This window comes from Streptomyces sp. NPDC127100, assembly GCF_042724095.1.
Lineage (GTDB): Bacteria > Actinomycetota > Actinomycetes > Streptomycetales > Streptomycetaceae > Streptomyces.
The window spans coordinates 56,309-112,887 of record NZ_JBHXFL010000009.1; the positions used below are offsets into that span (position 1 = coordinate 56,309).

The 56,579-nt window shown below is 75.3% G+C and carries 49 protein-coding genes and 1 pseudogene (1 of these 50 cut by a window edge); 33 read left to right on the forward strand and 17 right to left on the reverse strand.

From position 1 onward, the window contains the following. Window positions 1-399 precede the first annotated feature (399 nt). The 6 genes from rsgA to ACFWJB_RS12245 all read left to right on the forward strand — a co-directional run bounded on the left by rsgA (window position 400) and on the right by ACFWJB_RS12245 (window position 7,488). On the forward strand, window positions 400-1,509 hold the full coding sequence (rsgA, locus tag ACFWJB_RS12220; protein WP_386921963.1) for a ribosome small subunit-dependent GTPase A: 1,110 nt from the start codon (window positions 400-402) through the stop codon (window positions 1,507-1,509). A gap of 38 nt (window positions 1,510-1,547) precedes the next feature. Beyond that, window positions 1,548-3,020, forward strand: a complete 1,473-nt coding sequence (locus ACFWJB_RS12225) for a DNA-3-methyladenine glycosylase 2 family protein (protein ID WP_386921965.1) — start codon at window positions 1,548-1,550, stop codon at window positions 3,018-3,020. Further along, entirely contained in the window at window positions 3,017-3,529 is a 513-nt protein-coding gene (locus ACFWJB_RS12230) for a methylated-DNA--[protein]-cysteine S-methyltransferase (protein WP_385459636.1), read from the forward strand. Before ACFWJB_RS12225 ends, ACFWJB_RS12230 begins: the two co-directional genes overlap by 4 nt. A 252-nt stretch (window positions 3,530-3,781) precedes the next feature. Beyond that, window positions 3,782-5,197 carry a family 2B encapsulin nanocompartment shell protein gene (locus tag ACFWJB_RS12235; RefSeq protein ID WP_386921968.1) on the forward strand — a complete coding sequence of 472 codons (1,416 nt, stop codon included), beginning with the start codon at window positions 3,782-3,784 and terminating at the stop codon, window positions 5,195-5,197. 77 nt (window positions 5,198-5,274) lie between these two features. After that, window positions 5,275-6,597, forward strand: coding sequence for a family 2 encapsulin nanocompartment cargo protein terpene cyclase (locus ACFWJB_RS12240; RefSeq protein ID WP_386921970.1), 1,323 nt, complete (start codon window positions 5,275-5,277; stop codon window positions 6,595-6,597). A gap of 15 nt (window positions 6,598-6,612) precedes the next feature. Beyond that, window positions 6,613-7,488, forward strand: coding sequence for a geranyl diphosphate 2-C-methyltransferase (locus ACFWJB_RS12245; RefSeq protein ID WP_385459631.1), 876 nt, complete (start codon window positions 6,613-6,615; stop codon window positions 7,486-7,488). An 84-nt stretch (window positions 7,489-7,572) separates the two neighbouring features. Here the strand turns inward: ACFWJB_RS12245 and ACFWJB_RS12250 are convergent, their stop codons facing one another. Both ACFWJB_RS12250 and ACFWJB_RS12255 read right to left on the reverse strand, forming a co-directional pair. Then, window positions 7,573-8,055, reverse strand: coding sequence for a DUF456 domain-containing protein (locus tag ACFWJB_RS12250; protein WP_385459629.1), 483 nt, complete (start codon window positions 8,053-8,055; stop codon window positions 7,573-7,575). Between the two features lie 68 nt (window positions 8,056-8,123). Beyond that, on the reverse strand, window positions 8,124-9,107 hold the full coding sequence (locus ACFWJB_RS12255; RefSeq protein WP_385459678.1) for a helix-turn-helix domain-containing protein: 984 nt from the start codon (window positions 9,105-9,107) through the stop codon (window positions 8,124-8,126). Window positions 9,108-9,392: 285 nt separating this feature from the next. Here ACFWJB_RS12255 and ACFWJB_RS12260 point away from each other — a divergent pair, with 285 nt between their 5' ends. From ACFWJB_RS12260 to ACFWJB_RS12270, 3 genes are all read left to right on the forward strand, one after another. Next, complete coding sequence (locus ACFWJB_RS12260; protein WP_386921973.1) at window positions 9,393-10,883, forward strand: protein phosphatase 2C domain-containing protein; 1,491 nt, start codon at window positions 9,393-9,395, stop codon at window positions 10,881-10,883. Window positions 10,884-10,910: 27 nt separating this feature from the next. Then, on the forward strand, window positions 10,911-12,653 hold the full coding sequence (locus tag ACFWJB_RS12265; protein WP_385459625.1) for a pyruvate dehydrogenase: 1,743 nt from the start codon (window positions 10,911-10,913) through the stop codon (window positions 12,651-12,653). A 132-nt stretch (window positions 12,654-12,785) separates the two neighbouring features. Continuing rightward, complete coding sequence (locus ACFWJB_RS12270) at window positions 12,786-13,169, forward strand: ATP-binding protein (protein ID WP_385459623.1); 384 nt, start codon at window positions 12,786-12,788, stop codon at window positions 13,167-13,169. Window positions 13,170-13,238: 69 nt separating this feature from the next. Here the strand turns inward: ACFWJB_RS12270 and ACFWJB_RS12275 are convergent, their stop codons facing one another. Both ACFWJB_RS12275 and ACFWJB_RS12280 read right to left on the reverse strand, forming a co-directional pair. Continuing rightward, window positions 13,239-14,291 (reverse strand): DUF2637 domain-containing protein, encoded by a 1,053-nt coding sequence (locus ACFWJB_RS12275; protein WP_385459621.1) that lies wholly within the window; start codon window positions 14,289-14,291, stop codon window positions 13,239-13,241. Window positions 14,292-14,594: 303 nt separating this feature from the next. Continuing rightward, the gene (locus ACFWJB_RS12280) at window positions 14,595-15,440 is read right to left on the reverse strand and encodes a (2Fe-2S)-binding protein (RefSeq protein WP_385459619.1); all 846 of its coding nucleotides are present in this window, start codon (window positions 15,438-15,440) and stop codon (window positions 14,595-14,597) included. 168 nt (window positions 15,441-15,608) lie between these two features. Here ACFWJB_RS12280 and ACFWJB_RS12285 point away from each other — a divergent pair, with 168 nt between their 5' ends. After that, complete coding sequence (locus tag ACFWJB_RS12285; RefSeq protein WP_385459617.1) at window positions 15,609-16,385, forward strand: GntR family transcriptional regulator; 777 nt, start codon at window positions 15,609-15,611, stop codon at window positions 16,383-16,385. A gap of 34 nt (window positions 16,386-16,419) precedes the next feature. Here ACFWJB_RS12285 and secD read toward each other — a convergent pair whose 3' ends face one another. From secD to ACFWJB_RS12305, 4 genes are all read right to left on the reverse strand, one after another. After that, window positions 16,420-18,795: a protein translocase subunit SecD gene (secD, locus tag ACFWJB_RS12290; RefSeq protein WP_386921976.1), complete on the reverse strand. Its 2,376-nt coding sequence runs from the start codon at window positions 18,793-18,795 to the stop codon at window positions 16,420-16,422. A gap of 83 nt (window positions 18,796-18,878) precedes the next feature. Next, window positions 18,879-19,439 (reverse strand): hypothetical protein, encoded by a 561-nt coding sequence (locus ACFWJB_RS12295; protein WP_386921978.1) that lies wholly within the window; start codon window positions 19,437-19,439, stop codon window positions 18,879-18,881. A gap of 104 nt (window positions 19,440-19,543) precedes the next feature. Continuing rightward, the gene (locus tag ACFWJB_RS12300; protein ID WP_385459611.1) at window positions 19,544-20,257 is read right to left on the reverse strand and encodes a response regulator; all 714 of its coding nucleotides are present in this window, start codon (window positions 20,255-20,257) and stop codon (window positions 19,544-19,546) included. A gap of 2 nt (window positions 20,258-20,259) precedes the next feature. Further along, the gene (locus ACFWJB_RS12305; RefSeq protein WP_386921981.1) at window positions 20,260-21,219 is read right to left on the reverse strand and encodes a HAMP domain-containing sensor histidine kinase; all 960 of its coding nucleotides are present in this window, start codon (window positions 21,217-21,219) and stop codon (window positions 20,260-20,262) included. A 351-nt stretch (window positions 21,220-21,570) separates the two neighbouring features. Between ACFWJB_RS12305 and ACFWJB_RS12310 the strand changes: the two genes are divergently transcribed. The 4 genes from ACFWJB_RS12310 (at window position 21,571) to ACFWJB_RS12325 (ending at window position 23,927) form a co-directional block, all read left to right on the forward strand. Continuing rightward, window positions 21,571-21,894 (forward strand): TraR/DksA C4-type zinc finger protein, encoded by a 324-nt coding sequence (locus ACFWJB_RS12310; RefSeq protein WP_385459607.1) that lies wholly within the window; start codon window positions 21,571-21,573, stop codon window positions 21,892-21,894. Window positions 21,895-21,939: 45 nt separating this feature from the next. Further along, window positions 21,940-22,311 carry a TraR/DksA family transcriptional regulator gene (locus tag ACFWJB_RS12315; RefSeq protein ID WP_385459605.1) on the forward strand — a complete coding sequence of 124 codons (372 nt, stop codon included), beginning with the start codon at window positions 21,940-21,942 and terminating at the stop codon, window positions 22,309-22,311. Next, a complete protein-coding gene (locus ACFWJB_RS12320) occupies window positions 22,308-23,165 on the forward strand; it encodes a rod shape-determining protein (protein WP_385459603.1) in 858 nt (285 codons plus the stop codon). Before ACFWJB_RS12315 ends, ACFWJB_RS12320 begins: the two co-directional genes overlap by 4 nt. 120 nt (window positions 23,166-23,285) lie before the next feature. Beyond that, a complete protein-coding gene (locus ACFWJB_RS12325; protein WP_385459601.1) occupies window positions 23,286-23,927 on the forward strand; it encodes a hypothetical protein in 642 nt (213 codons plus the stop codon). A gap of 37 nt (window positions 23,928-23,964) precedes the next feature. Here the strand turns inward: ACFWJB_RS12325 and ACFWJB_RS12330 are convergent, their stop codons facing one another. Together ACFWJB_RS12330 and ACFWJB_RS12335 are read right to left on the reverse strand one after the other, a co-directional pair. Then, entirely contained in the window at window positions 23,965-24,738 is a 774-nt protein-coding gene (locus ACFWJB_RS12330) for a hypothetical protein (protein ID WP_385459599.1), read from the reverse strand. Window positions 24,739-24,903: 165 nt separating this feature from the next. Further along, on the reverse strand, window positions 24,904-26,604 hold the full coding sequence (locus ACFWJB_RS12335) for a PucR family transcriptional regulator (protein ID WP_385459597.1): 1,701 nt from the start codon (window positions 26,602-26,604) through the stop codon (window positions 24,904-24,906). 365 nt (window positions 26,605-26,969) lie between these two features. Here ACFWJB_RS12335 and ACFWJB_RS12340 point away from each other — a divergent pair, with 365 nt between their 5' ends. The 5 genes from ACFWJB_RS12340 (at window position 26,970) to ACFWJB_RS12360 (ending at window position 33,692) form a co-directional block, all read left to right on the forward strand. After that, complete coding sequence (locus tag ACFWJB_RS12340; protein WP_385459595.1) at window positions 26,970-27,860, forward strand: FAD binding domain-containing protein; 891 nt, start codon at window positions 26,970-26,972, stop codon at window positions 27,858-27,860. Beyond that, entirely contained in the window at window positions 27,860-28,435 is a 576-nt protein-coding gene (locus ACFWJB_RS12345) for a (2Fe-2S)-binding protein (RefSeq protein WP_385459593.1), read from the forward strand. The genes ACFWJB_RS12340 and ACFWJB_RS12345 overlap by 1 nt, the downstream gene beginning before the upstream one ends. Window positions 28,436-28,437: 2 nt before the next feature. Further along, the gene (locus tag ACFWJB_RS12350; protein WP_386921985.1) at window positions 28,438-30,822 is read left to right on the forward strand and encodes a xanthine dehydrogenase family protein molybdopterin-binding subunit; all 2,385 of its coding nucleotides are present in this window, start codon (window positions 28,438-28,440) and stop codon (window positions 30,820-30,822) included. Between the two features lie 201 nt (window positions 30,823-31,023). Continuing rightward, window positions 31,024-32,481, forward strand: a complete 1,458-nt coding sequence (locus ACFWJB_RS12355) for an NCS2 family permease (protein WP_386921987.1) — start codon at window positions 31,024-31,026, stop codon at window positions 32,479-32,481. A gap of 50 nt (window positions 32,482-32,531) precedes the next feature. Then, window positions 32,532-33,692: an XdhC family protein gene (locus ACFWJB_RS12360; protein ID WP_386921989.1), complete on the forward strand. Its 1,161-nt coding sequence runs from the start codon at window positions 32,532-32,534 to the stop codon at window positions 33,690-33,692. Here ACFWJB_RS12360 and ACFWJB_RS12365 read toward each other — a convergent pair. Both ACFWJB_RS12365 and ACFWJB_RS12370 read right to left on the reverse strand, forming a co-directional pair. Continuing rightward, window positions 33,679-34,119: an SRPBCC family protein gene (locus tag ACFWJB_RS12365; protein WP_385459587.1), complete on the reverse strand. Its 441-nt coding sequence runs from the start codon at window positions 34,117-34,119 to the stop codon at window positions 33,679-33,681. The genes ACFWJB_RS12360 and ACFWJB_RS12365 overlap by 14 nt on opposite strands. A gap of 119 nt (window positions 34,120-34,238) precedes the next feature. Next, window positions 34,239-35,027, reverse strand: coding sequence for a polysaccharide deacetylase family protein (locus ACFWJB_RS12370; protein WP_386921991.1), 789 nt, complete (start codon window positions 35,025-35,027; stop codon window positions 34,239-34,241). 144 nt (window positions 35,028-35,171) lie between these two features. On the opposite strand from ACFWJB_RS12370, the gene ACFWJB_RS12375 reads away from it, so the two are divergent. The 12 genes and pseudogenes from ACFWJB_RS12375 (at window position 35,172) to ACFWJB_RS12430 (ending at window position 47,839) form a co-directional block, all read left to right on the forward strand. After that, window positions 35,172-36,134, forward strand: coding sequence for an NAD-dependent epimerase/dehydratase family protein (locus ACFWJB_RS12375; protein ID WP_386922091.1), 963 nt, complete (start codon window positions 35,172-35,174; stop codon window positions 36,132-36,134). A gap of 225 nt (window positions 36,135-36,359) precedes the next feature. Then, entirely contained in the window at window positions 36,360-38,000 is a 1,641-nt protein-coding gene (locus ACFWJB_RS12380; protein WP_385459583.1) for a carbamoyltransferase, read from the forward strand. After that, entirely contained in the window at window positions 37,997-39,016 is a 1,020-nt protein-coding gene (locus ACFWJB_RS12385) for a glycosyltransferase (protein ID WP_386921993.1), read from the forward strand. The genes ACFWJB_RS12380 and ACFWJB_RS12385 overlap by 4 nt, the downstream gene beginning before the upstream one ends. Further along, window positions 39,013-39,586, forward strand: a pseudogene (locus ACFWJB_RS12390) (D-glycero-alpha-D-manno-heptose-1,7-bisphosphate 7-phosphatase); the annotation flags it as partial. The gene ACFWJB_RS12385 and the pseudogene ACFWJB_RS12390, both read left to right, overlap by 4 nt. Before the next feature lie 154 nt (window positions 39,587-39,740). Next, complete coding sequence (locus ACFWJB_RS12395) at window positions 39,741-40,730, forward strand: glycosyltransferase family 9 protein (protein WP_386921995.1); 990 nt, start codon at window positions 39,741-39,743, stop codon at window positions 40,728-40,730. After that, a complete protein-coding gene (locus ACFWJB_RS12400) occupies window positions 40,727-41,677 on the forward strand; it encodes a glycosyltransferase (protein WP_386921997.1) in 951 nt (316 codons plus the stop codon). The genes ACFWJB_RS12395 and ACFWJB_RS12400 overlap by 4 nt, the downstream gene beginning before the upstream one ends. Then, entirely contained in the window at window positions 41,674-42,891 is a 1,218-nt protein-coding gene (locus tag ACFWJB_RS12405) for a glycosyltransferase (RefSeq protein WP_385459575.1), read from the forward strand. Before ACFWJB_RS12400 ends, ACFWJB_RS12405 begins: the two co-directional genes overlap by 4 nt. After that, window positions 42,891-43,490 carry an SIS domain-containing protein gene (locus ACFWJB_RS12410; protein WP_385459573.1) on the forward strand — a complete coding sequence of 200 codons (600 nt, stop codon included), beginning with the start codon at window positions 42,891-42,893 and terminating at the stop codon, window positions 43,488-43,490. Before ACFWJB_RS12405 ends, ACFWJB_RS12410 begins: the two co-directional genes overlap by 1 nt. Continuing rightward, window positions 43,487-44,869 (forward strand): D-glycero-beta-D-manno-heptose 1-phosphate adenylyltransferase, encoded by a 1,383-nt coding sequence (rfaE2, locus tag ACFWJB_RS12415; RefSeq protein ID WP_385459571.1) that lies wholly within the window; start codon window positions 43,487-43,489, stop codon window positions 44,867-44,869. The genes ACFWJB_RS12410 and rfaE2 overlap by 4 nt, the downstream gene beginning before the upstream one ends. After that, window positions 44,866-45,939 carry a glycosyltransferase family 9 protein gene (locus ACFWJB_RS12420; protein ID WP_386922000.1) on the forward strand — a complete coding sequence of 358 codons (1,074 nt, stop codon included), beginning with the start codon at window positions 44,866-44,868 and terminating at the stop codon, window positions 45,937-45,939. The genes rfaE2 and ACFWJB_RS12420 overlap by 4 nt, the downstream gene beginning before the upstream one ends. Further along, window positions 45,936-46,946, forward strand: coding sequence for a glycosyltransferase family 2 protein (locus tag ACFWJB_RS12425; RefSeq protein WP_386922002.1), 1,011 nt, complete (start codon window positions 45,936-45,938; stop codon window positions 46,944-46,946). Before ACFWJB_RS12420 ends, ACFWJB_RS12425 begins: the two co-directional genes overlap by 4 nt. Beyond that, the gene (locus ACFWJB_RS12430; RefSeq protein WP_386922004.1) at window positions 46,943-47,839 is read left to right on the forward strand and encodes a glycosyltransferase family 2 protein; all 897 of its coding nucleotides are present in this window, start codon (window positions 46,943-46,945) and stop codon (window positions 47,837-47,839) included. Before ACFWJB_RS12425 ends, ACFWJB_RS12430 begins: the two co-directional genes overlap by 4 nt. Window positions 47,840-47,922: 83 nt before the next feature. Here ACFWJB_RS12430 and ACFWJB_RS12435 read toward each other — a convergent pair whose 3' ends face one another. Together ACFWJB_RS12435 and ACFWJB_RS12440 are read right to left on the reverse strand one after the other, a co-directional pair. Then, window positions 47,923-48,231: a DUF3040 domain-containing protein gene (locus tag ACFWJB_RS12435; RefSeq protein ID WP_385472889.1), complete on the reverse strand. Its 309-nt coding sequence runs from the start codon at window positions 48,229-48,231 to the stop codon at window positions 47,923-47,925. A gap of 55 nt (window positions 48,232-48,286) precedes the next feature. After that, on the reverse strand, window positions 48,287-49,174 hold the full coding sequence (locus ACFWJB_RS12440; RefSeq protein WP_386922006.1) for a polysaccharide pyruvyl transferase family protein: 888 nt from the start codon (window positions 49,172-49,174) through the stop codon (window positions 48,287-48,289). Window positions 49,175-49,374: 200 nt separating this feature from the next. Between ACFWJB_RS12440 and ACFWJB_RS12445 the strand changes: the two genes are divergently transcribed. Next, window positions 49,375-50,481: a winged helix DNA-binding domain-containing protein gene (locus tag ACFWJB_RS12445; protein WP_386922008.1), complete on the forward strand. Its 1,107-nt coding sequence runs from the start codon at window positions 49,375-49,377 to the stop codon at window positions 50,479-50,481. Between the two features lie 115 nt (window positions 50,482-50,596). On the opposite strand, the gene ACFWJB_RS12450 is transcribed toward ACFWJB_RS12445, so the two are convergent. After that, window positions 50,597-51,385 carry a S1 family peptidase gene (locus ACFWJB_RS12450; RefSeq protein ID WP_386922010.1) on the reverse strand — a complete coding sequence of 263 codons (789 nt, stop codon included), beginning with the start codon at window positions 51,383-51,385 and terminating at the stop codon, window positions 50,597-50,599. Between the two features lie 320 nt (window positions 51,386-51,705). Here ACFWJB_RS12450 and ACFWJB_RS12455 point away from each other — a divergent pair, with 320 nt between their 5' ends. After that, window positions 51,706-52,542 carry an alpha/beta fold hydrolase gene (locus ACFWJB_RS12455; RefSeq protein ID WP_386922012.1) on the forward strand — a complete coding sequence of 279 codons (837 nt, stop codon included), beginning with the start codon at window positions 51,706-51,708 and terminating at the stop codon, window positions 52,540-52,542. Between the two features lie 29 nt (window positions 52,543-52,571). Here the strand turns inward: ACFWJB_RS12455 and ACFWJB_RS12460 are convergent, their stop codons facing one another. Both ACFWJB_RS12460 and ACFWJB_RS12465 read right to left on the reverse strand, forming a co-directional pair. Next, window positions 52,572-55,382 (reverse strand): AAA family ATPase, encoded by a 2,811-nt coding sequence (locus tag ACFWJB_RS12460; protein WP_386922014.1) that lies wholly within the window; start codon window positions 55,380-55,382, stop codon window positions 52,572-52,574. Between the two features lie 436 nt (window positions 55,383-55,818). Beyond that, a protein-coding gene (locus ACFWJB_RS12465) for a response regulator transcription factor (RefSeq protein WP_385471204.1) crosses the window boundary here: on the reverse strand, window positions 55,819-56,579 show its 3' portion. It continues 76 nt past the right edge of the window; the window shows 761 of its 837 coding nt (coding positions 77-837); its start codon lies off the right edge, out of view — the gene reads right to left on this strand; the stop codon is at window positions 55,819-55,821.

Genomic DNA, 56,579 nt, shown 5'->3' on the forward strand with positions numbered 1-56,579 from the left:
TCCTGGCCTTCGCCCTGACCCTGGCGCTGCCGGAGACCGCCCCCCCCCCCCCGGCCCGGCCCCCCGCACACGTCCCCATCGTCCAGCCGGGGTGGGGACCGTGGTGCGCGCGACCTCGTGCACGGCGCCCTTCACTGCGAAGCGGAAAAGCGATGGCGCCCGGAGGGCGTGCCCCTCTATGGTTGCGGCGTGAACACGCGGCGCCGATCGGCTGCCGCGGTCGGCTCGAGCGAGGACGGAGGTGTGACCGATGGCCGTGTCTGTGACGGGTGCTTGCCGCACCCACGAGTCCGTCCACTCCACCTCCCTGGCCGCCGGCTGACCTCACCTCATTTCTCCGCCGCGCCCGCACCGCACCGGTGCGCGCGGCCGCCGGGGCCACCCTTCGAAGGGTCACCCTTGACTTCCACGTCCGCTTTCTCCGCTTTCTCCGCCCACTCCGCCCTGGCTCCCTACGGCTGGGACGAGGACTGGGCCGACGCGTTCGCCCCCCACGCGGCCGAAGGGCTGCTGCCCGGCCGCGTGGTCCGGGTCGACCGCGGCCAGTGCGACGTCGTCACCGCCGACGGAGTACTGCGCGCCGACACCGCGTTCGTCACCCCGCACGACCCGCTGCGCGTCGTCTGCACCGGTGACTGGGTCGCCGTCGAACCCGACGGCAACCCGCGCTACGTCCGCACGTACCTGCCGCGCCGCACCGCCTTCGTGCGCTCCACCTCCTCCAAGCGGTCCGAGGGCCAGATCCTCGCGGCCAACGTCGACCACGCCGTGGTCGCCGTGTCGCTGGCCGCCGAGCTCGACCTCGCCCGGATCGAACGGTTCCTCGCGCTCGCCTGGGAGTCCGGGGCACAGCCCGTGGTCGTCCTCACCAAGGCCGACCTGGTCACCGACCCGGCGACCCTGGCGTACCTCGTCCAGGACGTCGAGACGACCGCGCCGGGCGTGCCGGTGCTGTCCGTCAGCGCCGCGCACGGCGAGGGACTCGACGTCCTCGCCGCCGTCGTCGCCGGCGGCACTGCCGTGCTCCTCGGACAGTCCGGCGCGGGCAAGTCCACCCTCGCCAACGCGCTGCTCGGCGAGGACGTCATGGACGTCCGGGCCATCCGGGACGTCGACGGCAAGGGACGCCACACCACCACCACCCGCAACCTCCTCGCCCTGCCCGGCGGGGGAGTGCTGATCGACACCCCGGGGCTGCGGGGCGTCGGGCTCTGGGACGCCGGCGACGGGGTCGGACAGGTCTTCGCCGAGATCGAGGAGCTGGCGCGGCGGTGCCGGTTCCACGACTGCGCCCACGAGAGCGAGCCGGGCTGCGCCGTCCTCGCCGCCGTCGACGGCGGCGAGCTGTCCGAGCGGCGGCTGGAGAGCTACCGCAAACTGCTGCGGGAGAACCAGCGCATCGTCGCCAAGACCGACGCCCGGCTGCGGGCCGAGATCCGCAAGGAGTGGAAGCGCCGCGGCGCCATCGGGAAGGCGGCGATGGAGGCCAAGCGGGGACGCGCCCGGTAGCGGCCCCCGCACGGCCCCGCGCCACGGCCTCCCGCGCGATGTCCGATTTCCGCCAGCCCGGCCCGCCGGACTGGCGGAGACTGGACGGTGTGACGGAGAACCCGAGGCACCCCGAAAACCTCCCGGACGAGGACAGCCGGTACGAGGCCGTCCGCAGCCGGGACGCCCGGTTCGACGGGGCGTTCTTCTTCGCCGTCGAGACCACCGGCATCTACTGCCGGCCGAGCTGCCCGGCCGTCACGCCGAAGCGGCGCAACGTGCGGTTCTTCGCGACGGCCGCCGCCGCGCAGGGCTCCGGTTTCCGGGCCTGCCGGCGGTGCCGCCCGGACGCCGTTCCGGGCTCGGCCGACTGGAACGTGCGCGCCGACGTCGTCGGCCGGGCCATGCGGCTCATCGGCGACGGCGTCGTCGACCGCGAGGGCGTCGCCGGACTCGCCGGCCGGCTGGGCTACAGCGCCCGCCAGGTCCAGCGCCAGCTCACCGCCGAGCTCGGCGCCGGACCCGTGGCCCTGGCCCGCGCCCAGCGGGCACACACCGCGCGCGTCCTGCTCCAGACCACCGGCCTGCCCGTCACCGAGATCGCCTTCGCCTCGGGATTCGCCAGCGTCCGCCAGTTCAACGACACGATCAGGGCCGTGTACGCGGCCACCCCGAGCGGCGTCCGCGCCGCCGCCCCGGCCCGCGACCGGGCCACCCGGGCGGCCACCCCGTCCGCCGGCATCCCGCTGCGGCTCGCCCACCGCGGCCCCTACCGCGCCGGACCCGTCTTCGACCTGCTCCAGCGCGAGGCGGTCGCCGGGATCGAGGAGGTGAGCGGCCCGCCCGGCCGCCGCGTCTACCGGCGCACCCTGCGCCTGCCCTACGGCACCGGGATCGTCGCCGTCGAGGAACGGCCCGGCCGCCCGGGGACCGGCAGCGGCGGCTGGCTGGACGCCCGCCTGCACCTCACCGACCTGCGCGACCTGACCACCTCCGTGCAGCGGCTGCGACGGCTGTTCGACCTCGACGCCGACCCCTACGCCGTCGACGAGCGGCTCGGCGCCGATGCCCGGCTCGCCCCGCTGGTCGCCGCCCGCCCCGGTCTGCGCTCACCGGGCACCGCCGACCCCGACGAACTCGCCGTGCGCGCCCTCGTGGGACGGACGGAGGCCGAGCGGCTGGTCCAGCGGTACGGCAAGGCACTCGACGCGCCCTGCGGCGCCCTGACCCACCTCTTCCCGGAACCGGCCGTCCTCGCCGGGGCCGAGCCGCACGGCGCCCCCGGTGCCCTCGCCGCCGCCCTCGCCGACGGCGCCGTGCGCCTGGACCCGGGCGCCGACCGGGACGACGCCGAGCACGCGCTGCTCGCCGTGCCCGGGGTGGACGCCCGTACGGCCGCCGTCATCCGCACCCGCGCCCTCGGCGACCCCGACGTCGCCCCGCCCGGCCCCGCCGTCCCCGACACCTGGCGCCCCTGGCGCTCGTACGCACTGAACCACCTGCGCGCAGCAGGAGAGTGGGAGCAGCAATGACCACGACGGCCACCTCCGTCACGTACTGGAGCGAACTCGACAGCCCCGTCGGCAGGCTCCTGCTCACCGCCGGCCCGGACGGGGCGATCACCTCCCTGTCCGTGCCCGGGCAGAAGGGCGGCCGCAGCGTCCAGGACGGCTGGCGGCACGACGCCGGGCCGTTCCGGGAGGCCGCGGCGCAGCTCGCCGCCTACTTCGCCGGGGAGCCGGTGGAGTTCCGGCTGCCGCTGCGCGCCGAGGGCACCGCCTTCCGGGAGCGCGTGTGGGCCGCCCTGGACACCGTGCCCCGCGGGACGACCACGACGTACGGCGAGATCGCCGCGCGCATCGGCGCACCCCGCCCCGCGGTGCGCGCCGTCGGCGGTGCGATCGGCGCGAACCCCCTGCTGATCCTGCGCCCCTGCCACCGCGTGATCGGCGCCGACGGCTCCCTGACCGGGTACGCGGGCGGCCTGGACCGCAAGACGCGGCTGCTCACCCTGGAGGGCGTCCGGCTCCGGGTTCCGTAACCGCCGGCCGGCGCGGGTCCGGGCGGGAATGTCCGCGATGCCGTACGGCGGGCCGATAAACCGCATTCAACTGACTGTCACTGCTTCGAGGTAAGCATCTCGTCTCCCCGGCGGACGGGGCCGGTCCAGGGGCTAGCTTCGGCACGTGGAGGGATTCCCGTGATCCCTCCACCGTTGCCCACCCCTCCCTGTCTCCCGGCCGGCGCACCCGTGTGCGCCGGACGCCCCGCCGTGCAAGGAGAAAGCCCCTCGATGTCCCTCGACAGCATCCCGGAAGCCCGGACCGCGTCCGGCGCGCCGCAGCAGTCCCTGAGCACCGCCGCCGCCCGCAACCTCGCCACCACCACCAAGTCCGCCCCGCAGATGCAGGAGATCACCTCCCGCTGGCTGCTGCGGACACTGCCCTGGGTCGAGGCCGAGGGCGGCACCTACCGGGTCAACCGGCGGTTGCGCCACACCGTCGGCGACGGGCGCGTCGAGTTCGTCCAGGAGGGCGCCAGGGTCCGGGTGATCCCCCTGGAGCTCACCGAGCTGGCGCTCCTGCGCGGATTCGAGGACACGGACGTCCTGACCGCCCTCGCCGACCGCTGCACCCAGCGCGACTTCGCGGCGGGCGAGGTCCTCGCCGAACGCGGCGGCCCCGCGGACGGCATCCACCTGATCGCCCACGGCCGGGTCGGCCGCACCTCCGAGGGCAAGTACGGCGGGGAGATCGCCGTCGGGGTGCTCGCCGACGGCGACCACTTCGGCGAGAGCGCCCTGACGGACCCCGACGCCCGCCACGACTGCACGGTCACCGCCGAGACGGCCGGCACCCTCCTCACCCTCTCCCGTGCCGACTTCGCCGCGGTCCGGGCCTCCGCGCCCCACCTCGGGGCCCACGTCGACGAGGCCGGCTCCCGCGCGCGGCGGCGGCAGAACAAGCACGGTGAGGCCGAGATCGCCCTGTCGGCCGGCCACGTGGGCGAGGCCGACCTGCCGGGCACCTTCGTCGACTACGAACTCGAGCCGCGCGAGTACGAGCTCTCCGTCGCGCAGACCGTGCTGAGGGTCCACACCCGGGTCGCCGACCTCTACAACGGCCCGATGAACCAGAGCGAGGAGCAACTCAGGCTCACCATCGAGGCCCTGCGCGAGCGTCAGGAGCACGAGCTCGTCAACAACCGGGAGTTCGGGCTGCTGCACAACGTCGACTTCAAGCAGCGCATCCAGCCCCGCTCCGGCCCCCCGACCCCGGACGACATGGACGAACTGCTCTGCCGCCGGCGCGGCACCAAGGTGTTCCTCGCCCACCCCAGGACCATCGCCGCCATCGGGCGCGGACTCAACTCCCACGGTCTCCACCCGGACCACGTCGACCTCGGCGGGCAGTCCGTCCCCGCCTGGCGCGGGGTCCCCATCCTGCCCTGCAACAAGATCCCGGTCAGCAGGGAGCAGACCAGCTCCATCATCGCGATGCGCACCGGCGAGGAGAACCAGGGCGTCGTCGGCCTGCGGCCGACCGGCCTGCCGGACGAGTACGAGCCGGGCCTCTCCGTGCGCTTCATGGGCATCAACGAGCAGGCGGTCGTCTCCTACCTCGTCAGCACCTACTACTCCGCCGCGGTGCTGCTGCCCGACGCCCTCGGCGTGATGGAGAACGTGCAGATCGCCCCCGGGCCGCGCTGACGCCCCGGCCCGCCGCGGGCCGACACCCGACGCACCCCCACGCACCACGGAGCCCTCACCGCAGCAAGGAGCCGTCGATGCCCGACTCCGGGCCCCTCGGAGCAAGCCCTCCCGAACGCCCGCCGACGCCGCCCACGGCCGTGCCGGACGCCGCCGCACCGCTGCCTCCGGCCCCTCCGGCCACGCCGGGCGTCCCCGGCTTCCTGGCGGCACTGCACCCGCCGGTCACCGTCCCCGGCCCGCCCACGCCCCCGATGCCCGCCCCCGCCGTACCGGACACACCGCACGCCACCGCGGACGGCTCCGCCCTCCGGCGGATCCTGCGGGGCGCCGGACCGGGCACGGCCCCGCCCACCCCGATCGGCGGCTACGGAGCCCGGCTTCCGGCATCGGCGCCCCCGGCACCCGCGCCGTCCGCCGCCGGGCGAGCCGTCCCCGGTCTCTACCACCACCCCGTCCCGGAGCCCGACCCCGTGCGCGTCGAGGAGGTGAGCCGGCGGATCAAACGCTGGGCCGAGGACGAGGTGCAGCTCTATCCCGAGGAGTGGGAGGGGCAGTTCGACGGCTTCTCCGTCGGCCGCTACATGGTGGCCTGCCACCCCGACGCACCGACGGTCGACCACCTGATGCTCGCGACCCGGCTGATGGTCGCGGAGAACGCGGTGGACGACTGCTACTGCGAGGACCACGGCGGCTCACCCGTCGGTCTCGGCGGGCGCCTCCTCCTCGCGCACACCGCGATCGACCCCTTCCACACCACCGGGGAGTACGCGCCGGCCTGGCGGGAGTCGCTCACCTCGGACGCCCCGCGCCGGGCGTACCGCAGCGCGATGGACTACTTCGTCCGCGCGGCGAGCCCCTCCCAGACCGACCGCTACCGGCACGACATGGCCCGGCTGCACCTGGGCTACCTCGCCGAGGCCGCCTGGGCACAGACCGGTCACGTCCCGGAGGTGTGGGAGTACCTGGCGATGCGCCAGTTCAACAACTTCCGCCCCTGCCCCACGATCACCGACACCGTCGGCGGCTACGAACTGCCCGCGGACCTGCACGCCCGGCCGGACATGCAACGGGTCATCGCCCTCGCCGGCAACGCCACCACCATCGTCAACGACCTCTACTCGTACACCAAGGAACTCGACAGCCCCGGCCGTCACCTGAACCTGCCGGTGGTGATCGCGGAACGCGAGCAGCTCTCCGAGCGCGACGCCTACCTGAAGGCCGTCGAGGTCCACAACGAACTCCAGCACGCCTTCGAGGCCGCCGCGGCCGGCCTCGCCGAGGCCTGCCCCCTGCCCCCCGTGCTGCGCTTCCTCCGGGGCGTGGCCGCCTGGGTCGACGGCAACCACGACTGGCACCGCACCAACACCTACCGCTACAGCCTGCCCGACTTCTGGTAGAGAACGGACGTATCTGTGACCACTGAGACCACCCCCACCGCCACCGCGAAGATCCCGGCCCCGGCGACGCCGTACCAGGGGGACATCGCCCGCTACTGGAACGACGAGGCGCGGCCGGTCAACCTCCGCCTCGGTGACGTGGACGGGCTCTACCACCACCACTACGGCATCGGCGCCGTGGACCGGGCAGCGCTCGGCGACCCGGGGCACAGCGAGTACGAGAAGAAGCTCGTCGCGGAGCTGCACCGGCTGGAGTCGGCACAGGCGGAATACCTCATGGACCACCTCGGGCCCGTCGGTCCCGACGACACCCTCGTCGACGCCGGCTGCGGGCGCGGCGGGTCCATGGTCATGGCCCACCGCCGCTTCGGCTGCAGGGTCGAGGGCGTCACCCTGTCCGCCGCCCAGGCCGACTTCGGCAACAGGCGCGCGCGGGAACTGCGGATCGCGGACCGCGTCCGCTCCCGTGTGTGCAACATGCTCGACACCCCCTTCGACAAGGGCAGCGTCACCGCCTCGTGGAACAACGAGTCGACCATGTACGTCGACCTCCACGACCTGTTCGCCGAGCACTCCCGCTTCCTGAAGGTCGGCGGCCGGTACGTGACGATCACCGGCTGCTGGAACCCCCGCTACGGCCAGCCGTCGAAGTGGGTCTCCCAGATCAACGCCCACTTCGAGTGCAACATCCACTCCCGGCGCGAGTACCTGCGCGCCATGGCCGACAACCGGCTGGTGCCGCACACCATCGTCGACCTCACCCCCGACACGCTGCCCTACTGGGAGCTGCGGGCCACGTCCTCGCTGGTCACCGGCATCGAGGAGGCGTTCATCGAGTCGTACCGCGACGGCTCCTTCCAGTACGTCCTGATCGCGGCCGACCGGGTGTGAGCCCGGCCTCGCGGGGCCGGGTCCCCACCGCCGGACCCGGCCCCGCGAGGTGCGGCCAGCCCGGCGCCGGCCGGCGCGAGGCACCTAGCCGGCCAGCACCGCCCCGAGCCACGCGCCGGTCACCAGCAGGCAGGCGAACAGCTCCGTCAGCACGCTCGCGCCGCCCGAGCGCATCGCGGTCCGCAGGGCCGCCACCGCCTCGCCGTGCCGGCCCAGCCGCAGCCGTTCGGCCAGGTAGATGCCGCCCATGAAGCCGGGGACCGCCCCGATCACGGGGATCAGCACGAAGCCGAGGAACGCCCCGGCACCCGCGTACGCGGCCATGCGGTGGGTGACCTCGTCCGAGCGCGGCGAGCGGGCGGGCAGCGTCCAGCGCACCGCCCGAGACAGCAGCAGCACGGCCGTCGAACCCACCAGGACGAACCAGGAGACCGGCTGCGGATCCTTCAGCGACCACCACAGGACCCCGGCCCACACCAGCCAGGACCCCGGCATGCCGGGCAGCAGCACGCCGCACAGCCCGAGCAGAATGACCAGGCCGGACAGCAGGAGGTCCCACGCTCCCATCTGTCCAGGGTGCAGGAGGTCCGCCCGGTCCGCAGATCTGCGCGCCGAGCGCGTTCCGCGCGGGCCCGTCAGCGGGTCCGGGACACCCAGCCCCGCTCGTACGCGTGCCAGCCCAGTTGCAGCCGGGTCGTCACCCCGGTCAGCTCCATCAGCCGCTTGACCCGGCGCTGCACCGTCCGCAGCCCCAGGTCGAGCTGCTTGGCGACGCTCGCGTCGGTCAGGCCGGCCAGCAGCAGGGAGAGTATCTCCAGATCGGTGCCGTCGGGTCCGTCGGGACCGTGCTCCGTCACACCCGCCGCGCCGAGCCGCAGCGGCAGCGCCTCCCGCCACACCGAGTCGAACAGGCCCGACAACAGCTCCAGCAGCCCGCTGGCGTGCACGACCAGCGCGGCCGGTTCCGCGGAGTGCGCGGTGAGCGGCACCAGGGCGAGTGCCCGGTCGGCGATCACCAGCTTGGTCGGCACCCGGTCCACCACCCGCACCTGCTCGTCACGGCCCAGCGCGGCGGTGAGCTCGGTGATGCCGGTCGGCGCGTCCAGGACCGACCGTTCGACCACCACCCGGTAGCGGACCCCGCGCTCGGTGGCCTGCTCCTCCGCGTCGTTCTCCATGCCCGTGACGGCGACGGGCCTGCCGGTGACCAGCGCGCACACCTCCTCGCTCGCACCGAGCTGGAGCTGCAGGAAGCGCCGCGCCACCGCCGCCGCGCCGATCACCACCTCGACCAGGTCGTGCACCGCCGGTTCGCCCGCCGCCACCCGGTACTCCTCGGCCAGCAGCGCCGCCGCCACCTCCGCCCGGTCCAGCTCGTGCCGCTGCTGGGTGAGCAGCGCGCCCAGCGCCACGCCCGGCGGCGCGGCGACCCAGCGGCCGGGCCGGGCCGAGGACTGGGCCACCAGACCGTTCTGTTCCAGCCGCCGCAGCGCGCGCTCCGTGTCCTGCTCGCCGAGCGCCAGTCTCCGTGCCAGATCGGGCACGTCGGCCGCCCCCACGGACACCAGCGCCCGGTAGGCCGACTCGTGCGTGTCCTCCAGCCCCAGCACTCCCAGCATCAGGCGCCGCCCCTCCCCGAAGATCACCTGCATTCTGCCGTGCCGGCCCATGGCGGAAAACAGCCACGGCACAAACCCGCCTCCGGACATCATCGCCGTACCGCCGGGCACTCTGCCAAGGTGGCGTCGCCGGGCGGTCCTCCCGTGGGGGGTGGGGCCGCCCGGCCACCCCGTCCGCCCCACCGTTCGACTCCGTCACGCGACACTCCCTCCGGCGCACGACGGCCCGGCGGAATTTGCCGATGCCCCGTTTTCATCCGGCCCCATCGGTGGACAATCGGGAGCATGAGCCAGCAGGGGGGAAGGCCCACCGGTCCCGAGGACGACTGGTGGGGGCAGCTGTACGACGACTCCACCGGCGACACCGGTCCCACGGCCGCGCCCGATTCCCTGGACGACCGGTACGCCTCGGCGGCGGGGACGGTGGGCCGGCCCGAGGGGGACCCGGGCGGGGAGCCCCCGGCCGACGACCGGCCGCCCTGGTGGGCGGCACCGGAACGCCGGGACGTCCCGGAACCGCGCGGCCACCGCGGGCAGCGGAGCGTCCCCGGCCCCCGTACCGGCGCCGCGGCCGGGGCGACCGGCGCGGACGGCGCCGCGACGGACTCCCGGCCCGGTGGGGGTCTCAGCGCCGCGGGGCCGCCGCGGGACCTGCCCGACCCGGAGGTCCCGCCGCCACCGCCTCCGGACGCCGCCTCCGCCCTCCCGCCGCCCCCGCCCCAGTTCCTCCCCTCGCTCCCGCCGCGGGCGCGACCGCCCCGCGACGACGCGAACCGCGTGCCCCGGGCCGCCTCCGACGCGCCCGCGCCCGCCCCGGGTCACGTCGGCTCGGGACCACCCACCTACGAGGCCGAGCCCGCCGCGCTGCCGCCCGCCGACCCCGACGCGCTGGACGGCCTGGTGGCGGACACCGTGCTGGAGGGCGCCCGGTACGGAGCCTGCACGCTGCGGGCCGTCTCCACGCGGGGAGACGCCGCGCGCCACCGGGGCGACCCGCGCCGCGACGCACTGCTGGTCGCCCGGTTCGGCGCGGGGGAGCAGGCACTGGTCCTGGTGGCGATGGCCACCGGCGCCCGGGCGACGGCCGGGACGCACCGTGCCGCCGCCCAGGTCTGCCGGTGGATCGGCCGGGCCGTCGGCCGCAGCCACGCCCGCCTCGCCGAGGACCTGCACGCCGCCCGGCGCGGCGACCTGAAGTCCGGCCTGCACCGTCTCACCGACCGCAGTCTCGGACGGCTCCGGGGCGAGGCCGCCGAACAGGGCCTCGCCCCGCACGAGTACGCGGCCAGCCTGCGCTGCCTGCTGCTGCCCGCCGCCCCCGGGTGCCGCACCCGCGTGTTCTTCGGCGTCGGGGCGGGCGGACTGTTCCGGTTGCGCGACGGCGTCTGGCAGGACCTCGAACCGCGCTCCGGCGAGGTCACCGGCGACCCCGTCGTCGGCTTCGGCTCTCCGCCGAGCCAGACGCCCCACGGCGACCGGCTCACCATGGACCTGGGCGTCACCGCTCCGGCCGGCCCCCACGCCACGGGGCCCGGCGAGCCGTCCCGCGAGCCGTTCCGCTTCCGTGCCTCCGTAGCCCGGCCGGGTGACGTGCTGCTGATGTGCAGCACGGGCCTGGCCGAGCCGCTGCGCGGCGAGCGCGAGCTGGGCGAACTCCTCGCGCGGCGATGGGCCGACGCGGAACCGCCCGGCCTCGCCGCGTTCCTCGCCGACAGCGGGGCCGGGGTCGAGGGCTACGCCGACGACCGTACGGCCGCCGCCGTTTGGGAGGCGTGACGCCGCGCGCTGTGCCTCCATGGACCCATGGCCAAACAGAACGTCGCGGAACAGTTCGTCGACATCCTCACCCGTGCCGGAGTGGAACGCCTCTACGGAGTCGTGGGCGACAGCCTCAACCCGATCGTGGACGCGGTGCGCCGCCATCCGGGCATCGACTGGGTGCACGTGCGGCACGAGGAGACCGCCGCCTTCGCCGCCGGCGCGGAGGCCCAGATCACCGGGAAGCTGACCGCCTGCGCGGGCTCCTGCGGCCCCGGCAACCTCCACCTCATCAACGGGCTGTACGACGCCCACCGCTCCATGGCCCCGGTCCTCGCCCTCGCCTCGCAGATCCCGTCCAGCGAGATCGGCCTCGGCTACTTCCAGGAGACCCACCCCGAGCAGTTGTTCCGCGAGTGCAGTCACTACTGCGAGCTGATCTCCAGTCCCCAGCAGATGCCCCGGCTGCTGCACACCGCCGTCCAGCACGCCATCGGCCGCTCCGGCGTCAGCGTGGTCTCCCTGCCCGGCGACGTCGCCGGGCAGCCCGCCCCGGAGAAGGCCGTCGAGACCGCCCTGGTCACCTCGCGGCCGACCGTCCGCCCCGGCGACGAGGAGATCGACCGGCTGGTGCGGCTGATCGACGACGCCGACAAGGTCACCCTGTTCTGCGGCAGCGGCACGGCGGGTGCCCACGCCGAGGTCATGGAGTTCGCCGGCCGGATCAAGGCGCCCGTGGGCCACGCGCTGCGCGGCAAGGAGTGGATCCAGTACGACAACCCGTACGACGTCGGCATGAGCGGGCTGCTCGGGTACGGCGCCGCCTACGAGGCCACCCAGGAGTGCGACCTGCTGCTCCTGATCGGCACCGACTTCCCGTACAACGCCTTCCTGCCCGACGACGTGCGGATCGCCCAGATCGACGTGCGGCCGGAGAACCTCGGCCGGCGGTCCAAGCTGGACCTCGCGGTGTGGGGCGACGCGCGGGAGACCCTGCGCTGTCTGATCCCCCGGGTGAAGGAGAAGACGAACCGCCGCTTCCTCGACCGGATGCTGAAGAAGCACGCGGACGCGCTGGAGGGCGTCGTCAAGGCGTACACCCGCAAGGTCGACAAGCACGTGCCGATCCATCCCGAGTACGTCGCCGCCGTGCTGGACGAGGTCGCCGACGACGACGCGGTCTTCACCGTCGACACCGGCATGTGCAACGTCTGGGCCGCCCGCTACATCTCGCCCAACGGCCGGCGCCGCATCATCGGCTCCTTCTCGCACGGCTCGATGGCCAACGCGCTGCCGATGGCGATCGGCGCCCAGCTCCCCGACCGGCGCCGGCAGGTCGTCTCGATGTCCGGCGACGGCGGGTTCACCATGCTGATGGGCGACTTCCTCACCCTCGTCCAGCAGGACCTGCCGGTGAAGGTCGTCGTGTTCAACAACTCCTCACTCGGCATGGTCGAACTGGAGATGCTGGTGGCGGGCCTGCCCTCGCACGGCGTGGCCAACCGCAACCCCGACTTCGCCGCCGTCGCCGAGGCCTGCGGTGCCTTCGGGGTGCGGGTGGAGAAGCCGAAGGAGCTGGCCGGGGCGCTGAAGGCGGCCTTCAAGCACAAGGGCCCCGCCCTGGTAGACGTCGTCACCGACCCCAACGCCCTGTCCATCCCGCCGAAGATCAGCGCCGACATGGTCACCGGCTTCGCCCTGTCCGCCTCGAAGATCGTCCTGGACGGCGGGGTGGGCCGGATGCTCCAGATGGCCCGGTCGAACCTGCGCAACGTGCCGCGGCCGTAGGCGCGGGGCCGGCCGCTGGATCGACATGACTGCCCGGGCGCCCATCGGGCAAGGATTCCCCCGTGAACGTGTTCGATCAGTAGAAGGGGAAATGACATCGGCACGCCGACGGGGGACACGGAAAGGAAGACGGTGCCGCAGCTCAGGCGCAGTCTGGGCCGGGCGGATCTGCGGGCGGTGCCCGAGGCCCGCCGGGCGCTGCGCGAGCTGCTGCGGCACTGGGGCGAACCGGGACAGTCGGAGGTCGCGGAGCTGCTCACCAGCGAGCTCGTCACCAACGCGCTCGTGCACACCGACGACGACGCGCTGCTGACCGCCACGGTCTCCGAGCGCGGGCTGCGGGTGGAGGTACGGGACCGCGCCGCCCGGCTGCCCCGGCAGCGCGCCCCGGCACCGGACGAGAGCACCCACGGCAGGGGCCTGGTGCTGGTGCGGTCCCTGGCGGACGCGTGGGGCGTGCGGGCGCACGACGGGGGCAAGGCGGTCTGGTTCGAGCTGGGCGCGGCGGCCGCGTGAACGCCGCAGGGGCGCGACACGCGGTCACGCCCCTGCGGCGGTGCGGCGGCCCGGGCCGCCCATGGCGTCCTAGCCGAACTGCTGCTCCAGGTCCTTGAGCTTGCGCTCCAGGGAGTCCAGGCGCGGCAGGGCCTGGGTGTCGTCCTCCGCGGTGAGGTCGACGGTGAGCGGGTCAGCTCCGCTGCGCACGGGCTGCAGCGAGGGAAGCTGGCGTACGGGCAGCTGCTCCGGAGTGGATATGGCAGGCTCCGCGGCTGCTCGCTCGGAGCCGCGCTCCACCTGCTGGACGTCCACCTCGACCTGCCGGCCGCCGCGGCCGGGGAAACCCCGGTGGCCGTGGCCCCGGCTGATCGCCTTCAACTGGGCCCGCTCCAGGCGCTCCTGCTCGCGACGCCGCTGGCGGGTCTCCTCCTTCTGGCGCCGGTCGTCGCGCACTTCCTCGACGGCCTCGTCCAGGCTGCGCACGCCCTCGAGGAGCATCAGCGACCAGGCGCGGTAGGTCTCCCGGGGGGCCCGCAGCCAGCGGACCATGCGGATCTGCGGCAGCGGACGCGGCACCAGGCCCTGCTCGCGCAGCGCGGCCCGGCGGGTCTGCTTCAGCGCCCGGTCGAACAGCACCGCCGCCGACAGGGACATGCCCGCGAAGAAGTGCGGGGCGCCCGCGTGACCCAGGCCCCGGGGTGCGTGCACCCAGTTGAACCAGGCGGCGGCGAACGCGAAGGCCCACACGAGTATCCGGGAGCCGAGCGCCGCGTCACCGTGGCTGGCCTCGCGCACCGCGAGCACGGAGCAGAACATCGCCGCCCCGTCGAGGCCGAACGGGACCAGGTACTGCCAGCCGTCGCTCAGGCCGAGGTTCTGCTCGCCGAAGCCGACCAGTCCGTGGAAGGAGAGGGCCGCGGCGACCGCGGCGCAGCAGAAGAGCAGCACGTAGGAGAAGGTGCCGTAGAGGGCCTCCTTGCGCCTGCGGCGCTCCTCGGCACGCTCCCACGAGTCGTCCGCGCCCGCGTCCTTCCCCGAGGAGCGCTTGCCGCGCGCGAGCACCGCCACCGCCGCCAGCATGCCCAGGAGCAGCACGGCGCCCGGAAGCAGCCAGTTCAGCGATATGTCGGTCAATCTCATCTGGGGTCCCTTGCCTTGGGATAGGGCGTAACGCCCGCCATGGTGGCCCAAACCCGGCAGCCCTCAGGGGGTTTCGGGGCAAGAGGCCGCCGAGGGAGTGAGGGGGGATGCCCGGGGACGGCGATCTGCTCGAACTGCCGCTTGAGGGACGGGAGTTGAGTTCGAATAAGGATACCCGTACGGGTGGCTCCGCGGAAAGTTCCCGCGACAGGTGGGGAAGTTGTGAAACGTCGTGCGGACGTCGCGGGAACCGGCCCGGGTGATCTTAGCGGAGCGGCGCCGGGCCGTCGTACCGCGGGCGGCTCAACCGGCGGTGGCGAGCAGCTTGTTGACGCGGTCCGCGTCGCAGGTGCGCGGGCAGGTGGCGCACGTGTCCTCGGGGCGCAGCGTGTAGAACATGCAGCAGCTCGCCCGGTCCCGGGTGTGCAGCGGTTCGCCGTCCGGTCCGGTCAGCTCCCGGAACGCGGCCTTGCCGACGTACGGCTTGGTCGCCCCCGGCAGCAGCAGCTCCAGTTCCTCGCGTGCCCGTTCCTGCTCGCCGAACAGGTGGGCGACGTACCAGAGGCCCTCGACGACCTCGTCGGTCGCCATGCCCCACAGGGCCCGCCCGCGGCGGCGCATGCGCGGCCCGAACCCCGCCAGCACCGGCTCCAGGTGTTCGGCGACCGCGGCCCGCACCTCGGCCCGCAGCGCCTCCTCGTCGGCGACCACCCGGGCGCCGGGCAGGGCGGCGGCGGGGTCGCCGGGCAGGCAGGCGAAGCCGCTGGGCCGCACGGCCATGCGGCCCAGCGGCAGTCCCGCGGCGGTGCGGTCGAAGGCGACGTGCGCGGCCGGGTAGCGGGGCACCCTGCGGTGCAGGAACCACGGCACCGTGATCAGCAGACAGGCCGGCCAGGCGTACCGGTGCAGTCCGAAGCTCGCGACCACGTCGGGCCGGGCCCGCTGCCCGTAGTCGCGCACCACCTGGGCGTCGTCCCAGGCGAGGAACGCCTCCAGCTCCGCCCCGCCGGCCGCGAGTGAGGCGGCGGCGACCCAACCGCCCCCGCCGGGCAGCTCCTCCCCGGCGTCCGGCGCGGTGATGCCCAGTCCCGGCAGGACCTCGGACAGGCGGGCGTAGGAGTCCGCGACGGCCGGGTGGGAGACAGGCATGCGGGACCACCGATCCACGTCAGGGCAACGGATTGCTTGAGGTAAGCCTTACCTTACCCAAGATCCTCGGCAGGGGAAGGGGCGGGTGGTGGACGTAGGGTGCTTGACGGACCGGACGGCGACCCGCCGTAATGACCCCGAGTACCGGCACGCCCCGGAGGAGGACCCGTGGAGCAGAGCACACCCGGCTCCGCCGGGCAGGTCCGGGTGCCCGCCCAGCCCGGCGCCGCGGCCCGGGAACGGGACGGCGCTCCGGACCCGGGCGGGAGCGCGCGCGGCGAGCACACGCACGGCGAACGCCCCCTCGACCGGCCCCGCGCCCTCGTGCGGCGATCCTCCGTGCGCGGGCAGGTCCTCGACGCCCTGCGCGCCGCACTGGCCGCCGGGGAGCTGCGCCCCGGCGAGGTCCACTCGGCCCCCGTGCTCGGCGAACGGTTCGGTGTCTCCGCCACCCCCGTGCGCGAGGCCATGCAGCAGCTCGCGCTGGAGGGCGCCGTCGAGGTCGTCCCCAACCGCGGATTCCGCGTCGTCGAGCGGGGCGCCCGGGAACTGGCCGAGCTCGCCGAGGTCCGGGCCCTGCTCGAGGTCCCGGTCCTGCTGCGGCTGGCCCGCACCGTGCCCGCCGAGCGGTGGGCCCGGCTGCGCCCCGTCGCCGAGGCCACCGTCCGGGCCGCGTCCTCCGGATGCCCGGCGACCTACGCCGAGTCCGACCGCGTCTTCCACCGCGAGCTGCTCGCGCTCGCCGGCAACGACCAGCTCGTCCGGATCGCCGGCGACCTGCACCGCCGCGCCCAGTGGCCGCCGGCCGGCGACCCCGCGACGCGGGGCCGGGCCGACCTGATCGCCGACGCGCACGAGCACACGGCGCTGCTGGACGCGCTGATCGCCGGCGACCAGGACGCGGTGCGGGCCCTGGTGGCGGGACACTTCGCCGCCACCCCCTGAGCCGGGCCCGCCCCCGCGGTCCTCCCGCGACCCGTCACGGGACCTCCTGCGACACCTCCCGGGTCTCCTGCTCCCGCGTGCGCTGCCGCGCCGCCGGCCTCCCGCCGGTCCCGCCCGCGCCGCGCGAGGCGCGCCGCCCGGTCCCGCGGCCGTACAGCTCCACGGCGAGCGGGGCGGCGGTGAACACCGACGAGTACGTTCCGACGACCACGCCGATCAGCAGGGCGACGGCGAAGTCGGTGAGCGAGTCCTGGGCGAGCACCGCCAGCGCGGCGAGGATCAGCACCGCGCCCATGCCGGTGTTGACCGTGCGCGGCAGCGTCTGCAGGATCGCCTGGTTCGCGAGCCGGGCGAACGGTGTCCTGCGGTCCTTCCCGAGCAGTTCGCGGACCCGGTCGAACAGGACCACCGAGTCGTTGACCGAGTAGCCGATGACGGTCAGCAGCGCCGCCAGGAACACCCCGTCGATGGGCTTGCCGAGCCAGGCGAACACCCCGACCAGGATGACCACGTCGTGCGCCAGCGCCCCCACGGCCGCGGTGCCGAACAGCCACCGGAAGCGGGCGGCCAGGTACAGCAGCTGGGCGCCGAGGGCCAGACCCAGGGCGATGAGGGCGTCCCGGCGCAGCTCCTCGCCGAGACTGGGGCCGATCAGCTCGTCGCGGACCTTCTCGGTCTCACCGCCGAGCCCGCCGACCGTCTCGGTGACGGTGGCCGCCTCCGCGTCGGTCAGCTCCTCGGTGCGCACCGTGAGGCCGTTGTCGCCGGAGGACTGCACGACCGCCCGCGGGAAGCCCGCGTCGGCGAGCGCGGTGCGGGCCCGGTCGGGATCGACCTCGGTCGCCGTCGTGTACTCGATGAGCCGTCCGCCGGTGAACTCGATGCCGAAGTCGAGGCCGCGGGCCACGATGCCGGAGCCGGCCAGCACCAGGACGATGCCGGAGGCGGCCAGCCAGCGGCGCGGCCGGCGCATCAGGAAGGGGTCGCGGCGCAGCAGGGCGTCGCGGACCGGGCCGGTGGTGGAGATGCCCGTGAGGTGCGGGCGGCGGCGCACCGACGGGCGGCTCACGGCGAACTCGGCGAGCACCCGGGTGATCACCAGCGCGCTGACCATCGAGGCGAGGACACCGATGCCCAGGGTGACGCCGAAGCCCTTGACCGGACCGGAGGCCAGGAAGAACAGCAGGGCGGCGGCGATGAGCGTGGTGATGTTGGAGTCGGCGATCGCGCTGAAGGCGCTGCGGAAACCGGTCGTCAGCGCCGAACGCGTACTCGGCCGGGTCCGCAGGGCCTGCTCCTCCCGCGCCCGTTCGAACACCAGGACGTTGGCGTCCACCGCCATGCCGATCGCCAGGACGAAACCGGCGAGGCCGGGCAGGGTCAGGGTCGCGCCGACCGCGGCCAGGGCGGCGTAGGAGATGACGCCGTAGCAGAGCAGGGCCAGGGTGGCGAGGACGCCCATGAGCCGGTAGACGACGATGATGAACAGCGCGGTCAGCGCGGTGCCGATGACCGCGGCCCAGGCACCGGCCGAGATGGCCGCGTCGCCGAGGGTGGCGCCGATGGTGCGCTGCTCCACCGTGTCCACCGGCACCGGCAGGGCGCCGCCCTTGACGAGCAGGGCCAGTTCGCGGGCCTCGGCGTCGTCGAAGGAGCCGGTGATCTGCGTCGAGCCGCCGGAGATGCCCGCCCCGCAGGCCACCGAGGGGTCGACCTGCGGCGAGGAGATGATCTTGTCGTCGAGCACGATGGCGACCCGGCGCTGCGGGTCACCGGCCGGGTGACAGGCGGCCTCGCCGGTCACCCGGGCCCACCGGTCGCTGCCCCGGTCCTTGAAGTCCACGGTGACGTGCCAGCCGGCCCCGTTCTGCTGGTCGAACCGGGCGTCCGCGCCCTTGACGTCCTGACCGGTCAGTCCGGCCGGCGCCAGCCGCAGCGACTGGCCGGACTCGTCCGGCAGGACCCGCTCCTTCGAGGCGTCGGCGGGCCGCTCGGTGCCGCCCCCCGGCGTCTCGGCGGCGCCGAGCACCGCGTGGACGGTGAGCTGTGCGGTGCGGCCCAGCACGTCGGCCGCCTTCTCGGGGTCCTGCACACCCGGCAGTTCGACGACGACACGGTTGTCGCCGGAGCGGACGATGCTCGGCTCGGCGACCCCGAGCGCGTCGATCCGGCCGCGCAGCACCTCCACGGTGCGATCGGTGGCCGCGCGGTCGGCCTTGGCGGTGGACGTGGATCTGGTCTCCAGCACGATCTGGGTGCCGCCGCGCAGATCGAGTCCGAGGCGGACCGGCAGGGTCAGGGCGACGGCCACCGACACGGCGATCACGGCCAGGGCGACCAGCGCACGCACGCGGAGCGAACGCGACTGCGCACGGGAACGGGAGCGGGGTCGGGGACGGGAACGTTTCACACGGGCCTCCGGCAGGCACGCCGCGGCGGCGGCCTGCGCGGCCGCGGCGGAAGAAGGAAGGGAAAGCAGGAAGAAGGGGAGCGTCAGGTGCCGGAGGGTGCGGGAGGCGCTCGCCCGCGGTCGTGGCGCGTGCGGCCGGGGGAGACGGCAGGGGAGCCGGGCGCCGCCGGGGTCCGTCGCCCGTGGGCGGCCGGGACGGCGCCGGTCCCGTGTGCGGCGACGGCGAGGTGTTCCGGTACCGGGGGGCGTTCGCCCAGGTGGTCGTGGCGGGGCCTGGCCTGGGTGGCGCAGGTGCCCGGGCAGCCGTCGTCGTCGTGGAACCCGGCGTCCGGGTGGGGGACGGCCGTGACCGAGTGGACCGGGAGCTGCCCGCCGGGTGCGACACGGGCGTCCGGCGCGGGCCACGCCGGGAGAAGGACCAGCAGGACGGCCAGCAGCGCGGTGAACGTCGCCGCGAGCCGTCGGCCGCCGGCGCCGGGACGCGCCGGACGGGCCGGCCGAGCGGCGGGCCCCGGTGCTCCGCCCGCACGCCGCGGGGCGGCCCTCGGCACTCCGCCCGCACGCCGGCCGAGTCCCGGGGAGCGCGCGCCGGACTCCGCGGGCCCGGAGGCGTCCGGGTGCCGGGTCCAGGGTGCGGGGCGCATGCGCCGTCCCCTTTCGTGGTGGGCGCGCGGGGGTGAGCCCGGAGCTCCGGCCGGGGAGTGGGCGGCCAGAGCCCCGGGCGGTCCGGGGGAGGGGGTGGCGGGGGTCAGGGCTCGATGAGCCCGGCGCGGATGGCGTACCGGGTCAGCTCCAGCCGGTCGCGCAGGCCGAGCTTCTGCAGCAGGTTCGCGCGGTGCCGCTGGACGGTCTTGATGCTGATGAAGAGGATCTCGGCGATCTCCTTCGACGAGTGGCCCTCGGCGACGAGCTTGAGGACCTCCTCCTCACGGGGGGTCAGGATGTGGTCGGCGGTCTCCTCGCCGTGCCGGACGCGGTCGAGGTAGTTGCGGATCAGGGCGGTGACCGCGCCGGGGTAGAGGAACGGCTCGTCGCGCATCGCGGCCCGGCAGGCGGCGACCAGGTCGCGGTCGGCGACGGACTTCAGGACGTATCCGCAGGCACCCGACTTCAGTGCCTGGAACAGGTACTGCTCGTTGTCGTGCATCGTCAGCATCAGGATGCGCAGCCCCGGCTTCAGCGCGGACAGCTCCCGTGCCGCCTGGAGACCCGTCAGGCGCGGCATCGCGATGTCCAGCACGGCGAGGTCCACGGCGTGGGCGCGGGCCATGTCGATGGCCTCGGCGCCGTCCCCGGCCTCGGCGACCACTTCGAGGTCCGGCTCCCGGTCGAGGATGAGGCGCACACCCCGGCGTACCAGCGCGTGGTCGTCGGCGAGGAGGATGCGGATCCGGGACGGATCGGCGGCGGGCGGCCCGGACGCGACGGGTGCGGACGCGGCGGGCAGGGACGGGTCGGACATGGTCAGGGCTGCTTCCTGGATGCGGGGACGGGTGCGGTGAGCCGGATCCGGGTGCCGGCCCCGGGTGCCGAGGTGATGTCGAGGCCGGCCCCGATCAGCAGGGCCCGTTCGCGCATGCCGCGGATGCCCGCGCCCTCGCAGGCCGCCTCGATGCCGCGGCCGTCGTCGGCGATCTCGAGGACCACCGCGCCGTCGGCCCGGCCGAGACTCACCTCCAGGCGCTCGGCGTCCGCGTGGCGGGCGGCGTTGGTCAGGCTCTCCTGCGCGACCCGGTAGAGGACCAGCTCCGTCTCGTGGTCCAGGGCGGGCAGGTCGGCCCCGAAACGGCGGGTGACCCGCAGACCGGTGTGGGTGGCGAAGTCGTGCGTGAGCGAGGTCAGCGCGCTGATCAGGCCGAGGTCGTCCAGGACCCCGGGGCGCAGCCGGCGCACCAGGCGGCGGACCTCGTCCAGGCTCTCCCGGGTGATCTCCTGCGCCTGGTGCAGTTCGCCGCGCAGCGGCTCGTCGGCGTCGTCCGCCGCGCGCCCCAGCACCAGCAGGATCGCGGTCATGCTCTGCCCGACCTCGTCGTGCAGCTCCTGCGCGATGCGGCGCCGCTCCGCCTCCTGGGCGAGCAGGACACGGGCGCTGCTGGTGACGCGCTCGTGCTCCAGGCGGTCGAGCATGGCGTTGAAGGTGCGGATCAGCTCGGGGACCTCACCGCCGCCGGACACCGGGAGCCGTTGGCCGGGACGCAGCAGGTCGACCGTGGTCATCAGCTTCGTGAGCCGGTCCAGCGGCGACAGGCCCCAGCGCAGCAGGGCGCCGTTGGCGACCAGCATGACGGTCATGCCGCCCACCAGCACCGCGGCCTCGGTGAGCAGGACCGGTACGGAGACGGTCACCGGGGCCCACAGCAGCAGTGCCGTGGCAAAGCCCAGCACCACCGCGTTGAGCCCGAAGATCCGCCAGAACAGGGACACCGGGAGTACGCCTCCTTCTGCGACGTGGCAAGCCTCTACTTTCGGTCATCGCGCACCCCGGTCGGAGCTGCGGCCCTTGACACGACCGAGCCTGGGCCCAGCCTGCTCCTTCCGAACCGCCGGGTCGATGGGGTCCGACCCCCATTTCCAGAGTGCACCGCACCCATACGGCCGCCCCCGGACGCCGTGGAGTGGATGCTGCGCCCCCGGGCAAATGGGGCCTGCGCCCGATGGGAAACCACCGCCGGTCCGGCCAGGGTTGAGGTTGACCAGGACTTCCTCGAGCCGTCGGCCCCGCCGCGGTCACGAGGAGCAGCCGCACCCGCCGTACTCCCGAGAGAAGGACTCATCGTGTCGCTCGACGCCTCCCGCATCGAACCCCGCCCCGAGCGGCTGACCGCTCACGAGGCCCGCCAGCGCCTCGAGCACGCGCGCAACACCCGCATGACCCAGCTGACGGCCCTCGGCGAGAGCAGCCAGGACGACCAGCTCATGTCCGCGCAGAAGACGGCCATCGAGCGGGTGCTCAAGGAGATCGAGGAGGCCTTCGCGCGCGTCGAGAACGGCACCTACGGCACCTGCCTGGGCTGCACCAAGCCCGTCCCGGGCGAGCGCCTGGAGATCCTCCCCTACACGCGGTACTGCGTCGCCTGCCAGCGCCGCGCCGCCGCCTGAGCACCGTCCGTCCAGTTTTCGTCTCCCGCCCTGCTGAGGGGTGAAGTGGTGAATCAACAGATCATCGGCGACCACGACACGCGTCTGTCGCCCGAGGACCTCGCCGCGCTCCGGGACAGCCTCCTCGAGCAGCGGCTGTTCCGCGAGGAGCAGTTGCGGCAGATCGCGGCCGTCCCGTCCCGCGCCGACGACCGGCTCGAGCGGCGCTCCGCCGCGCAGACCGAGGTGCGGGTCCAGCTCGCGGCCTCCGCGCGCATGGTGCTCGCCGACGTGGAGGCGGCGCTGGACCGCATGGCCGAGGGCCGCTTCGGCTCCTGCCACCTGTGCCGGCGTCCCATCGCCCGCGAGCGTCTGATGATCGTGCCGCAGGCCCGCTACTGCGCGCGCTGCCAGCAGGTGCGGGAGGCCGGACGATGACCGTGGTCCGGCGGCCCCGGGCCGCCCTGTCCCGGCACCGGCCGTGGCCGCTGTGCCGGCAGTGCAGCGGCGTCGCACTCGACATGGGCAGCGCCCGCACCCGTGCCTGGGTCGCCGGGCGGGGCGTGATCCTCGACGTGCCGACGGTGACCTTCCCCGGCGCCGGCGCGGTGTATCCCATCCAGCGCGGCTCCATCGTCGACACCGAGGGCACGGCCCGGATGCTGGACCGGCTGCTCGGCAACCGCCTGCCCCGGTTCACCCGTCCGCTGGTCGTGGTGACCGCGCCCGTCCTGGACGGGTTCGCCTACCGCACCGAGGCCCGTACGGCGGTGGAGGTGCTGCGTCCGCGCAGTGTGCTGACCGTCCCCAGCGCGCGGGCCGTCGCGCTGGCGGCCGGGGCGGACCTGTCCCACCCCCTGCTGGTGGTGGACCTCGGCGCCCATCTCACCGAGGTGGTGCTGCTGGTGGACGGCGCCGTCTTCGACGCGCGCCGTACCGCGCTGGGCACGGGCGACCTGGACGCCGCCACCCCGGCGACGCTGATCGCGGAGGCGGTGGTCGACATGGTGACGTCGATGCTGCGCCAGGACCGCACGTCCCTGACCGTGGACGCCCTGGGCCGGGGACCGCTGCTGGCCGGCGGGGGCGCCCTGCGTCCCGAGATCACCTGCCGGCTCACCGCCCGGCTGCACGCGCCCCTGCGGGCGGTGCCGGCGCCGCACACCGCCGCGGTCCGCGGCGCCGCGAGGCTCCTGGAGGCCGCTCACGCCCACCCGTCCACGGACCCCGGCGCGGGCCCCGACACGGGCTCCGGCACCGGGGCGGACCCGCCGCACTCCTGCACCCACTGACCACGGCCGCGGCCCCGCCGCCGGGGCCGGCCGCGGCGGCGCCCCCGTCCCCCGCCGTCGCGGCCGGCCACCGGCACCCACGGCCCCTCCGGCTGCCCGGACCCTGGAAGGAGGCACACCGTGGCCGGCGACATACCGCAAGCACAGCCACCTCCGGCTCCCGCACCACGACAGCACCAGCACCCCTACCTCCTGCTGTGGCGGTGGCGCCGCAACCCCCTGCGGCGCCGTACCGACCGGACGCAGGGCTGGATCGCGCTCGGACTGCTGCTCGCCGTGCTGGCGGCGGCCCCGGCGGCGATGTTCACGGCAGGCGACGCCGCGTACCGGCACTACCGCGACCTCGCCGCGCACCAGGAGAGCACCCGGGACCACGTCCCCGCCGTCCTCGTCCACGACGCCCCGCGCCACCCGGAACCCGGTTCGGACGAGGCACGGCAGACCCGCTATCCGGCGGAGGTGCGCTTCACCGCCCCGGACGGCGGGACGAGGACCGGGAAGGCCGACGTCGAGCCCGGGCTGCCCGCGGAGAGCACCGTCCTGGTCTGGGTGGACGCGGCGGGAGCGGTCACCGGACCGCCGCTGGACGACGAGCAGATCCGCAGCCGCACCATGGGCTGGGCGATCCTCGCCTTCCTGGGCGTCGTCCTCACCGGCCTCGCCGCGCACGGGGTCACCGGCCTGGTGCTGTACCGGCGCAACCTCGCGGCGTGGGACACGGCGTGGGCGGCGACGTCGCCGCGCTGGAGCAGGTCCCCCTGACCGGACCGGCCGCGCGCCCCGCTGTCGCCGCCCCTCGTCAGGCCGTCGCCGCTCCCGTCGCCGGCGGGGCAAGCTGGCGGGCCAGCCAGGTCGGCACGCCGCCGAGCAGGCGCAGCAGTCGCCGGGCCTCCTCGCGCAGCCGTGACGCCTCCGGCTCGGACTCCGCGTCCGCGAGCGACACCAGCGCCGGGGCCGTACCGACCAGGTACCCGAGCTCCTCGCGGATGCGGAGCGACTCGGCGAAGCCGTGCCGGGCGTCCGCCAGCTCGCCCTCCCTCAGGGCGAGTCCGGCCAGGTGCCGCCAGGTGAAGGACTGCAGCAGCGGGTCGCCCTGCGCGGTCGCCCCCGCGTGCGCCCGCCGGTACGCCGCGCGGGCGGCCTGCGGCGAGCGCGTCAGGTTCTCCGCGACCAGGCCGCGCCGGAAGTCCAGCAGCGCCCGGCCCCGCGCCCCCGGCGCGATCAGCGCAGCCGCCCGGCCCAGCGCGGCCCGCGCCTCGTCGGCCCGGTCGCGCACGCCGTGCACGGTGGCGGCGTAGGCGAGCTGACCGCGCTCACAGGCGGCGGCCCCGCGCTCGTCGTCGGTGTGGGCCAGCGCCTCGGCGGTGCGCAGCGCGTCCTCCGCCTCCGCCCAGCCCTGCTCGGTGTACAGGCACCGCTCCACCAGCAGCGCGGTCCGCTGCAGCGCGGTGGCCGCGGTGACCGGCTGCAGCAGGGCCACCGCGTCGGCCCAGCAGGCGCGCGAGCGCAGCCGCCACACCGCGGTCTGGAGCGGATCGTCACCCTCGGTCGTTCCCCAACCAGAACCAGCCATGGCGGAATGCGCCACGTCGCCCTCCCCAAGCACGCCATCGAGCCGTCGAGTGGTGGCGGCATCTCAGCACGAATCGAGGGGCCCGGCCAAGGGGGTGGGTGAAAGATTTCACAAAGTGGCGGGAGTTTCGGGCGGCCGAGGTGGGGGCGCTCCGCGCCCCGCGCCTCAGCTCATGCGCAGGGCCAGGAAGAAATCGAGCTTGTCCTCGAGGCGCGACAGGTCACGCCCCGTCAACTGCTCGATCCGCCCGACGCGGTAGCGCAGCGTGTTGACGTGCAGGTGGAGCCGGGTGGCACAGCGCGTCCAGGAGCCGTCGCAGTCGAGGAAGGCCTCCAGGGTCGGGATCAGCTCGGCCCGGTGACGGCGGTCGTAGTCCCGCAGCGGGTCCAGCAGCCGGGCCGTGAAGGCGCGGCGCACGTCGTCCGGGACGAAGGGGAGCAGCAGCACGTGCGAGGCCAGTTCCTGGTGGCCGGCCGCGCACACCCGGCCGGGCCTGGCCGCGGCGACCCGCCGTGCGTGCCGGGCCTCCTCCAGCGCACCGCGCAGCCCCTCCGCCGAGTGCACGGCCGCGCTGACGCCCAGCGTGAGCCGCCCGTCGCCGTCCAGTCCCGCCGACAGCGGGTCCCGTACGGACGCCAGCAGCGCGTCGGCGAGGATCCCGGCCTCGGAGCCGTCGTGCTCGCTGGAGACCGCCGGCAGCGGCACCAGCGCGATGGCCTCCTCGCCGGTGTGCGCCACGGCGATGCGGTCGGAGGGCTCGGGCCCCGTCGCCGGCGGGTCGACGAGGATCTCCTCCAGGAGCCGCTGGGCGACCGGCCCGTCCTCGGCCCCGCCGTCCTCCCACTCGACGCGGGCCACCACCACCTGCCAGTGCGGAGCGGCGCCCAGGCCGGGCAGGAGCACCGGCGCCGCGACCCGCAGCCGGGCCGCGATCTCGGCGGGCGCGGCGCCCGTCTGCACCAGTTCCAGCACCTCCTGCGCGAGCCGCCGCCGCACCGTGCGCGCCGCGTCCCGCCGGTCCCGCTCGACCGCTATCAGCTGGGTGACGCCGTACAGCAGGTCGAGCCGCTCCTCGGCCCAGTCCCCGGCGTCCGCCTCCACGGCCAGCAGCCAGTCGGACAGCACGCCTCCGCGCACGTCCGGGGCGGCCTGCGGAGCGCGTCCCGCCCCGGCCACCGGCGGCCGCTGCCCCCAGCCGCGCACGGGGAAGAGGCTGTACGCCGTCCCGCCCACCGTCACCCGGTGCGGCGCCCGGCGGCCCGCGCGGGTCGCGGCCAGGTGCTCCGCCGCCAGCTTCGCGCGCACCTCGGCGGGCAGCGCCGGGCCCGAGTCCTTGGGGTCGGCGACCGGCCGCCCGGTCGGGGACAGCACCCAGGCCCGCAGGTCCAGGTCGGAGCCGAGCAGGTCCAGCACCACGTCGGGGCCGCCGCCCGCGGGCCCGGACGTCATCATGCGCCGGTGGCGGTCCACCACGGCCGCCAGGTCCCCGGCCCGCTCGCCGGACACCTGGCGCACGACGTGCTCGGTGATGGTCGCGAACGCCACCGACTCGTGCACCGCGAACAGCGGCAGCCGGTGCCGCGCGCACGCCGTCACCAGGTCCTCCGGCACACTGCCGAGCTCCGCCTCGCCGGCGGCCAGGGCCACCACCCCGGCCTGCACCAGGATCCGGACGAACGGTTCGGAGTCGGCGGCGTCGCGACGCCAGGCCAGGCCGCTGAGGACCAGCTCCCCGCCCGAGAGGTAGCGGCTGGGGTCCCGCAGGTCGGTGGTCATCACGCCCCGGACGGAGCGTTCCAGCTCGTCCTCGCCGCCGAGCAGCTTGAGGCCCAGCGCGTCGGTGTCCAGCAGTGCGCGCAGCCGCATTCTCGTCGCCGCCGTTCTTTCGTCTCGAGATGTTCGCTTGATCGTGGTGGGTCCGGATCGGGTGACCGGCCGGCGGGCCGGCGAGCGCCGCTCACCCGCTTCCGGGACGTGGTCCAGGTCACGCGGCCGTTCCGCCCGCTTCCGGAGGAAGACGAGGAGGCCACCGAGGACCTCCGTTCATACGAATCTACAAGATGCCTGTCGTGGCCAGCCAACTCCTTCATGGTTTCTGCGACTGACCCAGGTGGAGCACCGGGCGGTGTACTGAGCCCACTCCCCGTGAACAGCACATGAACGAACCGGGCCGCCGCACACCCGACCGGCTCGGGCCGCACAGCACCCCAAGACGATGAAGAGAGCCGGTCATGGACTTCCTTCGCCCCGCCAGCTGGGAGGAGGCGCTCGCCGCGAAGGCCGAGCACCCCACCGCTGTGCCGCTCGCGGGTGGCACCGACGTGATGGTCGAGATCAACTTCGGCCACCGCCGGCCCGAGTACCTCATGGACCTGAACCGCGTCGGCGACCTCTCCGAGTGGGAGGTCCGCGAGGACTCCGTCCGGCTCGGTGCCTCCGTGCCCTACACGAAGATCATGGAGAACCTGCGCGCCGAGCTGCCGGGTCTCGCCCTCGCCTCGCACACGGTCGCCTCCCCGCAGATCCGCAACCGCGGCGGCGTCGGCGGGAACCTCGGCACCGCCTCCCCGGCCGGCGACGCCCACCCGGCGCTGCTCGCCGCGGGCGCCGAGGTCGAGGTCGAGTCGGTGCGCGGCGCCCGCCGCATCCCGATCGACGCGTTCTACACCGGCGTGAAGCGCAACGCGCTGGAGCCCGACGAGCTGATCCGCGCCGTGCACGTCGCGAAGGCCGACGGTCCCCAGCAGTTCTCCAAGGTCGGCACCCGCAACGCCATGGTCATCGCCGTGTGCGCCTTCGGCCTGGCCCTGCACCCCGGAACCCGCACGGTCCGCACCGGCATCGGCTCGGCCGCGCCCACCCCCGTGCGGGCGAGGGCCGCCGAGGACTTCCTGAACGCGGCGCTCGACGAGGGCGGCTTCTGGGACAACGGGAAGATCGTCACGCCGTCGGCCGTCAAGAGGTTCGCGGACCTGTGCTCCGCCGCCTGCGCCCCGATCGACGACGTGCGGGGCACCGCGAGCTACCGCCGCCACGCGGTCGGCGTCATGGCCCGCCGGACGCTCACCTGGACCTGGGAGGCGTACCGAGGCGCCCGCCGCGCCACGGAAGGAGCCGCGTGATGCGCGTCAACCTCACCGTCAACGGACGTCCGCAGGAGGCCGACGACGTCTGGGAGGGCGAGTCCCTGCTGTACGTGCTGCGCGAGCGGCTCGGCCTGGCCGGCTCCAAGAACGCCTGCGAGCAGGGCGAGTGCGGCTCCTGCACGGTCCGCCTGGACGGCGTGCCGGTGTGCGCCTGCCTGGTCGCGGCCGGCCAGGCCGAGGGCCGCGAGGTGGTCACCGTCGAAGGCCTGGCGGACCACGCCCGGCGGCGCGCCGCGCGCCGCGCCGGCGGCGAGGGCACCACGCTCGAGGAGGCCCGGCCCCGGCAGGCCCGGGACCCCGGCCCGCGCAGCGGCGAGGACGGCCCACTGGCCCCGGTCCAGCAGGCGTTCATCGACGCGGGCGCCGTCCAGTGCGGCTTCTGCACCCCGGGCCTGCTCGTCGCCGCCGACGAGATGCTGGAGCGCAACCCGGACCCGGCCGACGCGGACATCCGCGAGGCGCTGTCGGGCAACCTGTGCCGCTGCACGGGCTACGAGACGATCATGGACGCGGTCCGCCTGGCGGCGGCCCGCCGGTCCGAGGGGGCCTGAGCATGACTGCCATCGGCGCACCCACCAGGATCACGCAGGGTTCGCGGACGCGGGGCGGCATCGGCGAGTCCACGCTCCGCCCGGACGGCGTCCTCAAGGTCACCGGAGAGTTCGCGTACGCGTCCGACATGTGGCACGAGGACATGCTCTGGGGCCAGGTCCTGCGCTCCACCGTCGCGCACGCCGAGATCGTCTCCATCGACACCGGCGAGGCCCTCGCCCAAGCCGGCGTCCACGCGGTCATGACCTACGACGACCTGCCGGCCGGCGTGCGGGCCTACGGCCTGGAGATCCGGGACACCCCGGTCCTCGCCCACGGCAAGGTGCGCCACCACGGCGAGCCGGTCGCGATCGTCGCCGCCGACCACCCGGAGACCGCGCGCCGCGCCGCCGCCAGGATCAAGGTCGAGTACCGGGAACTGCCCCTCGTCACCGACGAGGCCTCCGCGACCGCCCCCGACGCGGTCCTCGTCCACGAGGACCGCGACGACCACTACCGCCACCACGTCCCGCACCCGAACATCCTGCACCGCCAGCCGATCGTCCGCGGCGACGCCGGCGCGGCCGCCCGGCGGGCCGACGTGATCGTCACGGGCGACTACCGGTTCGGCATGCAGGACCAGGCCTTCCTCGGCCCGGAGTCCGGCCTCGCGGTACCGGCCGAGGACGGCGGCGTCGACCTCTACGTCGCCACCCAGTGGCTCCACTCCGACCTGCGCCAGATCGCCCCGGTCCTCGGACTGCCCGAGGACAAGGTGCGCATGACGCTGTCCGGCGTCGGCGGCGCCTTCGGCGGGCGCGAGGACCTGTCGATGCAGATCCACGCCTGCCTGCTGGCCCTGCGCACCCGCAGGCCGGTCAAGATCGTCTACAACCGCTTCGAGTCCTTCTTCGGGCACGTGCACCGCCACCCGGCGAAGCTCCACTACGAGCACGGCGCCACCCGGGACGGCCGGCTCACGCACGTGAGGTGCCGCATCGTCCTGGACGGCGGCGCGTACGCCTCCGCCTCGCCGGCGGTCGTCGGCAACGCCTCCTCGCTCGGCGTCGGCCCGTACGCCGTCGACGACGTCGACATCGAGGCCCTCGCCCTCTACACCAACAACCCGCCCTGCGGCGCCATGCGCGGCTTCGGCGCGGTCCAGGCGTGCTTCGCCTACGAGGCGCAGATGGACAAGGTGGCCGCGGAACTCGGCATGGACCCGGTGGAGTTCCGCCGGATCAACGCCATGGAGCAGGGCACCCTCATGCCCACCGGCCAGCGGGTCGACTCCCCGGCGCCGGTCGCCGAACTCCTGCGCCGGGTCGCAGCGATGCCGATGCCGCCGGAGCGCCAGTGGGAGTCCAGCGAGGGCGTCGACGTGCGGCAGCTGCCCGGCGGCCTGTCCAACACCACGCACGGCGAGGACGTCGTGCGGGGCGTCGGGTACGCGGTCGGCATCAAGAACGTCGGCTTCTCCGAGGGCTTCGACGACTACTCCACCGCCAGGGTCCGCATGGAGGTCGTCGGCGGCCGGCCCGTCGTCACCGTGCACACCGCGATGGCGGAGGTCGGCCAGGGCGGTGTCACGGTCCACGCGCAGATCGCCCGCACCGAACTGGGCGTCTCGCAGGTCACCATCCACCCCGCCGACACCCGGGTGGGCTCGGCCGGCTCCACCTCGGCCTCCCGGCAGACCTACGTCACCGGCGGCGCCGTGAGGAACGCCTGCGAGCGGGTCCGCGAGCAGGTCCTGGAGATCGGCCGCCGCAGGTTCGGCCCCTCCCACCCTGCCTGGGCCACCACCGGACTGCTCCTGGAGGGCGGCAAGGTCGTCACCGAAGGCGGCGAGGTCCTCGCCGGCCTCGTGGACGTCCTGGCGGGCGAGGCCGTCGAGGTCGAGGAGGAGTGGCGGCACCGGCCGACCGAGCCCTTCGACCCGCGCACCGGGCAGGGCGACGGCCACGTCCAGTACTCCTTCGCCGCGCACCGCGCCGTCGTCGAGGTCGACACCGGGCTCGGTCTGGTCAAGGTCGTCGAGCTGGCCTGCGCCCAGGACGTCGGCAAGGCCCTCAACCCGCTGTCCGTCATCGGCCAGATCCAGGGCGGCACCGTCCAGGGCCTGGGCATCGCGGTGATGGAGGAGATCGTGGTCGACCCGGAGACGGCCATGGTCGGGAACCCGTCCTTCACGGACTACCTGCTCCCCACGATCCTCGACACGCCGACCATCCCCGTCGACGTGCTCGAACTCGCCGACGACCACGCCCCGTACGGGCTGCGCGGCGTCGGCGAGGCACCCACCCTGTCGTCGACACCGGCGGTCCTCGCGGCCATCCGGAACGCGACCGGGCTGGCGCTCGACCGCACGCCGGTACGACCGGAACACCTCACCGGCACGGCGTGACGAAACCCTCCGGGCGGCGCACGGAACGTCCCGTGTCGCGCGCCGCCCGGAGCACACCCAGGGGCCCGTTCGCTCACGGGCCCCGCGGCACCACACCCATGCGTTCGTCTCGGGCCGTCCCCCGGGTCGTGCACGTCCCACATCCCGCGGCCGCCACGGCGGTCGACGCGGGTGCCCCTTTGAACCTTGGGAGACGACCCCATGACCCAGCAGTCAGTCGAGCCCAGGACCACAGCCGAGGACGCGGGCCAGGGCTCCCGCGTCCCCGCCGGCCGGTCCTGGCTCGACCGCTACTTCCACATAACCCACCGCGGCTCCACGGTGGCGCGCGAGGTGCGCGGCGGCATCACCACCTTCATGGCGATGGCCTACATCGTCCTGCTCAACCCCGTGATCCTTTCCGGCAAGGACGCCGCGGGGGACACCCTGGGCCAGAAGGCCCTGATCACCGCGACGGCGCTCGCCGCGGCGGTCACCACGCTCCTCATGGGCTTCGTCGGCAGGGTGCCGCTCGCCCTGGCCGCCGGGCTCTCGGTGTCCGGCGTGATCGCGGGGCAGGTCGCCCCCCAGATGACCTGGCCGCAGGCCATGGGCATGTGTGTGATGTACGGCGTGGTGATCATGCTGCTCGTGGTGACCGGGCTGCGCGAGATGATCATGAACGCGATCCCGCTCGCCCTCAAGCACGGCATCACCATGGGCATCGGCCTGTTCATCGCCATCATCGGCCTGGTGAAGGGCGGGTTCGTGCACAAGGGCGAGGCCACCCCGCTCACCCTCGGTCCCGCCGGTGAGCTCGCGGGCTGGCCCGTCCTGCTGTTCGCGTGCACCCTGCTCCTGATCTTCATGCTCCAGGCGCGCAACATGCCCGGGGCCATCCTGATCGGCATCGTCACCGGCACGGTCGTGGCGGCGATCCTGAACGCCACCGGGGTCATCGACCCCGGGCAGTGGGCCAACGGGGCCCCCGAACTGCACGGCAGCGCGGTCTCCATGCCCGACTTCTCGCTCTTCGGCGGCCTGGAGTTCGGGGGCTGGGGCGAGGTGGGCGCGATGACCGTCGGCATGATCGTCTTCACGCTGGTGCTGGCCGGGTTCTTCGACGCGATGGCCACCATCATCGGCGTCGGCACCGAGGCCGGGCTCGCCGACGACAAGGGCCGCATGCCGGGTCTGTCGAAGGCGCTGTTCATCGACGGTGCCGGCGGTGCCATCGGCGGCGTGGCGGGCGGCAGCGGCCAGACCGTCTTCGTCGAGTCCGCGACCGGCGTCGGGGAAGGCGCCCGCACCGGTCTCGCCTCGGTCGTCACCGGCGCGTTCTTCGCGGCCTGCCTCTTCTTCACGCCGATCACCGCGATCGTCCCGCAGGAGGTGGCCTCGGCCGCGCTGGTCGTCATCGGCGCGATGATGATGATGAACGCCCGGCACGTGGACTGGGCCGACCGGGGCACCGCGATCCCGGTCTTCCTGACCGTCGTCCTGATGCCGTTCACGTACTCCATCACGGCGGGTGTCGCCGCCGGTGTCATCTCCTACGTCGCCATCAAGGCCGCGCAGGGCAGGGCCCGGGAGATCGGCGTGTTCATGTGGGCCCTGACGGTGATCTTCGTCGTCTACTTCGCCCTCAATCCCATCGAGAGCTGGATGGGCGTGCACTAGCCGGTCCCGGGGGAACCCCTTCCGTATCACCGCGGGCAAGGAGACCGACCATGCTGGACATCGCCGAAGAGCTGCACCGGTGGGTCGGGCAGGGGCGCGACGTCGCCGTGGCCACCGTCGTGGCCGTCGGCGGCAGTGCCCCCCGTCCGCCCGGCGCCGCCCTCGCGGTGGACGCCGGGGGGACGGTGATCGGCTCGGTCTCGGGCGGCTGTGTGGAGGGGGCCGTGTACGAGCTGTGCCGGCAGGCGCTGGAGGACGGCCGGGCCGTCCTGCAGCGCTTCGGCTTCAGCGACGAGGACGCCTTCGCCGTGGGCCTGACCTGCGGCGGAGTCATCGACGTCCTGGTGACACCGGTACGGGCGGACGACCCCGCCCGGCCGGCCGTCGCCGCCGCCCTCGCCTGTGCCGCGCGGAGGGAGGCGGCGGCGCTGGCGCGGATCGTGAAGGGCCCGGCGCACCTGACGGGCCGCGCCCTGGCCGTCCGCCCGGACGGCTCCCGCACCGGCGGCTTCGGTGCGCACCCCGAGCTGGACCGCACGGTGGCCGCCGAGGCGGGCGCCTTCCTGGACGCCGGCCGCACGGGCACGCTGGAGCTGGGCGAGGAGGGCTCGCGCTGCGGAGCTCCGCTGACGGTGCTCATCGAGACCTCCGTCCCGCCACCCCGCATGATCGTCTTCGGTGCGATCGACTTCGCCTCGGCCCTGGCCCGCGCCGGGAAGTTCCTCGGCTACCACGTGACGGTGTGCGACGCCCGCCCCGTCTTCGCGACGCGGGCCCGCTTCCCGGACGCGGACGAGATCGTCGTCGAGTGGCCCCACGAGTACCTGCGACGCACGGACACCGACACCCGCACCGTGCTGTGCGTCCTGACCCACGACGCCAAGTTCGACGTACCGCTCCTCGAACTGGCCCTGCGTCTGCCGGTCGCCTACGTCGGGGCGATGGGCTCGCGCCGCACCCACCTGGACCGCGAGGAGCGCCTGCGCGAGGCCGGCGTCACGGACCGTGAGCTGGCCGGCCTCAGGTCCCCGATCGGCCTGGACCTCGGCGCCCGCACGCCCGAGGAGACGGCCCTGTCGATCGCGGCGGAGATCGTCGCCGCCCGGCGCGGCGGCAGCGGCGCACCGCTGGCCGGCGCCCGCACCCCGATCCACCACGACGCCCCGGTCCCGGCCGGACGGGCCGGCGCACACCCCGTCACGGCTGCCTGAGCAGCCGGTTCACCGCCCGTCCGAACACGTACCGCCCCGACCGGCCCAGCACCGCGTCGAAGGGGGACGGCAGCAGCCGGACGCGCAGCTCCTCGCGCCAGACGACGCGGGCCCGGCCGCCGGGGCCCGGCCGGACCTCGATCTCCGCCCAGCCCCTGACCAGCCGGCCCCGTTTCTCCAGCCGGCACCGGCCGGGCCCGCCGTCCCGCGGCGGCTGCCAGGCGGTCACCTCCATCGCGTCGTCGAAGGCGAACGGGCCGACCCCCGAGCGGGCGACGACCACCGTGCCCACCCCGGTGGGCGGGGGAGTGGGCACGGTGACGCGGGTCAGCGGCACCGCGTCGCCGTGCCGGTGCCACGCGGTGAGCCGGCGCCATGCCTCCTCGGGGGAGAGCGGCGCGGTGCGTTCGAGCGAGAAGACGGCCACGCGACGATCGTAGGCAGGGGAGTCGCCCGAGCCCCAGAGGGTGTCGTCCGGTCGTGCCGCGGACCCCGCTCCCCGGCGCCGACCAGGAACCGCCGGTTTCCCGCGACCTGACCCGGACGCTAGCGGTAGACCCGGCCCGGCTCGGCCTTCCCCGGCGCCAGCAGCTGCGGCACCGTCACGAAGACGTAGCCCCGCGCCTTGAGCGCGTCGATGATGCCCGGCACGGCGGGCACGGTGCCGTCGTAGATGTCGTGCAGCAGGATGATGCCGTCCCGGGACGACTGGTCCAGGACCCGCTCGGTGATCAGGTCGGAGTCGTCCGTCGTGTAGTCCTTGGCCGTCACGCTCCACAGCACCTCCGCCAGGCCCAGCTCGCGGCAGATGTCGTGCACGGTGTCGTCCGTGCGGCCCTGCGGCGGGCGCATCAGCGTGGGGCGCCGGCCGGTCAGGCGCTCTATCTCCTTGTTGGGGCGCTCCAGCTCGTCGCGTATCTCGTCCGGATCGGCGTCCGTGAGTATGCGGTGGGTCCAGGTATGGCTGGCCACCTCGTGCCCCTCGGCGGCCATGCGCCGCACCAGCTCCGGATACGTGTCGATGTGCCGCTTGCCGAGCAGGAAGAAGGTCGCCGGGACCTGCTTCTCCTTGAGTATGTCGAGCAGCCGGGCGGAGTTCTCGCTCGGCCCGGCGTCGAAGGTCAGCGCGATGCACTTGGCCCGGCGGCAGTCGACGGTGCCGAATCCGGCCGCCCGTGCCTGGGCCCCGGCCGCGCCCCGGACGGAGCTGGGGGAGGCCGTCTCGAGCTTCGTGCAGCCGGACAGTGCCAGTGTCAGCGAGGCGGCCGCCGCGAGAATCGCGGCTCCGCGCAACCTGGTCCCCGTTTTTGTCATCTTCCCGGTCAGCGAAGGCATGCGAGGACTATACACAGCGTGTATATACGTGGTTTATAGTGTCTTCTCGCCTGTTTGTTCGAGGTAGTGGGCGGTTTGTCCGGGTTACTCAGCCGGCACGTACGTGTCGGCGAGAGTGAGGAGAGACCCGTGAGCGAGAGCCCCGTGAGCGGACGCGCCTGGCGCCGGGCCCTGGTGACCGGCGGCGCCGGATTCGTCGGATCCCACCTGTGCGGCCGGCTGCTGGACGCCGGCACCGACGTCGTCTGCCTCGACAACCTGGCCACCGGCTCCCGCGGCAACGTGGCCGACCTGGAGCGGCGCCGCGGCTTCCGCTTCGTCCGGGCCGACGCGACCGACCCGGCGGCCCTGCGCGGGCTGCCCGGCCGCTTCGACCTCGTGCTGCACTTCGCCTGCCCCGCCTCGCCCGCCGACTACCTCCGCCTGCCCCTGGAGACCCTCGACGTCGGCAGTACCGGCACCCGCAACGCCCTGGAGCGGGCCCGTACCGACGGCGCCCGCTTCCTGCTCGCCTCGACCTCCGAGGTCTACGGCGATCCGCTCGAACACCCCCAGCGCGAGAGCTACTGGGGCAACGTCAACCCCGTCGGACCGCGCAGCGTCTACGACGAGTCCAAGCGCTTCGCCGAGGCCCTGGTCACCGCCCACCGCCAGGTGCACGGCACCGACACCGCCATCGTCCGCATCTTCAACACGTACGGCCCCCGCATGCGCACCGGCGACGGCCGCGCCGTGCCGACCTTCATCGCGCAGGCCCTGGACGGCATGCCCCTCACGGTCGCCGGGGACGGCGGCCAGACGCGCTCCCTGTGCTACGTCGACGACACCGTCGCCGGCGTCCTCGCCCTCGCCGCCTCCGGGGAGAGCGGCCCCATGAACATCGGCGGCTCCGACGAGATCACGATGCTGGAGCTGGCCCGGCACGTCATCGGACTCACCGGGTCCGGCTCCCGCATCCGCTTCGTCGAACGCCCCGTCGACGACCCCGGCCGGCGCAGGCCCGACACCACCCTCGCCCGGGAGCGGCTGGGCTGGCGGCCGCGGGTCGGCTGGAGCGAGGGGCTGGAGCGCACCATCGGCTGGTTCGCGCACTCCGTCGCCGCCTGAGGGCTGTCGTCCGGATCGGACCAGGGCCGGGCGCGGACCGGGCGCCGACCGGGCTCGACCGGGTGCGGGCCGCGTGCGGGTCAGGCGCGGCCCGACACCGTCACCATGCGTGAAATGTCCGTTCCTATCCGGAATTGAGTTGTCTCTAAGTGTTTGAGGCAGTTGTCCCGCGGCACCCGCGACGCCAGACAGACCTCAGCAGTAACCCGGGACGGAGCACACCCCATGCGCATCCTTGGTATCAACGCCCTGTTCCACGACCCGGCCGCCGCTCTCGTCGTCGACGGCCGGACCGTTGCGGCCGCCGAGGAAGAGCGCTTCAGCCGCCGCAAGCACGGCAAGCGCCCGGTGCCCTTCTCCGCCTGGGAGGTTCCGGAGCTGTCGGCGCGGTGGTGCCTGGAGCACGCCGGGGTACGGCCCGGGGAACTCGACGCCGTCGCGTACTCCTTCGACCCGCGGCTCGCCCGGCCCGCCCGCGACATGGGCCTGGACGACCCCTGGGACCCGCTGCGGCTCGAGTACGCCCGCCGCGCCCCCGAGTTCCTCGCCGACGCGCTGCCCGGGCTCGACCCCGACCGGGTCGTCTTCGTCCCGCACCACGTGGCGCACGCCGCCTCCGCAGGACCGGCCTCACCGCACCCCGACAACGACGTCCTCGTCCTCGACGGGCGCGGCGAGTCCGCCTCCCACCTGGCGGGCCGCTACCGCGACGGCAAGCTCGACACCCTCGCCACCCAGGCGCTGCCGCACTCACTGGGCCTGGTCTACGAGGAACTGACCGAGCACCTCGGCTTCCTGCGCAGCAGCGACGAGTACAAGGTGATGGCCTTGGCCTCCTACGGCACCCCCCGCCACCTCGACCGGCTGCGGGAGCACGTCCACGCCACCGGCGACGGCGGCTTCCGTGCCCACGGCGTCGACTGGGCGGCCCTCGCCCCGGCCCGCGCCCCGGGCGAGGACTGGACGAGGGACCACGCCGACCTCGCCGCCAGTACGCAGGCCGTGCTGGAGGAACTGCTCCTCGATCTCGTCCACTGGCTGCACCGCGAGGCCGGGGGAGAGGCGCTGACCATGGCGGGCGGCGTCGCCCTCAACTGCGTCGCCAACTCGGCGATCGCCGTCCGCGGCCCCTACCGGCACGTGTGGGTGCAGCCCGCCGCCGGCGACGCCGGCACGGCCCTCGGCGGTGCCCTGCACGTGGCCGCCGCACAGGAGGGCACCGCGCCCGAGCCGATGCCCGGCGCCGACCTCGGCCGCGGCTGGAGCGACGAGGAGATCCGCGCCTGGCTGGAGACCGCCGCGATCCCCTACGAGGAACCGGACGACATCGCCGAGACGGTCGCCGAGGAACTGGCCCGCGACGGTGTCGTCGCCTGGTTCCAGGGCCGCAGCGAGTTCGGTCCGCGCGCCCTCGGCCACCGCTCGCTGCTCGCCCACCCGGGCCGCGCGGAGAACCTGGAGCGGCTCAACCACGTCAAGGGCCGCGAGGAGTTCCGTCCCGTCGCGCCGATGGTCCTGGCCGACCGCGCCGCCGAGCTCTTCACCGGGCCGGTCCCCAGCCCGTACATGCTCTTCGTGCACGACGTCGCACCCGCGTGGCGCGACCGGATCCCGGCCGTCGTGCACGTCGACGGCACCGCCCGCATCCAGACCGTCGAGGAGCGCCGCGAGCCGCTCGTGGCGCGCATGCTGACCTCCTTCGAGAGGCGCACCGGGCTGCCCGTCGTCGTCAACACCAGCCTCAACACCGCCGGACGGCCCATGGTCGACGACCCGCGCGACGCGCTGGAGTGCTTCGGTTCCGCACCCGTGGACCTGCTCGCCATCGGCCCGTTCGCGGTGCGCCGGGGGAGGGTCTTCGCATGACCGGCGCACCTTTGACCGGCTACGCCGTCGTCGTCCCCACGCTCGCCCGCGACACGCTGAGCGACTGCCTGGCCGCGCTGGCCGCGGCGCACGGGCCCCGCCCCGACGAGATCGTCCTCGTCGACGACCGGCCCGAACCCGACGCCGACCCGGCGGCGCTGGAGCACGCCCTGAGCGTCCTCGGCGACCTGCGGGAACGCACCGTCGTGCTGCGCAGCGGGGGCCGGGGCCCCGCCGCCGCCCGCAACACCGGCATCCGCGCGGTCACCTCGCCGTGGACCGCCTTCCTCGACGACGACGTCCAGGTCGGCCCGCACTGGTGCGACCAGCTGGTCGAGGACCTCGCCGAGGCCGCCCCCGACACCGGCGCCGTCCAGGGCGTCATCGCCGTCCCCCTGCCCGGCGAACGCCGCCCCACCGACTGGGAGCGAGGCACCGCCGGGCTCGCCCGGGCCCGCTGGATCACCGCCGACATGGCCTACCGCACCGACGTGCTCAAGGAGGTCCGCGGCTTCGACGAACGCTTCCCGCGCGCCTTCCGCGAGGACGCCGACCTCGCGCTGCGCGTCCTCGACGCCGGCTGGCGCATCCGGCTGGGCCGCCGCACCACCCGCCACCCGGTGCGGCCCGCCTCCCGCTGGGTGTCCCTCGGCCAGCAGCGCGGCAACGCCGACGACGCCCTGATGCGGCGCCTGCACGGCCCCGACTGGTGGTCCAAGGCGGTCGCCCCCCGGGGACGGATCCGCCGCCACGCCGCGATCACCGCCGCCGGCGCCGCCGCCCTCCTCCTCGCGGCCGCCGGACGCCCCCGGGCCGCCGCGCTCGCCGGGCTCGGCTGGGCCGCGGGCACCGCCGAGTTCGCCTGGGCCCGCATCGCCCCCGGACCGCGCACCCGCCACGAGGTGACGACCATGCTGGTCACCAGCGCCCTCATCCCGCCCGCCGCGACCTGGCACCGGCTGAGCGGCCTGTGGCGGCACCGCGGTGCCCGCGCCTGGCGGGAGGTGGCCGCATGAGTCCCGTGAAGGCAGTGCTCTTCGACCGCGACGGCACCCTCGTCCACGACGTCCCGTACAACGGCGACCCCGAACGGGTCCGCCCCGTCGACGGCGCCCGCGAGGCGGTCGCGCTGCTGCGCGCGCACGGCATCGGCGCCGGCGTCGTCACCAACCAGTCCGGCGTCGCCCGCGGCCTGATCAGCGACACCGACGTCCGCCGCGTCAACCGGCGGGTCGACGAGCTGATCGGCCCCTTCGACGTCTGGGCGGTCTGCCCGCACGGCCCCGACGACGGCTGCCGCTGCCGCAAACCGCGGCCGGGCCTCGTCCTGTGGGCGGCCGGACGCCTCTGCGCCGCGCCCGCCGACTGCGTGGTCGTCGGCGACATAGGCGCCGACGTCCAGGCCGCGGAACGGGCGGGAGCCCACGGCGTCCTCGTCCCGAACGAACGGACCCGCCCCGAGGAGACGGCCGCCGCGCGCCACGTCGCCCCCGACGTCCTGACCGCCGTACGCGCGCTGGTCACCGGCCTGCCGGAGGGCCGGATCCTGGCGGACGAACGGCCCGTCGGGGCGGCGTTCGACCCGGGCGGCGGCACCGCGGGTCCCACCACGGCGGACCCCGCCGGTCCCGCGGCGGCAGGCACCGGCACCGGCACGGACACCGGCCCCGGTGGGCACGCCCCCGCCCGCCGCACCGCCGCGTCGCGCGCCGCCGGCGTCGACACCCGTGGGAGGCCGCGATGAAGGCACTGGTCACCCGGCTCGACAGCTTCGGCGACGTACTGCTCGCCGGTCCCGCCGTACGGGCCGTCGCCGCCCGCGCCGACCACGTCACCCTGCTGTGCGGACCGCGCGGCGCCCCCGCCGCGCGCCTGCTGCCCGGCGTGGACGAGGTCCTGGTCTGGGACGCCCCGTGGGGCGGATTCGAGCCGCCCGGCGTCAGCCGGGACGACATCGACGCCCTCCTGGACCGGATCGACGCCGACACCGCGCTGATCCTCACCTCCTTCCACCAGTCCCCGCTGCCCACCGCCCTGGTCCTGCGCCTGGCCGGCGTCCGGCACATCGCCGCGGACAGCGAGGACTACCCCGGCTCCCTGCTCGACCTGCGCCACCGGCGCGCCCCCCACGCCCACGAGGCCGAGGCCGCCCTCGACCTCGCCGAGGCGGCCGGATTCCCGCGGCCCGACGACGGGCGGCTGCGGGTGCACCCGCCACCCCCCGCCGGCGACCTCACCGGACCCGGGCCGTACGTGGTCCTGCACCCCGGCGCCAGCGTGCCCGCCCGCGCCTGGAGCCCCGATCGCAGCGCCGAGGCCGTGCGCGAACTGGCCGCCGCCGGGCACCGCGTGCTGGTCACCGGCGGCCCCGACGAGCGCGACCTCACCGCCCACGTCGCGGGCGCCCACGGCACCGACCTCGGCGGACGCACCGAGGCGCCGGAACTGGCCGCCGTCCTCGCGGGCGCCGGTGCCGTCGTCACCGGCAACACCGCGCCGGCTCACCTCGCCGCCGCCGTCGGCACCCCCGTGGTGTCCCTGTTCGCGCCGGTCGTACCGGCCGAGCGCTGGCGGCCGTACGGCGTCCCCTACGTCCTCCTCGGCGACCAGGACGCGCCCTGCGCCGACAGCAGGGCCCGGGACTGCCCCGTCCCCGGCCACCCCTGCCTGAACACCGTCACGGCCACCGACGTGGCGGCCGCCGTCGAGAAACTCCTGGGGGAGGCATGAGGATCCTCATCTGGCACGTGCACGGGTCGTGGACCACGGCCTTCGTGCGGGGCCCGCACACCTACCTCGTCCCGGTCACCCCCGACCGCGGGCCCGACGGCCTCGGCCGCGCCCGTACCTGGGACTGGCCCGACTCGGTGGTCGAGGTCCCACCGGAGAAGCTGCGGGAGGAGGACATCGACCTGGTGATCCTCCAGCGCCCCCACGAACTCGGCCTGGTCGACCGGTGGCTGGGCCGCCGCCCGCCCCTGGTCTACCTCGAGCACAACGCCCCCGGCGGCGACGTGCCCGACACCCGTCACCCCGCCGCCGGCATCCCCGGCGCCACCCTCGTCCACGTCACCCACTTCAACCGGCTGATGTGGGACAGCGGTCCGGCCCCCGCCACCGTCATCGAGCACGGCATCGTCGACCCCGGCCACCGCTGGACCGGCGAGCTGGACCGGGCGGCCGTCGTCGTCAACGAGCCGATCCGGCGCGGCCGCACGACCGGCACCGACCTCCTGCCCGCGTTCTCCCGCGCCGCCCCGCTCGACGTGTTCGGCATGCGCACCCGGGGACTCGCCGAGCATCTCGGCCTCGACCCCGCGCGCTGCCGCACCCGGGACGTCGTCCAGAGCGAGCTGCACACCGAGCTCGCCCGCCGGCGCGTCTACGTCCACCCCGTCCGCTGGACCTCCCTCGGCCTGTCCCTGCTGGAGGCCATGCACCTGGGGATGCCCGTGGTCGCGCTCGCCACCACCGAGGTGACCGAGGCCGTGCCCCCGGGCGCCGGAATCGTCTCCAACCGCATCGACGTACTGACCGACGCCGTACGCGACTTCGTCGCCGACCCGCTGCTTGCGCGGACGGTCGGCGAGGGTGCCCGTGCGGCGGCCCTGTCCCGCTACGGGCTGTCCCGCTTCCTGGACGACTGGGAGCGGCTGCTGAAGGAGGTGACCCGATGAGGATCGCCATGGTGTCCGAGCACGCGAGTCCGCTGGCCGCGCTCGGCGGCGTCGACGCCGGTGGACAGAACGTCTACGTGGCCCGTCTCACCGAGGAGCTGGCCAGGCGCGGCCACGACGTCACGGTCTACACCCGCCGTGACTCGCTGGACCTGCCCGACCGGGTGCCGCTGCCCGGCGGCGGCACCGTCGAGCACGTGCCGGCCGGTCCCGCCGAAGTCGTCCCCAAGGACGACCTGTTCCCGCACATGCCGGCCTTCGGCGCCCATCTGGCGCGCGCGTGGAGCCGGGAGCGCCCCGACGTGGTCCACGCCCACTTCTGGATGTCCGGCCTGGCCTCCCAGGCCGGCACCGGCCCGCACGGCATACCGCTCGTGCAGACCTTCCACGCCCTCGGCACCGTCAAGCGGCGCCACCAGGGCATGCGGGACACCAGCCCGCACGAACGCATCGGCATCGAGCGGCAGATCGGCCGCACCTGCGAACGGGTGCTGGCCACCTGCACCGACGAGGTCGTCGAACTCGGCGACATGGGCATCCCGCCCCGGCAGGTGTCCGTCGTGCCCTGCGGTGTCGACGCCGAGCAGTTCCGTCCCGGCGCCGCCTCCGGCCGCACCCCCGCCCGACGGCAGCGGCACCGTCTGCTGGCCTGCGGCCGCCTCGTCCCCCGCAAGGGCTACGACCGGGCGATCCAGGCGCTCGCCGACGTCCCCGACACCGAACTCCTCATCGCGGGCGGCCCGCCGTCCGACGCCGTGGAGGCAGATCCCGAGGCCCAGCGGCTGACCGCGCTCGCCCGCCGCGCCGGCGTCGCCGACCGGGTCCGGCTGCTCGGCGCGGTCGACCCGCGCGACATGCCCGCCCTCATCGGCAGCGCCGACCTGGTCCTGTGCACCCCGGTCTACGAGCCCTTCGGCATCGTCCCGCTGGAGGCCATGGCCTGCGGTGTGCCCGTCCTCGCCACCGACGTCGGCGGCCACCGCGACTCCGTCGCCGACGGCGTCACCGGCCGCCTCGTCGCCCCGCAGGACCCGGACGCGATCGCCGAGGCCGCCTGCGAGCTCCTCGCGGACGAGGAACTGCGCCGCCGGTACGGCACGGCCGGCCGCGAACGCGTCCTCAGGCACTACACGTGGCGGCGCGTCGCCGACGGCGCCGAACAGGTCTACCGCCTGACGCTCGCCGACCACGCCCTGTCCAAGGAGGTCGCGTGATGACCGTCCACCCGCCCGTCGTCGGCCACTGCGACGAACTCGAGTCGGCGCTGGCCGCGTTCCGTACCTCCGCGCACGTCACCGAACGCTGGGGCGAGCGGCTCGCCGCCGTCCTGTCCGGCGGCGGGCGACTGCTCGCCGCCGGCAACGGCGGCAGCGCCGCCCAGGCCCAGCACCTCACCGCGGAACTCGTCGGCCGCTACCGCGACGACCGGCCGCCGTTCTCCGCGATCGCCCTGCACGCCGACACCTCCAGCACCACCGCGATCGCCAACGACTACGGCGTCGACGAGGTGTTCGCCCGCCAGGTGCGCGCCCACGGCCGCGCGGGCGACGTCCTGATGCTGCTGTCGACCAGCGGCGCCAGCGCCAACCTGCTCTCCGCCGCCGACGCGGCCCGCGCCGCCGGAGTCCGGGTCTGGGCCCTCACCGGCTGCGCCCCGAACCCGCTCATGGCGGGCAGCGACGAGTCGCTGTGCGTGGACGCCCCCGCCACGGCCACCGTCCAGGAGATCCACCTGGTCGCCGTGCACATGATCTGCGCGGCCTTCGACGCCGCCCTGGAACGGGGCGTGCGCGGCAAGAGGACACGGAGGTGACGCGCCGCACGGCCGGCCGGGCCCCGCTGGTGGTGGTCGGCGACGCCCTGCTGGACCGCGACCTGACGGGTTCGGCCGACCGGCTGGCCCCCGACGCGCCCGTACCCGTCGTGTCCGGGTGCGCCGAACGGGTACGGCCCGGCGGCGCCGCACTCGCCGCCTACCTCGCCGCCCGCGACGGCCGCGACGTCACGCTGATCACGGGGCTCGGCGACGACCCCGCCAGCCGGATCCTGCGCGGACTGCTCGCCCCGTGGCTGACGCTGGTCGCCCTTCCGCTGGCCGGCACGCTGCCCGAGAAGACCCGCGTGCTCGCCCAGGACCGTCCCGTCGTCCGCCTCGACCGCGGCGGCGGCCGGGCCCGCGAGGCCACCGACGAGGCCCGGTCCGTGCTGCGGTCCGCCCGGGCCGTGCTGGTCTCCGACTACGGCCGCGGCACGGCGGACGCCCTGCGGGACGTCCTGTCCGCCCGCCCGCCCCTGGTCTGGGACCCGCACCCGCGCGGGGACGTCCCGGTGCCCGGCACCCGCCTGGTGACGCCCGCCGAGAAGGAGGCGCACGGCTTCGCCTCCCCGGACGGCGCGGCCGGCGGCGGCCTGCGTGCCGCCGCGCACCACGCCGCCGCGCTGGTGCGCGACTGGCGGGTGGCCGCGGTGACGGTGACCCTCGGTTCGCGCGGCGCCCTGCTGTCCTACGGGGAGCACCCGCTGCTCGTCCCCGCGCCGGCCTCCCACCACGGTGACTCCTGCGGCGCCGGCGACCGGTTCGCCGCGACCGCCGCCGGGCTGCTCGCCGACGGCGCGCTGGTGGGGGAGGCCGTCGAGGGCGCGGTGGGCGCCGCGACGGAGTTCGTCGCCGCGGGCGGCGCAGGCGCCCTGCCGCCCGCCGGCTCCGGCCCGGCACCGGCCCCCGGTTCCGACACCGGCGACCCGCACGCCCTGGCCGCCCGTGTGCGCGCCCGGCACGGCACCGTCGTCGCCGCGGGCGGCTGCTTCGACCTGCTGCACGCCGGACACGTCGGCCTGCTCCAGGCCGCGCGGCGACTCGGCGACTGCCTGGTGGTGTGCGTCAACTCCGACGCCTCGGTACGGCGCCGCAAGGGCGACGGCCGCCCCGTGAACCCCCTCGCCGACCGCGTCCGCGTCCTGCGCGCCCTCGCCTGCGTCGACGCGGTCGCCGTGTTCGACGAGGACACCCCGGAACGCCTCCTGGGCGACCTGCGCCCCGACGTCTGGGTCAAGGGCGGCGACTACGCGGGCGCCGACCTCCCCGAGGCGGCCCTGCTCCAGGAGTGGGGAGGCCAGGCGGTCCTGCTGCCGTACCTGGACGGCCGCTCCTCCACGGCCCTGATGGCCCGTGCCGCGGAGGGAGTCCGGTGAGCGGCCCCACCGCACCCCGCTCCCCGGCCCCGCCGTCCGCCGGGGGACCGGTGACCGGAGACCCCGTCCACCCGGCGCCCACCGCGCCGGACGCGTTCGGCGGCGGGACGCGGGGGCGGCCGAGGGTCCTGGTCCTGCGGGCCCTCGGGCTAGGGGATCTCCTCGCCGCTGTCCCCGCGCTGCGCGCCCTGCGCCGGGCGTACCCCGGTCACGAGCTGGTGCTGGCCACCCCCGCCGAACTGGCGCCGGTCGCCGCGGCGACCGGCGCCGTGGACCGGGTGCTGCCCGCCGCCGAGCCCGGCCGGGCCGTGCCGCGCACCCTCGACTGGACCGGCCCGCCCCCCGACGTCGCCGTCGACCTGCACGGCAACGGACCTCCCAGCCACCGGCTGCTGATGAGCCTGCGCCCACGGGAGCTGCTGGCGTTCGCCCACCCCGGCACCCCGGAGGTCGAGGGCCCGCCCTGGTACCCGGACGAACACGAACGCGACCGCTGGTGCCGGCTCCTGACGGCCTACGGCATCGACGCCGACCCCGCCGACCTGCACCTGCCCCGCCCGCACACCCCTTCACCGGCGCCCGGCGCGACCGTCCTGCACCCCGGCGCCGGCGCCCCCTCCCGGTGCTGGCCCGTCGAGCGGTTCGCCGCCGTCGCCGAGGCGCTGCGGGCCCGCGGCCGTCGGGTCGTGGTCACCGGAGGAGCCGACGAGGGCGACCTCGTGGCCCGCCTCGCCAAGCTCGCCGACCTGCCCGACGCGGACGTCTTCGCCGGCGGCCTGCCCCTCGACCGGCTCTCCGCCCTGCTGGCCGCCGCCCGCGCCGTGGTCAGCGGCGACACCGGCGTCGCCCACCTCGCCGTCGCCCACGCCGTACCCTCCGTCACGCTCTTCGGCCCCGTCCCGCCCAGCCGCTGGGGCCCGCCGGACCACTTCCGCCACCGCGCCCTGTGGCACCCCGGTCCGGACGGCGACCCGCACGGCCACGAGACCGACCCCGCGCTGCTGCGGATCGGCACCGACGAAGTCCTCGAGGCGCTCGACGCCCTGGACCCCCTCTGCGAGGCACCATGAACCACGGCACCCACCGCGGCACCGGCCACGCGCCGGACGACGGCGCCGGCCACGGCGCGGACCGGGACGCCGGCCGCACGGCGCGGCGGGACGCCGGCCGGGCCGCCACGGGCACCCGGGAACGGCCGCACACCGACCCCGCGAGGCACGCTCCCGTCGGCGTCGTCATCGCCACCCGCAACCGCTCCGCGAGCCTCGCCGTCACCCTGCGCCACCTGCTCGCGCTCCCCGAGCGGCCCGAGGTGCTGGTCGCCGACAACGCCTCCACCGACGACACCCGCGCGATGCTCGCCCGCGACTTCCCGCGGGTCCGCGTCCTCGCGCTGCCCCTCAACCGCGGCGCCCTCGCCCGCACCCACGCCGTCCGCGCGCTCGACACGCCGTACGTGGCGTTCAGCGACGACGACTCCTGGTGGGCGCCCGGCGCCCTCGGCACCGCGGCCCGCCTGTTCGACGAGCATCCGCGGCTCGGCCTGCTCTCCGCCCGCACCCTCGTCGGCCCCGCCGAGGACCCCGACCCGCTCGACGACGTGCTCGCCGGCTCCCCGCTCGGCCGGGCCGCCGACCTGCCCGGCACCCAGGTGCTCGGCTTCCTCGGCTGCGCCGCCGTCGCCCGCCGCGAGGCCTATCTCGACGCGGGCGGCTACCACCCCCTGCTGTTCTTCGGCGCCGAGGAGACCCTCCTCGCCTACGACCTCGCCGCCCGCGGCTGGGGCGTAACGCACTGCCCCGAGGTGGTCGCCCACCACCACCCGGACCCCGGCCCGCGCACCGGCCGCCCCGTCGTCGTCCGGCGCAACGAAGTCCTCACCGCCTGGCTGCGCCGGCCCCTGCCGCACGCCCTGGCCCGCACCCGTGCCCTCGCCGCCGATGCCCGCCGCGACCCGCACGCCCGCCGGGCGCTGCGCGAGACGCTCACCCGCCTGCCCTCCGCACTGCGCGCCCGCAGACCCCTGCCCCCGCACGTGGAACGGGGCGCCCGCCTCCTTGACGGAGCGACCTCATGACGGACCCCCGCACGACCGTCGTCGTCATCACCCACAACCGGTGTCCCGAACTCCTGCACACCCTGGACCGCCTCGCCGAACTGCCGGAGAAGCCGCCGGTGATCGTCACCGACAACGCCTCCACCGACGGCACGGCCGCCGCCGTCGCCCGCCACCACCCCGAGGTACGGCTGCTGCGCCCCGGCCGCAACCTCGGCGCCGTCGGCCGCAACCTCGCGGTCGGCCGGGTCCGCACCCCCTACGTGGCCTTCTGCGACGACGACTCCTGGTGGGCGCCGGGCTCGCTGTCCGGGGCCGCCGACCTGCTCGACCGGTACCCCGCGGTCGGCTCGGTCACCGCCCGCATCGTCGTCGAGCCGGAGGGCACCGAGGACCCGATCGTCAGGGAGCTGCGCGACTCGCCCGTGCCCCGCCCGGACTGGCTCCCGGGACCGGCGCTCGGCTCCTTCCTGGCCGCGGCGACCGTCCTGCGCACCGACGCCTTCCGCGCCGCGGGCGGCTTCCACCCCCGCCTGTGGCTGGGCGGCGAGGAGGAGCTCCTCGCCGCCGACCTGGCCGCCGACGGCTGGTGGCTGACGTACGACGACGACCTGACGATCCATCACCGACCGTCCGAGGTGCGGGACTCGACGCTCCGGCGGGCGCACGGCATCCGCAACACCCTGTGGTTCACCTGGCTGCGCCGCCCGGCCGGACACGCCCTGCGCCGCACCCTGCACCTGGCCCGGACCGTCCCGCGCGACACCGCGTCGCTGCGGGCCTTCGCCGAGGCGGCGGCCGCCCTGCCGTGGGTCCTGCGCGAACGCCGGGTGCTGCCCGCCGAGGTGGAGGCGCGCCTGCGCGCCCTGGAGCCGGCCCAGCGCGCGTCGACGGCGCGCAGTTACACGGGCTGAGGACCACGCGCACCCGGCCCCCGCCGAGGGGACGGGAGGCCGGTTGCGCGTGCGGCGCCGTACGGGAAGCCCGGACGCCGGCGTCAGCCGTGCGAACACCGGAGCAGCCGCCGGAGCACCGCGAACAGCGCGAGCGGCCACACGGCGGCGAACGCCCAGATCACGGCGGGTTCGGAGGTGACGACGCCGGTCACCATGAGGGTCACGGAGAGGGCGAGCAGCAGGAAGACCGTCAGGGTGCGCGGACGGTAGGACGCCAGGCGCGTGAGGTCGGGACCGCGGCGCAGCCGCAGGGTGCGCAGCCGCCGGTCGAGCCGGCGGTCGCGGCGCAGGGCCCGTTCGACCTCGTCGAGTATGCGCTGTTCGTGATCGGGGAGCCGGCCGATGGTCACGATGATTCCTCCTGGGCGCGGACCGACCGTCACCGGGTGCCCCTCGGCGCCGGGGTCAATCGGCCGGCCGCACTCCCAGTGCCGCCACGAGACCGTCGGCGCCGTCCGGTCGCGCGTCCGCCCGGAATCCGGCGCCGATCCGCCGGGCGGCCTCCCGCCCGTCGGTGAGGCACCACTGCCACCAGCGGTCCAGCACGTCCGCCCCCAGCCGTTCGGCGGCCACCAGCGCGGGCCAGCCGCAGGCCCGGGCCTGCGCCGTCACCTTCGCGCCGCCCGCGACCGGATCCACCGCGAGCGCCGGCGTCCCGGCCCGCAGCGCCAGCACCAGCCCGTGCAGCCGGTCGGTGACGACCAGGTCGAGCCGGGACAGGACGGCCTCCAGCTGGGCCGGTGTGCCGCACAGCCGCCAGTCGTGCGCGTCCAGACGGGTCTCCAGTTCCAGGCGCGCGCAGTCACGTGCCGACAGCCAGCGGGTCACGCCCGCGGCGACCTGGTCGTGCCGCCGCTGGGGCCCGTACTCGTGCTGCCCGTGCGTGAGCACCACCCCGACGACGGGACGGGCGGGCAGGGCGGGGGCGCGGGCCGCGAGGTCGAGGGTCGGCTCGCGGCCGGCGGCGTCCCGGGCGAGGACGCGGTGGAAGCCGGTGACGGCCGGGGAGCCGGGGTCCACGACGGAGACGCCCACCGCGATCCGCACGCAGTGCGCGAACCGCCGGTGCAGTTCCTCGACCTGCGGCCCGTGCGCCGGCCCGCACACGAACACCAGCTGGGAGTAGGCCGCCGGGTCCACGTCGGCGAAGTGCCGCGCGTCCGCCCGGAACCCGGGGCTCCATACGACGTCGTGAGGGAGTCCCGCGTCCCGCAGCACCTCCTCGACCCGGTGCAGCGCCAGGACGTCCCCGGCGGTCGCCTCCCCGTCCAGGAAGCTGAACCACCCGGTCACCAGCACCCGTCCCGGCCCGCCCCGGCCCCCGGGGCCCTCGCGTGCGCCGCGTCCGTCCGGTCCGTCGTGTCCGCCCAGTCCCTGCACAGTGGCCCCGGGTGCCCGGCCGGCCGGAGGACAACCGCCGGGTCCCCCGTTCGCCCCACTTCCCTCCGGCATCTAGGACAGATGCTGACCGCCTGGGACGCTACGGTGCGGGCATGACGTCCAAGGCATCCACGACGGCCCCCGTGCTCGGCATCCGCGCGCTCAACCGCGCGACGCTCGCCCGGCAGCTCCTGCTGCGCCGCGCGCCGATGTCCGCCGAGGACGCGGTCGCGCACCTCGTCGGCCTCCAGGCCCAGAACGTGAAGCCCCCGTACTACGCGCTCGCCGCCCGCCTGGACGGCTTCCGCCCCGGGGACCTGGCCGCGCCGATGGCCGACCGCCGGGTCGTCCGCATCGTCACCCTGCGCTCGACCATCCACACCCACACCGCCGACGACGCCCTGACCCTGCGTCCCCTGGTGCAGGCGGCCCGGGACCGCGAGCTGCGGACCTTCCGCAAGGGGCTGGCGGGAGTCGACCTGGACCGGCTCGCCGTCGTCGCACGCGAGCTGGTGGAGGCCGAACCGCGCACCATGGGGGAGCTGCGGCAGGCGCTGCTCGCCGAGTGGCCCGACGCCGACCCGCAGGCCCTGTCCGTCGCGGCGCGCTGCCGGCTGCCGCTCGTGCAGGTGACCCCGCGCGGACTGTGGGGCCGCAGCGGCCAGGTCACGCTCACCACCGCCGAGCACTGGCTCGGGCGCCCCGCACGCCCGGTGCCGGCCCCGGACGACACCGTGCTGCGCTACCTCGCCGCCTTCGGCCCGGCGTCCGTGAAGGACATGCAGGTGTGGGCCGGTCTGACCCGGCTGCGGGACGTCTTCGAGCGGCTCCGTCCCGGGCTCGTCACCTTCCGGGACCCGGACGGCACCGAGCTGTTCGACCTGCCCGACGCGCCGCGCCCCGGCCCGGACACCCCGGCCCCGCCGCGCTTCCTGCCCGAGTTCGACAACCTGCTCCTCTCCCACGCCGACCGCTCCCGCGTGGTCCCGCCGGAGCACAAGGGCCGTACCTGGCGGGGGAACATGGCGTACCGCACCCTGCTCGTCGACGGCTTCGTGGCCGGACTGTGGAAGCTCGAGGACGGCGCCCTCGTCGTCGAGGCGTTCGACCGGCTCACGGCAGCCCGGCGGGACGAGGTCCTGGAGGAGGGAACGCGGATGCTGGCGGTCATGCACCCCGGGGAGGGTCACGACATCCGGTTCGGGACCGTGCGCGGCTGACCGGGGGCGCCGTCCGGCGGGCATGGAGAGGGGGCGCTGCGGGCCGCTCGTGGTGGCTCGCAACGCCCCCCGGTCTTGCACCTGAGGGATGCTCAGGAGTCCTGCTGGGGCGGGGCTACGAGGTGACCTGCGCGGTCACCAGGTCCGAGAAGGTGGTCAGCCGGGTGTAGACCCCCGGGTAACCGGCTCGGGCGCAGCCCTCGCCCCAGGAAGTAATCCCTGCCAGGACGCCCCCCACGAGGAGGGGACCGCCGCTGTCGCCCTGGCAGGTGTCCACGCCGCCGGAGGTGTATCCGGCGCAGACCATGTCGCTCGCGACGAAGTCGGAGCCGTAGGAGGTGCGGCAGCCGCTGTCGGACACGACCGGCACGGTCGCGGTCCGCAGCTGGTTGGAGGAGCCGCCGTTCTCCCGGGTCGTCCCCCAGCCGAGGACGCGGGCGCCGGTGCCGGCCGCGTAGACGGAGGTGTCCGAGGAGGAGACGTACGTCGCCGGTGTGTACGGCATCGGCGTCGACAGGGTCAGCACGGCCACGTCGTCGCCGTCGGTGGCGTCGGTGTACCCCGGGTTCACCCAGATCCGGCTGACCCGGGCGACCGTGCCGTCGGTGCCGTTGAGGTAGGTGCGCCCGCCGACGACGCGCACGCTGCGGGTGGTCTCGCCGGTCATGCAGTGGGCGGCCGTGACCACCTTGGTGGGGGAGACGAGGGTGCCGCCGCAGAACTGGTCCTGGGAGGCGTCGGTGATCTGCATGACGAACGGGTACGCGGCGGTCGTGGTGGTCGTGCCGCCGACGACCGGCTGGGGTGCGGCGCCGGCGGCGGGGGCGGTCAGCAGCGCGGTCGCGGCGGCGGCCGCGGTGGCCAGGGCGGCGGTGACCGATCTTGCGCGAGTGAGCTCGAACATGAGTCTCCTCAGGTTGCCGGTGGGGGGTCGCACGGGCGTGGGGGGAGCACGGGGGTCTCGGGACAGACCCCCGTATGCCCGGGCGAGCGGCACGCCCTCACGCTAGAACCGGCGGCACCGGCCGCCCAATGAGGGAAGCCCCTAGGGGAGTCGGGCAGGGATAACCCTCGGTGAGTCCCCGTCAAACCCGCCGTCCCGGCCTCGGCACCGGTCTCCTCCACGGACGTGCCGCGGGGCGGACCGGTTCTGCTTGACAGCGACCGGCTAACGGCATTAGCTTCTAGCTAACAACGTTAGCCATTCGGAAACCGGGGGATGTCATGACCGAGTACCTTGCCGTCGACGGCGGCACGCTCGCATACGAGGTGGCGGGGACCGGGCCCCTGATCGTCCTCGCCCACGGCGTGGGCGACAGCCGTGCCGCCTACCGTGCCGTGATGCCCGCCCTGGTGGCGGCGGGCCACCGGGTCGCCGCGGTCGACCTGCGCGGCTGCGGCGAGTCCAGCACCGACTGGCCGGCCTGGAGCCGCACCGACATCGCCGGCGACCTGCTCGCCGTGATCCGCCACCTGGGCGGGCCGGCCGTCGTCGTCGGCCACTCGGTCTCCGGCGGCGCCGCCACCATCGCCGCCGCACAGGAGCCCTCACTGGTCACCGCCGTCGTCGAGCTCGCGCCGTTCACCCGCAAGCAGTCGATCCGCCTCGGCGACCTGCGGGTACGGCGCTTCAGGCGGGGCATGCTGCGGCTGCTCGGCGCGGGTGCGCTCGGCAGCCTGCCGCTCTGGCGCTCATACCTCGACGAGGCCTACCCCGGCGTCAAGCCGGCCGACTGGACCGAGCGCCTCGGCCGTTTCGACGCCTCGCTGCGCGAACCGGCCCGTATGAAGGCCATGCAGGCCATGGGCCGCAGCGCCCCGGTCGACGCGGGGGCGCGGCTCGCCGACGTCCGGTGCCCGGTCCTGATCGTGATGGGCACGCTCGACCCCGACTGGGCCGACCCGCACGCCGAGGGCTCGGCGATCGTCGACGCCCTGCCGCCCGGCCTCGGCCGGCTCGAGATGATCGAGGGCGCCGGGCACTACCCGCACGACCAGTTCCCCGACCAGGTGGTGGCGCTCACCCTCGGTTTCCTCCGCTCGGACGCCGCCCGCGCCTGAGCCCGCCCCGGCCTCCGACGGCCGGCCGGCTAGGCCTTCCGGCCCGCCGCCAGCCTGACGATGTCGACCCGGGACCGGATCCCGAGCTTGCGGTAGACCCGGGTGAGCGTCGCCTCCACCGTCTTGACACTGACGAACAGGCGGGCGGCGATCTCCCGGTTGGTGGCCCCCTCCATGACGAGCGACGCCACCTGACGCTCCATCGCGGCCAGACCCGCCAGGCAGTCGGGGGCGGCGGCGGGCCGCGCGGGTGCCGGTTCGGCCGCGGCCGCCCGCGCCGCGACGGCCGCCTCCACCTGCCGCAGCCAGGGCAGCGCACGGCAGCGCCGGAAGAGCCGCGCCGCCTCGTCGTACGACGCCTGCCCCGGCCCGTCCGCCCGCAGCTCCGCCAGGGCGAACGCCGCCCGTGCCTCCTCCAGTCCGAAGCCGAGCTCGCCGAGCCGGTCCCGTGCCGACACCAACCGCGCGACAGCCGAGCGGTGTTCGCCCCGCGCCGCCCGCAGCCGGGCCTCCGCCCGGTCCAGCACGGCCAGGACGCTCCCGCGGCCCAGCCGCAGCGCGTGCGCCCGCGTGACCTCGATGACCTCCTGCGCCTCGGCCGGCTGCCCGGTCCGGACCAGCGCCTCCGCGAGATCGCCCTGCCACCGGCCGCGCGCCGGGTCGGTGATGCCCGCGCCGGCCTCCAGCTCCCGTACCCGGCGCAGCGCGTCGACGGCCGCCGGGGCGTCGCCCACCACCAGGTGGGCGTGGCCGAGCACGGCCAGCGCGCGCGAGAGGTACACGGCGTCGCCGTCCTCCTCGGCCCGCCGGACCGCCTCCCGGGCCAGCGTCAGCGCACGCTCCACGTCCCCGCCCGCGGCCTCCGCGAGCGCCGCCTGCATCGCCCCGGCGGCCTCGCCGATGCCCGCGTCCCGCGCCAGCGTCAGGCTCTCCCGGGCCAGTTCCAGGGACCGGCCGCAGTGCCCGGCGTGCAGTTCCGTCTCGGAGAGGAAGCGCAGGTAGTGCAGCTCGCTCTCGGCCATGCCGCGCCGCCGCACCTCGCGCAGCAGCCCGGTGGCGGTGGTCCGCGCCTCGGTCAGCCGGTCGCTCATCACCAGCCAGCGGAACCGGGTCGAGCCCGCCCCGTTGTGGTGGCACGCCACCCTCGGGTCCTGCGGCTCCTGCCGCGCCCGCTCGATGGTCGTGGGCGCGTCCGGATGCCCCATCAGGGTCTCGGCCTGGGCCTGGAACGCGAGCGCGAGCAGCTCGGTGCTCCGGTCCCCGGCCCGCGCCGCCAGCCGGGCCGCGTGCGCCGCCTCCTCCCGGCCCTGGGCGAAGTCGCCCTGCACCACCAGGCCGCGCCAGGCGAGCTGGTAGTGGACCAGGGCCAGCAGCCGCGGGTCGTCGCCCGCGTCGGCGAGGGCCTGCGGGAAGACGACGTCGACGTCGCCGATGGCCTGCCCGGCCGCCTCGATGACCACCATCCAGGCCCGCACGCGCTCGCCCGGCGCGGTGGCCCGGGTCAGCACCTCGCGGGCGACGTCCCGGGCGAGGTCCACCTCGCCCGCGGTGATCGCGTCCTCGGCCGCCTGGAGCCGCCGTTCGTCCGGCCCCGGCTCCCCGTCCGGCGGGGTGTGCCGGGCCGCCAGCAGCCCCAGCGAGGCGGCCACCGACGGCGCGCCGCGGTCCCGGGCCAGCGCGGCGGCCTCCGCGAGCCGCGCGGCCACCTCCGGGTCGGTACCGGTCGTCGCCAGGGCCAGGTGCCGGGCGCGCTCGATCGGGTCGGACGCCGCCGTGGACAGCGCGGCGTGCGCGGCCCGCCGGTCCGGCGCCGGCGCCTCGGCGTACAGCGCGGCCGAGATCAGCGGATGCGCGAACCGTACGGTCGGACCCTCCGGGTCGGTCGCCAGCAGGCCCAGCGCGGCCGCCTGGGCGGTCTCGGCCTCGGCGTCGGCCCGGCCGGCCGCGTGCAGCAGGGCCGGGGTGGGCCGGGCACCCGCGCTGGCCACCAGCAGGGTGCGGCGGGCCTCGTCCGACAGCATGTCCAGGCGGCTGAGCACCAGCGCGCGCAGCGAGGTCGGCACCGGCAGCGGCTCGCCCGGCCGGGGCGGGGTGGGGCTCTCGGCCAGGGCGCGGCCCAGTTCCAGCGCGAACAGCGGGTTGCCGCCGCTGGTGCGGTGGATGTCGCGGACCGTGGAACGGGGCAGGCCGGAGTAACCGCGCTGGTCGAGCAGCGCCGACACCTGGGCGCGGGTCAGCGGTTCGAGGCGTACCGCGAGGGTGTCCGGCGGGGAGGCCCGCAGGTGACGGTCGTACTCCTGCCCGTCGGTCCGCACCGCGCACAGCAGCCGCACCGGGGTGTCGCCCAGACGGCGGGCGGCGAAGCCGAGCAGTTCGGTGCTGGCCGGATCCAGCCACTGCAGGTCGTCGGCGACGATCAGGACGGGGCCCTCGGCCGCGAGGGCGCGCAGCGCGGACAGCACGGCCAGGCGCAGCGCGAGCCCGTCGCGCTGGAGCGTGGACTCGCCGCGGCCGGTGAGGGCCGACTCCAGCGCGGTGCGCTGCGCGGCGGGCAGGGCGCCGGACACCTCGTCCAGTACCGGGCCGAGGAGGTCGGCGAGGGCCAGGAAGGGAAGATGGGATTCGGACTCCGTGGCCGAGCAGCGCAAGACGGTGCGTGCGGAGCGGCCGTATTCGGCGGCCAGTGTCCGCAGTACGGCCGACTTTCCAATTCCGGCGGGGCCGTGCAGGAGCACACTGCCCCCTCGGGCGAGCTGCTCACGGGCCGCGCCGAAGGGTTCCTCCCGGCCGATGACCAGGTCGGAGCGGCACCCGGCAGGCTCCGTGAAGTCCCGTTCCACGGTGACCGCTCCCCTCCGCGTGTCGTGTCCGGGCCAATATTAGGCATCGGGGCAATGAATAACGGGAGGGCGAGGAGGTGAGGGAAATAACAAGGCGGTGAACACAGAATACAAAGCCCCCCGGAAAGCCCACCGGTCCCACCACCCACCACCTCCCCCGGAAGCCCGCACCGGCCGCCTGGGAGCACCGGGCCCCGGGCGACGCAGGGACACCGGAACCCGGGCGACCTCTTCCAGGCGCCCGCACCAGCCCCCCAGGGGCCACCGGAACCCGCCGCGACCTCTTCCGGGCCCCCGCACCAGCCCCCAAGGGGCGCGGGGAACTGCGCGACCAGCCACGACGAACCCGCACCCGCCCGGCCGCGCGTACGGCCACGGACCGGACCCGCACGACCACGCACGCGGCCCGCACGCCCCACCCGCGACCGCCGGACGGCTACGGCAGCCACCCCGCCCGCCGGGCCGCCGCGACCGCCTCGCCGCGGGTGCGCGCGCCCAGCTTGCGCATGGCCGACCGCAGATACCCCTTCACCGTCTCCGCGCCCACCCCCAGCCGCTCCGCCGCCGCCGCGTTCGTCGCCCCGGCGGCCACGCACGCCAGCACGTCCACCTCGCGCGGAGCCGGCCGCACCCCGCCGGCGGGGCCCGCCCCCGCGGCCAGCATCCCGCAGGCCCGCAGCAGTTCGTCCCGCAGCCCGGGGTCCGCGATCCTCGGCGCCAGCGTCCGCAGCGCCGCGTGCGCCTCCCGCACCCGCTCCCACGCCGCGGACCCCGCCGGATCCGGCGCCGGCTCCGGCCGGGCCGCCGCCAGCAGCTCGCCCGCCTCGTCCCGCAGCAGCAGCGCCTGCTCCACGTCGCGGGCCGCCTCCACGGCCGCGCCCAGCGTCCGGTCGCCCAGCGGCTGGGCCGCGCGCAGGGCGCCGTACAGCACGCCGCGCACCCGGCGCCGCACCACCACCGGCACCGCCACCACCGACCGCAGGCCCTCGGCTGCGACGGGAAGGTCGTACTCGTGGCTGATCTGCCGGGAGACGGAGTAGTCGGTCACGGCGCACGGCCGGGCGAACGCGACCGCCTTGCCGCCCAGCCCGTTGCCGGAGGTCACCGCGAGCGCGCTGAGCGCGGCCGTCGCGGTGCCGCTGAGCTCACTGATGCGCACCTGCCGCCGGCCGGACTCCACCAGTCCGCCGAAGGCGA

What these genes read in the sequence shown, in the direction of transcription:
- ACFWJB_RS12225 (WP_386921965.1), top strand. Translation starts at nt 1,548, where the DNA reads ATGTCCGATTTCCGCCAGCCCGGCCCGCCGGACTGGCGGAGACTGGAC.
- ACFWJB_RS12230 (WP_385459636.1), top strand. Translation starts at nt 3,017, where the DNA reads ATGACCACGACGGCCACCTCCGTCACGTACTGGAGCGAACTCGACAGC.
- ACFWJB_RS12235 (WP_386921968.1), top strand. Translation starts at nt 3,782, where the DNA reads ATGTCCCTCGACAGCATCCCGGAAGCCCGGACCGCGTCCGGCGCGCCG.
- ACFWJB_RS12240 (WP_386921970.1), top strand. Translation starts at nt 5,275, where the DNA reads ATGCCCGACTCCGGGCCCCTCGGAGCAAGCCCTCCCGAACGCCCGCCG.
- ACFWJB_RS12250 (WP_385459629.1), bottom strand. Translation starts at nt 8,055, where the DNA reads ATGGGAGCGTGGGACCTCCTGCTGTCCGGCCTGGTCATTCTGCTCGGG.
- ACFWJB_RS12255 (WP_385459678.1), bottom strand. Translation starts at nt 9,107, where the DNA reads ATGCTGGGAGTGCTGGGGCTGGAGGACACGCACGAGTCGGCCTACCGG.
- ACFWJB_RS12260 (WP_386921973.1), top strand. Translation starts at nt 9,393, where the DNA reads ATGAGCCAGCAGGGGGGAAGGCCCACCGGTCCCGAGGACGACTGGTGG.
- ACFWJB_RS12265 (WP_385459625.1), top strand. Translation starts at nt 10,911, where the DNA reads ATGGCCAAACAGAACGTCGCGGAACAGTTCGTCGACATCCTCACCCGT.
- ACFWJB_RS12275 (WP_385459621.1), bottom strand. Translation starts at nt 14,291, where the DNA reads ATGAGATTGACCGACATATCGCTGAACTGGCTGCTTCCGGGCGCCGTG.
- ACFWJB_RS12280 (WP_385459619.1), bottom strand. Translation starts at nt 15,440, where the DNA reads ATGCCTGTCTCCCACCCGGCCGTCGCGGACTCCTACGCCCGCCTGTCC.
- ACFWJB_RS12295 (WP_386921978.1), bottom strand. Translation starts at nt 19,439, where the DNA reads ATGCGCCCCGCACCCTGGACCCGGCACCCGGACGCCTCCGGGCCCGCG.
- ACFWJB_RS12300 (WP_385459611.1), bottom strand. Translation starts at nt 20,257, where the DNA reads ATGTCCGACCCGTCCCTGCCCGCCGCGTCCGCACCCGTCGCGTCCGGG.
- ACFWJB_RS12320 (WP_385459603.1), top strand. Translation starts at nt 22,308, where the DNA reads ATGACCGTGGTCCGGCGGCCCCGGGCCGCCCTGTCCCGGCACCGGCCG.
- ACFWJB_RS12330 (WP_385459599.1), bottom strand. Translation starts at nt 24,738, where the DNA reads ATGGCTGGTTCTGGTTGGGGAACGACCGAGGGTGACGATCCGCTCCAG.
- ACFWJB_RS12335 (WP_385459597.1), bottom strand. Translation starts at nt 26,604, where the DNA reads ATGCGGCTGCGCGCACTGCTGGACACCGACGCGCTGGGCCTCAAGCTG.
- ACFWJB_RS12340 (WP_385459595.1), top strand. Translation starts at nt 26,970, where the DNA reads ATGGACTTCCTTCGCCCCGCCAGCTGGGAGGAGGCGCTCGCCGCGAAG.
- ACFWJB_RS12345 (WP_385459593.1), top strand. Translation starts at nt 27,860, where the DNA reads ATGCGCGTCAACCTCACCGTCAACGGACGTCCGCAGGAGGCCGACGAC.
- ACFWJB_RS12350 (WP_386921985.1), top strand. Translation starts at nt 28,438, where the DNA reads ATGACTGCCATCGGCGCACCCACCAGGATCACGCAGGGTTCGCGGACG.
- ACFWJB_RS12355 (WP_386921987.1), top strand. Translation starts at nt 31,024, where the DNA reads ATGACCCAGCAGTCAGTCGAGCCCAGGACCACAGCCGAGGACGCGGGC.
- ACFWJB_RS12360 (WP_386921989.1), top strand. Translation starts at nt 32,532, where the DNA reads ATGCTGGACATCGCCGAAGAGCTGCACCGGTGGGTCGGGCAGGGGCGC.
- ACFWJB_RS12370 (WP_386921991.1), bottom strand. Translation starts at nt 35,027, where the DNA reads ATGCCTTCGCTGACCGGGAAGATGACAAAAACGGGGACCAGGTTGCGC.
- ACFWJB_RS12380 (WP_385459583.1), top strand. Translation starts at nt 36,360, where the DNA reads ATGCGCATCCTTGGTATCAACGCCCTGTTCCACGACCCGGCCGCCGCT.
- ACFWJB_RS12385 (WP_386921993.1), top strand. Translation starts at nt 37,997, where the DNA reads ATGACCGGCGCACCTTTGACCGGCTACGCCGTCGTCGTCCCCACGCTC.
- ACFWJB_RS12395 (WP_386921995.1), top strand. Translation starts at nt 39,741, where the DNA reads ATGAAGGCACTGGTCACCCGGCTCGACAGCTTCGGCGACGTACTGCTC.
- ACFWJB_RS12400 (WP_386921997.1), top strand. Translation starts at nt 40,727, where the DNA reads ATGAGGATCCTCATCTGGCACGTGCACGGGTCGTGGACCACGGCCTTC.
- ACFWJB_RS12405 (WP_385459575.1), top strand. Translation starts at nt 41,674, where the DNA reads ATGAGGATCGCCATGGTGTCCGAGCACGCGAGTCCGCTGGCCGCGCTC.
- ACFWJB_RS12410 (WP_385459573.1), top strand. Translation starts at nt 42,891, where the DNA reads ATGACCGTCCACCCGCCCGTCGTCGGCCACTGCGACGAACTCGAGTCG.
- ACFWJB_RS12425 (WP_386922002.1), top strand. Translation starts at nt 45,936, where the DNA reads ATGAACCACGGCACCCACCGCGGCACCGGCCACGCGCCGGACGACGGC.
- ACFWJB_RS12430 (WP_386922004.1), top strand. Translation starts at nt 46,943, where the DNA reads ATGACGGACCCCCGCACGACCGTCGTCGTCATCACCCACAACCGGTGT.
- ACFWJB_RS12445 (WP_386922008.1), top strand. Translation starts at nt 49,375, where the DNA reads ATGACGTCCAAGGCATCCACGACGGCCCCCGTGCTCGGCATCCGCGCG.
- ACFWJB_RS12450 (WP_386922010.1), bottom strand. Translation starts at nt 51,385, where the DNA reads ATGTTCGAGCTCACTCGCGCAAGATCGGTCACCGCCGCCCTGGCCACC.
- ACFWJB_RS12455 (WP_386922012.1), top strand. Translation starts at nt 51,706, where the DNA reads ATGACCGAGTACCTTGCCGTCGACGGCGGCACGCTCGCATACGAGGTG.